The organism is Nostoc sp., from assembly GCF_054880495.1.
The window spans coordinates 1-50,110 of sequence record NZ_JBTYKD010000412.1 but is presented as its reverse complement, the minus strand read 5'-3'; the positions used below and the strand labels follow the sequence as shown (position 1 = coordinate 50,110).

Annotated in this window: 43 protein-coding genes, 3 tRNA genes and 2 pseudogenes; 25 read left to right on the top strand and 23 right to left on the bottom strand. The window is 42.7% G+C overall.

What is annotated here, in order from left to right; translation table 11 throughout:
• Positions 1–267: 267 nt before the first annotated feature.
• Both mutL and ACYTXL_RS34815 read right to left on the bottom strand, forming a co-directional pair.
• Entirely contained in the window at positions 268–1,989 is a 1,722-nt protein-coding gene (gene mutL, locus ACYTXL_RS34820) for a DNA mismatch repair endonuclease MutL (protein ID WP_461928553.1), read from the bottom strand.
• 271 nt (positions 1,990–2,260) lie between these two features.
• Positions 2,261–3,310 carry an adenosine deaminase gene (locus tag ACYTXL_RS34815; protein ID WP_461928552.1) on the bottom strand — a complete coding sequence of 350 codons (1,050 nt, stop codon included), beginning with the start codon at positions 3,308–3,310 and terminating at the stop codon, positions 2,261–2,263.
• 546 nt (positions 3,311–3,856) lie between these two features.
• Here ACYTXL_RS34815 and ACYTXL_RS34810 point away from each other — a divergent pair.
• On the top strand, positions 3,857–4,066 hold the full coding sequence (locus tag ACYTXL_RS34810) for a hypothetical protein (protein ID WP_292799555.1): 210 nt from the start codon (positions 3,857–3,859) through the stop codon (positions 4,064–4,066).
• 379 nt (positions 4,067–4,445) lie between these two features.
• Here the strand turns inward: ACYTXL_RS34810 and ACYTXL_RS34805 are convergent, their stop codons facing one another.
• The 3 genes from ACYTXL_RS34805 to ACYTXL_RS34795 all read right to left on the bottom strand — a co-directional run bounded on the left by ACYTXL_RS34805 (position 4,446) and on the right by ACYTXL_RS34795 (position 6,484).
• Entirely contained in the window at positions 4,446–4,586 is a 141-nt protein-coding gene (locus ACYTXL_RS34805; RefSeq protein ID WP_461928551.1) for a hypothetical protein, read from the bottom strand.
• Positions 4,587–5,016: 430 nt separating this feature from the next.
• Complete coding sequence (locus ACYTXL_RS34800) at positions 5,017–5,328, bottom strand: threonine dehydratase (protein WP_461928550.1); 312 nt, start codon at positions 5,326–5,328, stop codon at positions 5,017–5,019.
• 166 nt (positions 5,329–5,494) lie between these two features.
• Positions 5,495–6,484: a phosphodiester glycosidase family protein gene (locus ACYTXL_RS34795; RefSeq protein WP_461928549.1), complete on the bottom strand. Its 990-nt coding sequence runs from the start codon at positions 6,482–6,484 to the stop codon at positions 5,495–5,497.
• A 92-nt stretch (positions 6,485–6,576) separates the two neighbouring features.
• Between ACYTXL_RS34795 and ACYTXL_RS34790 the strand changes: the two genes are divergently transcribed.
• Positions 6,577–6,816, top strand: coding sequence for a hypothetical protein (locus tag ACYTXL_RS34790; protein WP_461928548.1), 240 nt, complete (start codon positions 6,577–6,579; stop codon positions 6,814–6,816).
• A 159-nt stretch (positions 6,817–6,975) separates the two neighbouring features.
• Here the strand turns inward: ACYTXL_RS34790 and ACYTXL_RS34785 are convergent, their stop codons facing one another.
• Positions 6,976–8,766, bottom strand: coding sequence for an ATP-binding protein (locus ACYTXL_RS34785; protein WP_461928547.1), 1,791 nt, complete (start codon positions 8,764–8,766; stop codon positions 6,976–6,978).
• A 389-nt stretch (positions 8,767–9,155) separates the two neighbouring features.
• On the opposite strand from ACYTXL_RS34785, the gene ACYTXL_RS34780 reads away from it, so the two are divergent.
• Positions 9,156–9,341, top strand: coding sequence for a hypothetical protein (locus ACYTXL_RS34780; RefSeq protein WP_461928546.1), 186 nt, complete (start codon positions 9,156–9,158; stop codon positions 9,339–9,341).
• Between the two features lie 15 nt (positions 9,342–9,356).
• On the opposite strand, the gene ACYTXL_RS34775 is transcribed toward ACYTXL_RS34780, so the two are convergent.
• Both ACYTXL_RS34775 and ACYTXL_RS34770 read right to left on the bottom strand, forming a co-directional pair.
• Positions 9,357–9,836 (bottom strand): hypothetical protein, encoded by a 480-nt coding sequence (locus ACYTXL_RS34775; RefSeq protein WP_461928545.1) that lies wholly within the window; start codon positions 9,834–9,836, stop codon positions 9,357–9,359.
• A 233-nt stretch (positions 9,837–10,069) separates the two neighbouring features.
• Complete coding sequence (locus ACYTXL_RS34770; protein WP_461928544.1) at positions 10,070–10,606, bottom strand: hypothetical protein; 537 nt, start codon at positions 10,604–10,606, stop codon at positions 10,070–10,072.
• A 649-nt stretch (positions 10,607–11,255) separates the two neighbouring features.
• Between ACYTXL_RS34770 and ACYTXL_RS34765 the strand changes: the two genes are divergently transcribed.
• The 4 genes from ACYTXL_RS34765 (at position 11,256) to ACYTXL_RS34750 (ending at position 15,608) form a co-directional block, all read left to right on the top strand.
• Entirely contained in the window at positions 11,256–12,599 is a 1,344-nt protein-coding gene (locus tag ACYTXL_RS34765) for an adenylosuccinate synthase (RefSeq protein ID WP_461928543.1), read from the top strand.
• Between the two features lie 62 nt (positions 12,600–12,661).
• Entirely contained in the window at positions 12,662–13,261 is a 600-nt protein-coding gene (locus tag ACYTXL_RS34760) for a 50S ribosomal protein L25/general stress protein Ctc (RefSeq protein WP_461928542.1), read from the top strand.
• Positions 13,262–13,486: 225 nt separating this feature from the next.
• On the top strand, positions 13,487–15,016 hold the full coding sequence (locus tag ACYTXL_RS34755) for a bifunctional aminoglycoside phosphotransferase/ATP-binding protein (protein WP_461928541.1): 1,530 nt from the start codon (positions 13,487–13,489) through the stop codon (positions 15,014–15,016).
• 85 nt (positions 15,017–15,101) lie between these two features.
• Positions 15,102–15,608: a hypothetical protein gene (locus ACYTXL_RS34750; protein ID WP_461928540.1), complete on the top strand. Its 507-nt coding sequence runs from the start codon at positions 15,102–15,104 to the stop codon at positions 15,606–15,608.
• Positions 15,609–15,751: 143 nt separating this feature from the next.
• Here the strand turns inward: ACYTXL_RS34750 and ACYTXL_RS34745 are convergent, their stop codons facing one another.
• The gene (locus ACYTXL_RS34745) at positions 15,752–17,209 is read right to left on the bottom strand and encodes an APC family permease (RefSeq protein ID WP_461928539.1); all 1,458 of its coding nucleotides are present in this window, start codon (positions 17,207–17,209) and stop codon (positions 15,752–15,754) included.
• A gap of 375 nt (positions 17,210–17,584) precedes the next feature.
• On the opposite strand from ACYTXL_RS34745, the gene ACYTXL_RS34740 reads away from it, so the two are divergent.
• Both ACYTXL_RS34740 and ACYTXL_RS34735 read left to right on the top strand, forming a co-directional pair.
• Positions 17,585–18,376 (top strand): YdcF family protein, encoded by a 792-nt coding sequence (locus ACYTXL_RS34740; RefSeq protein WP_461928538.1) that lies wholly within the window; start codon positions 17,585–17,587, stop codon positions 18,374–18,376.
• A gap of 256 nt (positions 18,377–18,632) precedes the next feature.
• Entirely contained in the window at positions 18,633–18,854 is a 222-nt protein-coding gene (locus ACYTXL_RS34735; protein WP_461928537.1) for a hypothetical protein, read from the top strand.
• Between the two features lie 5 nt (positions 18,855–18,859).
• On the opposite strand, the gene ACYTXL_RS34730 is transcribed toward ACYTXL_RS34735, so the two are convergent.
• Entirely contained in the window at positions 18,860–19,081 is a 222-nt protein-coding gene (locus ACYTXL_RS34730) for a ferredoxin-thioredoxin reductase variable chain (protein WP_334911341.1), read from the bottom strand.
• A gap of 435 nt (positions 19,082–19,516) precedes the next feature.
• On the bottom strand, positions 19,517–20,230 hold the full coding sequence (locus ACYTXL_RS34725; protein ID WP_461928557.1) for a response regulator: 714 nt from the start codon (positions 20,228–20,230) through the stop codon (positions 19,517–19,519).
• 28 nt (positions 20,231–20,258) lie between these two features.
• On the opposite strand from ACYTXL_RS34725, the gene ACYTXL_RS34720 reads away from it, so the two are divergent.
• On the top strand, positions 20,259–20,459 hold the full coding sequence (locus ACYTXL_RS34720; protein ID WP_461928536.1) for a hypothetical protein: 201 nt from the start codon (positions 20,259–20,261) through the stop codon (positions 20,457–20,459).
• Between the two features lie 78 nt (positions 20,460–20,537).
• On the opposite strand, the gene ACYTXL_RS34715 is transcribed toward ACYTXL_RS34720, so the two are convergent.
• Both ACYTXL_RS34715 and ACYTXL_RS34710 read right to left on the bottom strand, forming a co-directional pair.
• On the bottom strand, positions 20,538–21,314 hold the full coding sequence (locus ACYTXL_RS34715; RefSeq protein WP_461928535.1) for a TrmH family RNA methyltransferase: 777 nt from the start codon (positions 21,312–21,314) through the stop codon (positions 20,538–20,540).
• A 98-nt stretch (positions 21,315–21,412) separates the two neighbouring features.
• Positions 21,413–21,493: transfer RNA gene (locus tag ACYTXL_RS34710), tRNA-Leu, on the bottom strand.
• Between the two features lie 408 nt (positions 21,494–21,901).
• Here ACYTXL_RS34710 and murA point away from each other — a divergent pair.
• From murA to ACYTXL_RS34670, 8 genes are all read left to right on the top strand, one after another.
• Complete coding sequence (gene murA / locus ACYTXL_RS34705) at positions 21,902–23,269, top strand: UDP-N-acetylglucosamine 1-carboxyvinyltransferase (protein WP_461928556.1); 1,368 nt, start codon at positions 21,902–21,904, stop codon at positions 23,267–23,269.
• Positions 23,270–23,433: 164 nt separating this feature from the next.
• Positions 23,434–24,309: a M48 family metallopeptidase gene (locus ACYTXL_RS34700; RefSeq protein WP_461928534.1), complete on the top strand. Its 876-nt coding sequence runs from the start codon at positions 23,434–23,436 to the stop codon at positions 24,307–24,309.
• 290 nt (positions 24,310–24,599) lie between these two features.
• Positions 24,600–24,800, top strand: a complete 201-nt coding sequence (locus ACYTXL_RS34695; RefSeq protein WP_461928533.1) for a hypothetical protein — start codon at positions 24,600–24,602, stop codon at positions 24,798–24,800.
• A 7-nt stretch (positions 24,801–24,807) separates the two neighbouring features.
• Positions 24,808–25,932: an alpha-hydroxy acid oxidase gene (locus tag ACYTXL_RS34690; protein WP_461928532.1), complete on the top strand. Its 1,125-nt coding sequence runs from the start codon at positions 24,808–24,810 to the stop codon at positions 25,930–25,932.
• Positions 25,933–26,038: 106 nt separating this feature from the next.
• Positions 26,039–26,122 (top strand) — tRNA-Leu (locus tag ACYTXL_RS34685).
• Between the two features lie 33 nt (positions 26,123–26,155).
• A complete protein-coding gene (locus ACYTXL_RS34680; RefSeq protein ID WP_461928555.1) occupies positions 26,156–26,407 on the top strand; it encodes a hypothetical protein in 252 nt (83 codons plus the stop codon).
• 642 nt (positions 26,408–27,049) lie between these two features.
• A complete protein-coding gene (locus tag ACYTXL_RS34675; protein ID WP_461928554.1) occupies positions 27,050–27,847 on the top strand; it encodes a WecB/TagA/CpsF family glycosyltransferase in 798 nt (265 codons plus the stop codon).
• Between the two features lie 839 nt (positions 27,848–28,686).
• A tRNA-Gln gene (locus tag ACYTXL_RS34670) sits at positions 28,687–28,758 on the top strand.
• Positions 28,759–28,847: 89 nt separating this feature from the next.
• Here the strand turns inward: ACYTXL_RS34670 and ACYTXL_RS34665 are convergent.
• Positions 28,848–29,327 (bottom strand): hypothetical protein, encoded by a 480-nt coding sequence (locus ACYTXL_RS34665; protein ID WP_334788447.1) that lies wholly within the window; start codon positions 29,325–29,327, stop codon positions 28,848–28,850.
• Positions 29,328–29,550: 223 nt separating this feature from the next.
• Here ACYTXL_RS34665 and ACYTXL_RS34660 point away from each other — a divergent pair, with 223 nt between their 5' ends.
• Positions 29,551–30,846, top strand: coding sequence for a hypothetical protein (locus tag ACYTXL_RS34660; protein WP_461928531.1), 1,296 nt, complete (start codon positions 29,551–29,553; stop codon positions 30,844–30,846).
• Positions 30,847–31,356: 510 nt separating this feature from the next.
• Here ACYTXL_RS34660 and ACYTXL_RS34655 read toward each other — a convergent pair.
• The gene (locus ACYTXL_RS34655) at positions 31,357–32,559 is read right to left on the bottom strand and encodes an FtsW/RodA/SpoVE family cell cycle protein (RefSeq protein ID WP_461928530.1); all 1,203 of its coding nucleotides are present in this window, start codon (positions 32,557–32,559) and stop codon (positions 31,357–31,359) included.
• A 662-nt stretch (positions 32,560–33,221) separates the two neighbouring features.
• Here ACYTXL_RS34655 and ACYTXL_RS34650 point away from each other — a divergent pair.
• From ACYTXL_RS34650 to ACYTXL_RS34635, 4 genes are all read left to right on the top strand, one after another.
• The gene (locus tag ACYTXL_RS34650) at positions 33,222–33,455 is read left to right on the top strand and encodes a hypothetical protein (RefSeq protein WP_461928529.1); all 234 of its coding nucleotides are present in this window, start codon (positions 33,222–33,224) and stop codon (positions 33,453–33,455) included.
• Positions 33,456–33,725: 270 nt separating this feature from the next.
• The gene (locus ACYTXL_RS34645) at positions 33,726–33,932 is read left to right on the top strand and encodes a hypothetical protein (RefSeq protein ID WP_461928528.1); all 207 of its coding nucleotides are present in this window, start codon (positions 33,726–33,728) and stop codon (positions 33,930–33,932) included.
• 238 nt (positions 33,933–34,170) lie between these two features.
• Entirely contained in the window at positions 34,171–34,719 is a 549-nt protein-coding gene (locus ACYTXL_RS34640; RefSeq protein ID WP_461928527.1) for a hypothetical protein, read from the top strand.
• A gap of 81 nt (positions 34,720–34,800) precedes the next feature.
• Positions 34,801–36,783 carry an EAL domain-containing protein gene (locus ACYTXL_RS34635; RefSeq protein ID WP_461928526.1) on the top strand — a complete coding sequence of 661 codons (1,983 nt, stop codon included), beginning with the start codon at positions 34,801–34,803 and terminating at the stop codon, positions 36,781–36,783.
• A gap of 197 nt (positions 36,784–36,980) precedes the next feature.
• Here ACYTXL_RS34635 and ovoA read toward each other — a convergent pair whose 3' ends face one another.
• From ovoA to ACYTXL_RS34620, 3 genes and pseudogenes are all read right to left on the bottom strand, one after another.
• Positions 36,981–38,318, bottom strand: coding sequence for a 5-histidylcysteine sulfoxide synthase (gene ovoA / locus ACYTXL_RS34630; RefSeq protein WP_461928525.1), 1,338 nt, complete (start codon positions 38,316–38,318; stop codon positions 36,981–36,983).
• A 653-nt stretch (positions 38,319–38,971) separates the two neighbouring features.
• The gene (locus tag ACYTXL_RS34625; RefSeq protein ID WP_461928524.1) at positions 38,972–41,128 is read right to left on the bottom strand and encodes a polyribonucleotide nucleotidyltransferase; all 2,157 of its coding nucleotides are present in this window, start codon (positions 41,126–41,128) and stop codon (positions 38,972–38,974) included.
• A 101-nt stretch (positions 41,129–41,229) separates the two neighbouring features.
• A pseudogene (locus ACYTXL_RS34620) lies at positions 41,230–41,775 on the bottom strand (GNAT family N-acetyltransferase).
• Positions 41,776–41,919: 144 nt separating this feature from the next.
• On the opposite strand from ACYTXL_RS34620, the gene ACYTXL_RS34615 reads away from it, so the two are divergent.
• Both ACYTXL_RS34615 and ACYTXL_RS34610 read left to right on the top strand, forming a co-directional pair.
• Positions 41,920–45,255 (top strand): DEAD/DEAH box helicase, encoded by a 3,336-nt coding sequence (locus ACYTXL_RS34615; protein ID WP_461928523.1) that lies wholly within the window; start codon positions 41,920–41,922, stop codon positions 45,253–45,255.
• A 99-nt stretch (positions 45,256–45,354) separates the two neighbouring features.
• Positions 45,355–46,191 (top strand): SWIM zinc finger family protein, encoded by an 837-nt coding sequence (locus ACYTXL_RS34610; protein WP_461928522.1) that lies wholly within the window; start codon positions 45,355–45,357, stop codon positions 46,189–46,191.
• A 218-nt stretch (positions 46,192–46,409) separates the two neighbouring features.
• Here the strand turns inward: ACYTXL_RS34610 and ACYTXL_RS34605 are convergent, their stop codons facing one another.
• From ACYTXL_RS34605 to ACYTXL_RS34585, 5 genes and pseudogenes are all read right to left on the bottom strand, one after another.
• A complete protein-coding gene (locus ACYTXL_RS34605; protein ID WP_461928521.1) occupies positions 46,410–47,924 on the bottom strand; it encodes a beta strand repeat-containing protein in 1,515 nt (504 codons plus the stop codon).
• Between the two features lie 110 nt (positions 47,925–48,034).
• Entirely contained in the window at positions 48,035–48,220 is a 186-nt protein-coding gene (locus ACYTXL_RS34600) for a hypothetical protein (protein WP_461928520.1), read from the bottom strand.
• 22 nt (positions 48,221–48,242) lie between these two features.
• Positions 48,243–48,428 (bottom strand): PCP reductase family protein, encoded by a 186-nt coding sequence (locus ACYTXL_RS34595; protein WP_461928519.1) that lies wholly within the window; start codon positions 48,426–48,428, stop codon positions 48,243–48,245.
• Between the two features lie 130 nt (positions 48,429–48,558).
• A complete protein-coding gene (gene psbC, locus ACYTXL_RS34590; protein WP_461928518.1) occupies positions 48,559–49,950 on the bottom strand; it encodes a photosystem II reaction center protein CP43 in 1,392 nt (463 codons plus the stop codon).
• Positions 49,934–50,110: pseudogene (locus ACYTXL_RS34585) on the bottom strand (photosystem II D2 protein (photosystem q(a) protein)); the annotation flags it as partial. The gene psbC and the pseudogene ACYTXL_RS34585, both read right to left, overlap by 17 nt.

Sequence of the window (50,110 nt, the reverse complement as noted above, 5' to 3'; positions counted from 1 at the left end):
ATATGTGCTATGGCATCTACTACCTGTCCTATGTTATCTTCCATTTATCTCTCCAAATTTCGTGCTTGTTATCTTAGTACAGCTTTGCGTAAAATTGTGGCGAATTGAGAGTTGATATTTAAACGCAAAGGGGCGCGGAGGGAAGCGCAGAGGTACGCAGAGAATTCGCTACGAATTAATGAAATTTTGTATTTAGTGTTGTTTTTTAGTTGTGGTTTCCATTTTTACACATATTGTAAGATGACTAAAGATGTCTCACGCAAAACATCAAATTCCATGACTTTTACCAATTACCCAATTACGCCGGAAAAACCGGGCTAAAGCTGATTCTTCTAAGGATAGATAAATTGGGCGTCCGTGGGGACAGGTGCGCGGATTGCGAGTGCGTTGCCAATTATCTAAAAGTGTCTGCATTTCTTGTTGATTCATGGGTGTACCGTTACGAATGGCACTGCGACAGGCAACGGCTACTTGGGCTGTTTGTAAGTCGCCCCCCAAACTAAGTTCTAAAATTGCTTCTGCACAATCATCTCGCTGTTGCAAAGGTGCGGGGATGTTACGAACTGCCCAAAGTTGTTCGCCAAAGGGTTCTATTTCTAAGCCGATGCGTTGTAGTTGCGATAGTTGCGCTGGCGACAATTGATAAAGAATTATTGGCGGTTCGACAGGGACAAGTTGCCAATTATCACACAATTGCTCATACAAAACTCGCTCATGGGCAATGTGCTGTTCTACTAACCACATACCACCTGAATGTTCCGCCACAATATACGTGTTGCTAACTTGAGCGATAGCCTTTAAGGAGTTAGGAGAGACGCGATTAATCGCGTCTGTACCAGGGCTAGGAGTTTTGGGATTTTGAGGATTTAAATTGTAACCGCCTTTGGCTTCTGCGGCTTTGAGTAATTTACTCAGTCGTGTTGTGTGGATAGCTTCTTTAAGATTAGTAGAAGAAATGCTGAGTGCTTGGTTAATTGCTTGGGTAATTTGCTCTTGCCAATAAATGATTTCGTTGAGGTAAATTTCTGTTTTTGCAGGATTGCGATTCCAGTTAATTTGCTCCGGAGAAATGGCAAGATGTAAGAAACAAATTGGATAGCGATCGCGTGGTAATGTTCTATGAAATGCTGATAATATCGTTTGCTCTAGTTCCAGTGTCTTAACCATCCGTCCGTTGATGGCTACACGTACCCAATCTGGACGATGACGATGAGTGCGATCGGGTAATCCTACCACTAAATTTAGTGAGGAGTTAGGAGAGACGCGATTAATCGAGTCTGTACAGGAGTGGGGAGGGTTGGGGATTTCGAGTTTCACTTCTTGCAAGTCACCTGGTCGCACTTGCGGTAAAATCTGCGGTAGTAGCTGGCCAGTTGTGGCGGCAGGAGAGATGGTAAACCATTGACGGTCATTTTGCCAAATCTGCCAGGTGACGTGGGGATGACATAAAGCAATTTGTTGAATTGTGGCTTGCACGGCTTTCATTTGCTGTGCTGCTGTGGGCAATCCCTGACGACGAGATGAATAATTACCGAAAAGATGAGAAACTGTAACTACTGTACCAGGTGCGATCGCAGTTACTTCAACTTGCACAACTTCCCCACCATCGCCATAACTAATCCGCCATCCTAATTTCCCACCCACAGGACGACTCAAAATCTCCAAATCTGCCAGAGTCGTCAAACTGTGCAACGCCTCACCACGAAACCCTAAACTGTTAATTTTCCATAAATCATCACTAGAGCGAATTTTACTGGTGCTGTGGGCTGTGGCTGCTTGTTGCAAGTCATCTAAGTTCATTCCACAACCATTATCTGCCACACGAATTCGCCATTGCTGCGGCCATAGAGAAACCACAATTCGGGTTGCACCTGCGTCTAAGGAATTTTCTATTAATTCCCGCACCACAGAAGCTAAAGAGTCGATTACCTCACCAGCTGTAATGAGATATACGACTTCTGTTGGTAAAGCTTGAATAGTAGATGCCATAAATTATAGTTTATAGCTTCTGGGAACAAGTGAACTGGGGGAGACTTTAACGTAAGTTAAAGGCGGGGTGGGGTTCTTTTTTTGATTTATTGCAAGAAGTCTATCTTATGTAGAGAGGTAGCAGTGTTACGTCTCTACAAGTGTTCTGGATAACACACATTTAATTTCTAGAGATGTCTTAAAGCTTTCTTTACGCCAGCAGAAAAAATCAGTGATCGCAACATTAATTAACATTAAATCACCTGACTTTCTGCTTACCTCTAGATGGTCACTAATTACTATCCCTTATTGCCAAAACTTTAGGTGGTTCAGGTTTCAGCAAACCGTTTAACAGGGATGCGGGACGTTGAGTGTAAGGCCAAGCAAAAGCATGACGGAAAGCTGCATCTTGACAAGCTTGTAGTTGTTCAAAGTTAATAATGTCGTAAGTCAAGAGATTTTCATACTCAAACGGTAGACGCACATTATGCAGTCCAGCGTTATCAGTACAGATAGCGATATCTACCCCAGCATCAAAACAACGGTCAAAAACTAATTTGAGTTGACGTATATCCTGCAAAGTACCAGTTTTTAGGTAAGTTGTCGGACAAACCTCTAAACATTGTCCGCGTTTAGCCACATCATTAAGTAACTCTGGATATAGTAGGGGAATTTGAATGCCGTGACCAATCCGCATCAAATAGGGTAACAATTCTGGGTAACAACCGGCGGTGGTTTCATATAGATGTCCGGTGGTCTTAACGCCCAGCGATCGCGCATAATCATATAAGCTAATCCATTCTTCTAAGCGATCGGCGTAATAGCTATCACCCCCTGCTACATCTACTGCACAGATATACTGTTTATTTTGCGCCGCCAAATCAACAATCGCCTTGTTCACCTGATATGGTAGGCGCGTGTGCATACAGAGAATTTGGCTAGTAACAATCGGATATTCTGGCTGGTGGCTAGCAAGTCCAACTACTTGTACAATTTCTGCCATCTTGTCAATTCTCTGTGATTGATTCAGATGCTCAGGTGTCCGTAAATAGGGAGTATAGCGCAGTTCCAGATAAGCCAAATTTTCAAAGATGTAAGCACCCCGCACTAAGCGATAAATAAAGTAAGGCAAAGTCTCCACAGTTTGTACACTTTCTACCAGAGTGTGTAATTCTAGATACTCATCTAGGGTATTGCGTGGGCGGGTATAAAAATCTTCAAATTCTGAATAGTCAGCAAAGCGGGAAATCAACTCCGAAGAATGTCGCTCAAAATATCGCCATAAAACTCGCGGTACGACCGAACCGCCTAGATGTCTATGTAATTCAGCATATAAAGCCATAGTGGTATTTTTAACTAAAAATTTTAATAATTGTAACAAAAACATCGTAATAAAAAATCTCTACTCAAAAAAATTCAGTTCCCCTGAAGTTGGAGCAGAGGATTCCCACCATCTGAATTTTTCAACACAAGCTCCAACCTAGATGTGGCGCGAAGGTGGGGATTTTATCCTTATTTTCCGAAAATCCAGCATTTAAACCTCATCTAAGTTGAGAACCGTAGTTTTTGCCCTTACCCTAAATCGCTCTCCCAGATATGGGAGAGCGATTTTGAAATTCTGGCTCCCCTTCTCCCATATCTGGGAGAAGGGGTTGGGGGATGAGGGCAAATCCTTTTCATCACCGAAGAACTACAGGTTTCAAGATAGACGCGGTTTAGATAGTATTTTGAGCATAAATAAACTTGACATTATTAAGATTAAATTGATAATATTAAGCACTTTAATTTTCGTGCTACACTGAATAAAACATTCATATTGTTGAGCAAGTAAAATATAGCAATATATTTTTCTTTTAACTAAGCAAACTCCTGGCAAGGTTGGTATTAATTGAAAATTCAAGCGTTGGATGTCAAGGCTGGCGATCGGATTATTGCTTACTGCAACAACAAAATGCAAACCTGCAAGGTAAAACGCATTTTAGAACCCGGTCAAGCTAATATTACACTATCAGTATTCACATCGGAGAATTATCGCGGTTGCTCAGTTTCATCTGTAGTCCGCTTCCGAAGCAACGCCTTGGTTGATTTGGTAAGTTAAAAATCAAATAAATATTCCATCTCAAAAATCTCTCTAGCTTTTGTCCAGCCTCAAACTGGATGTAATTTCATAGAAGGTGTCATGCCTGCGGTGGTTACAGAGCTTGCCGTACCACTTCTCTAAGGGAGGCTAGGCGAACGTGGAAGCAAGCTACGGGCAGGGTTTCGTAGAGAAGTGCGGGCTACGCCTGGGCAGATTTAAATCCGTTAATTGTGGCTGGATGATTTTTCATAAAAGCGCCCTCACACTACACCAGTGTAGGCGATAGCATTTTTTGAACAAAACGCTACGATTTTACGCGAAGCTGTACTTAGTTTCTAGAGAATATATAAAATTCTGAGAATAAAAATTGGGAGTATGATGGTGCAAGGCGTCCACCTTAGCCCATGTCTAAGGACACGTCACCGTAAGGGATTTCTAACAAATAAATTATCCAATCTTGTGCGGTGGGCAGCGTTCGACTGACTTGTACTGACTTGTACTGAGCGACGTCGAAGTAGCGTTGTTGTTGGCGGAGCATCTCGTAGAGAAGTAGCGCTCACGCCGAAGTCTTGCCCGCCTTTGGCTAGAGGCCTCGTGTCGCCCATCCTACAATAAGTAGTTGAGTATTTTTTTATTTGTCAGTCCTTAAAAGGGGTTCGGAAATATTCAGACTTGATGTTGGCTTTCACTTCCCTACGGGCCGCTGTTCGCGTTTGTTTCACCGAACCTACGAATGATTAAATTCCATAGCCTTTTTGTGCTGTTCTGTACTAACCAATAAGAATTAAATAATATACAATTTCTGTCTCTGGCTTACCTCACCCTCTAGCTTCCCTCTCCTTATAAAGGAGAGGGAAGCTAGAGGCAGGATGAAGGAAGTTTTGCTATTTTATTTAATCGACGTTCTTAAGGACAGGCCACTTTGCGTCTACGCATTATTAAGATAATTCTGCAATTGATGGCTTTTGTTATTTCTTTTTCACATCACGAGCCATATTCAGGTAGTAGTCGTCAAGTTTGGTATTAGGACGACGATTGTCAGTGGTGGAAGTTTTAGCAGTGTTATCCTGAACCTTTTCAATTGGCTGTTTAGCAGAAGCTTGCTTTATCCCTTGCACCTCATCAGATTCCAAGAAATAACCAGAGCTAGTAAATCCGAACAGCTTGGCAAAAAAACCAAATAAATTTCCGATAAAATTAGAAACACTTTGGAATAAAACACCAAACAAGCCTTCAAAACGAAGGAACAAGTTCCGAATAATTTGAGGTAGACGAAGCATGACAGCACCTTCAATGATTGCCTATTATCATTGTGACTCAATTGCGATCGCATCAATCTGGCGATCGTAAAAATCTACCAGTGGGTAGGCGTAGCCCCGATAATATGGTTTGTGCAGTTTAGATAATGGCGGCAGAGGGCAATAGCTACGATGATACGGTTCAATACTAGTTTTCCTGAACCAGCAAAACCGACTTCACGGGACGCTTGATAGAATTTCCCTCCAAATCAACCTTGCCGTAAAAGGTTTTGCCATTATAATAAAGCGAAGACGAACTTCCCCCATCCAGGTTCATCGCTTTATCAGCACCAAGAGTTTTCATCAAATCAGCTAATGCTGGCAAGGATACCCCATTAGCGGGAGCCGAGGGTTTTTGAGCTACCATAACTAAAACAACGCTGCCATCACGGGTAATACCTACGGCAGTTCTGGCATTGGGTTGGTTGCTGCCAAGTGCATCTCGTTTATTGGCAATATCCACAAAGCCCTCTTTTACTAACGTGAGTTCTGGTAACAGGCGTGGGCCTGCACCTATAGCATCGACTAACTGACAACCTGCTGGTGGTGAGTCACTATGTAAAGCAATCGAATAAGTGATAGTTTGCCCACAGAAGTAGCGGCGGAATTCTGTGCGATTGAATATTTGACTCAGATAAGGTTTTAAGTTGGGATTGTTCACCAGACGCTCGTTTTCTTTGGGGTTAGCTACCAACTTCCCTTGTCGGACAATATATGATGTAGATTTTTGGTTAACTGGGTCAAAAAAGCCTGCGTTCAAAATAGCTACGGCTCGATGCTTCTCGGCAAATTCTTCTACAGTGGCTACCTTCTGTGATAGTGCAGGAGTTATTAAAAATCTGCTATTAGCTGGAATCAATAGGATATGAGCTATGCTTTGGGGCAAAGTGCGCTGGAAGTAGCGGATAGTTTTTGGTGGTGAAGATGCAACACTCAGTATTGACGGTGTTGAGGAATGCAAATTAAACCACAGCGCCATTGCCAAACTAATTAATATCAAACTCAGTAGTTTAATTTTTCTCACTTTTAAACTTACGCGATCGCGGCAAACAGTTGCACATTGTACCGCAAAACTTGATCGAATTTTGGAACGTCTACACATCGTCCAGCCGAGCGAAATAGGGATTATACCATCCATACATGCTAAAATTTTGTAAAACACCTTATCCCTAATAGGGATTGAAACGCTTAAAACTTATTAAATCCCTATTGGGGATTGAAATTAAGAGCATGTTAGAAACCACAAACCTGAAAAATATTTTCAAGAAATTCGCTATAGCCAGAAATTCTGCTTCTTTCAAAGAAAATGAGGCAATGAGAGCTATTGCATATAGCATGGATTTACTACTACCGGGTTTGTATATATGGCTACTTTGTTTTAGTTTTCGCATTGGTGGGAGCGTACCAGACGATATTCCCTATAAATATAATATCCCGGTAAAATTCACAGCTACACTGGAATTGCTTTAGTATTACCAGGATATAGAATTTTTACGACTTATCAGGGTAGCTATGACCGTGACATTTCGGCTGAGGACTAAGTTAGACTGTTCTCATTTCCAAAGTGGGCAGAAAGTTTTGGTTGATAGGATTTTTTCTAGTCTGTGATATTTTCACCACCAAAATTAATTAGCCATCTCCTATAACTGATTCCAGTTCTGGAGAGAGTAAATGTATGTCTCTGGATGTTGAGGCAGGCAAGTACACTGTAAATTGAGTACCTCTGCCTAGCTGACTGTAAACATTGACAAAACCACCGTGATTTTTAATGATACCCAATGTCGTGGAAAGTCCTAAACCTGTACCTTTACTTATCTCTTTGGTGGTGAAAAATGGTTTAAAAATCTGTTCTTGGACTTCCGAGGACATCCCTATACCAGTATCCGTCACCACGATCGCAATATAAGAACCCACTTTCGCATCAATATTTATCTGGGCTGAATGTTCACCAATTACCACATTTTCTGCTACGATCCTTAAAATGCCGCCATTAGGCATAGCGTCGCGGGCGTTGACTAGTAAATTTATCAGCACCTGATAAAGTTGAGTTGTGTCTCCACGAACGTACCAGAGATTTTTGGGGATATCTGTCTGGCAGATGATCGATTCGGGGAATGTTTGATTGACAATTTGCTCAATTTCCTCTATTAAAGGCTGAATTTGCACAATTGTCCGTTTTCCTTCAATACCCCGTGCAAAAGACAAAACTTGCTTGAGCAAATTAGCGCCGCGTTTAACATTATTTTCTAAAGTTTGCAATATTTGCTGACTCTGCTGATCGGGCAATTTCTTTTGCAACAGTTGAACTGACATTAAAATTGGGGATAATATATTGTTGAGGTCATGGGCAATACCAGAAGTTAGAGTGCCGATACTCTCCAAACGTTGCGATCGCAGAAGTTGAGCTTCCACTTGTTTTTGCTGGGTTATATCTCGCATCAGTGCCAAATGCCTGAACGTCCCATCAGATTCGTTACGCAGTGGTACGGCATGAGTTTCCATGTAGCGGCGGGTGCCTTTAAATCCAACGATTTCAAACTCCAAAGTCCCCTTGTTACCTTGACAAATACTTTTATGCAAGTCTGCAAAGGCTGCTCTATACTCTGGTAAAATTATGGCATCAATTGGTTTACCAATCAAGACATCAGCACTTTCCACTTCCATCATTGCCAGCCCATAGGCATTAATTTCTAAAAGGGTGCCATCCCTGGCAATTAACTTGATGCATTTTGGTTCTGCATCTATCATCGCTCGTAAATGATTTTCGCTTTGGCTTAGAGCCAGTTCCGTATGGTGAAGTTGCCTGATATAACGCCGCAACAAATCATACAGCAGCACCACTAGCACCAAATCGACAATAGCAGCGATAAAAAATGTAACTATCGCCTTTTGGGAACTTGCTTGTGACTCCTGCATTCCCTGCTGTAATAAATTTTGCTCCACCTTTAAAGAGTCGTGAATCAGCTGTTGGATCTCTTTGCGAATTTGCTTGTCTTTATCAGATAGGATTTGCTGCCGATGTCTGCGGTAAATTTCTTGTTGCAGAATGTTGAACCTGTTGGTAATTTTCGGCTGCTGCTTTTGATGGTTATCAGTAGTTAACTTGCTGAGAATCTGAATATTGCTATTAGTTTGTTGTTCGGCTGCAAGATAGGTTTGTAAATCATCTGCATCTGCTCTAATTAGGTAATTACGTTGTGCAGTTTCAGTATCTTTGAGTCGAGATTGGATATTTTCCAGCTGGGTAATAGCTTCATAGGAGTATGTCACCCATTGCTGGTTGTGAATCAGGTTAGCAGTGTTGCTATATAAGACTACAGCATTAGTAAATACAAGTGCGAATGCTAGGATGAATATTGCTTTCAGCTTTGGAACTTGATACCATTTTTTGAGCATGCGATCGCCCTTTCTGCCGCACATCAGTTAAGATTAAAGATTAAAAACAAATACTGAGAATATTTTAAGGATTTTGAGAACATAGGTAATAAAATACAATCTGTTAGAGTTGTAAATATTTAAATTTTTAGTGATAATGATTTATACATAATAGTCACAAATAAATCCGCTAATTTTTAATATAAATTCATTTTTAGCAATAGTGTAGCTAATGGAGTTTGGAAATTAACGATACAGCCTGTGATCCAGAGCGTTGATAATTATCATCATTAATGCTGCTAAAAATGCCTTTAATCAAGCCTGTCATTAAAGGACTTCTATCTCAGAAAGCAAAGACTCAAAGTAACGCTCGGTTCCAAACCACCAGCCTGCACTTAAGGACTGACAAATAAAAAAATACTCAACAATTTCTTGTGGGGTGGGTGACACGAGAACCTTGGGCTACGGGCGGGCAAGACTTCGGCGTGAGCGTTACTTCTCTACGAGAGGCTCCGCCAACGACAACGCTACTTCGACCCTTCGACAGGCTCAGGGCAGGCAAGCTCAGTACAAGTCAGTACAAGTCAGTCGAACGCTGCCCACCCCACAAGATTGGATAGATTGGTGAATACCAGCTACAAGGAAGGATTACCTCCACTGGTTCTGAAAGTTGAAAACTTCAATTCATTTTGAATGCTATTGGTATCACTATACAGGTTTGTCACTCTATAATCATTAGTTGAACAGCTAATATCTGGAGATTTTTTTCCTTGATAGCTGACTTCAGTTGATGTACCGAATGAAGCAGATTTCACACATGGCTTATATGGTAATTTTGACAGTGGTTGAGCTGCTGAAATATCATTGAAAAATTTCATAGCTGTGTTCACTTTGATTTCACCTGCACCTTTCCTATTGCAAACAGTGTAAGTTGCTTTTCCTGATGGCAATACCCGAATTATATACTGGCAAGTATTCGTAGAACCGCTATTAATAATAACTCCTGGCTCTTGAATAATTGGAGTTTGTGCAAGTGTTTTTAGGGAGAAAACACATAAAGGTGTAGCTAACAACACTGAAGCCAAGCTAATTTTATAGAAGTTAAAAACTTTCATTGTCACCTCACATTGATTTTTTTAGTTATTTAGACAGGTACTAACTGGTTTGAAATATTTGGTTACAAAAAAATGGGTGTAATATAGCAGTCTGCTCTGATTTTTGAAATTATTTGCGTAGACAGGGAGTGGGCTTGCCGTGAGCGTAGCCGAATGGGAGTGGAGAAGAAGCCTTTTCGGGGTGTACTGATTTTTTTCAAAAATCAAATACGAGTCCTATATAGGTGCTCTATTTAGACGTATCTAGCGGTTCCCCTGAGTACTATAGTCTGATATGACTGTAATTGTCCAAAGAGGGGAGTACGAATAAATCCTGATGTTTTTTCAGTAGTTAAAATTGCATCGGTTTGGACAGTAGTTTCTTTAGTCCCGATAACTAGGTTGATAATTGGTAAAAGGAAGCTTAGTTTGAGTATATTTCCTCCAAATTCAGGGTTTGGTGGTTTGCTAATAATTACCGTCACAAGTGTACCGATATCACTAGCCAACGTCTTAATTTGATCACCACTGAAATGCTGGGAAATCTTTTGAGTTCTGTAATCAAGCTGTGGAACTCCATTGAGAATTGAATACTTGATGTAAGTACCTTCGCCCTGAAGTTCAAACTCATTTGGTCGTTGCACAACAATTGCTTGTGCTGGCTTTGGGGATTTGGTCATCAAAAAAGATAGCAGTGATGTCGTGCTTAAGCCAGTCACAAAGGTGAGACCAGTTTTGATAATTTGACGGCGGGACGAATTGAGGGATATATCTTTAAGGTTAGGGTTCATGATTGCGAAATTCCCGAAAGTAAAATTATTTCTATACAATTATCCCAAAAAAATTATCCGATTGTAGTGACAAACTGATAATTTTTTGGTGATTAGGATAAGCATCTCTTATTTAAGGCTGATCAGTGCTAATCTCTACCATTTGTAAATATCTATTTATCTTTCTAGAAAGATAAATATAAGTTAGAGACCGCGATCGCGTCTATTAACTTTTGCCCATTATACTGATCGTTTTCAACATCAATAAACGTGAGTTGAAGTCCCGCTAGTACTCATAAGTTGATGCTAAAATTTAGATTCAATACCATGAAAATTCATGCTCCCATTTATCTACAAATTTATCAGCGCGAAATAGCGCTTCGATCATCAGTTGTCTAGATTGATCAGCCGCACTCACAATATCAAGGTGACATTTAGTTGTGATTTTTCGCAGATCGTTCAAGGTTAGAAGTAAGTGGGCGGGAAAATTTCCAAGTATGTAACGAAATATAAATTCAGCAGATACGTGACAAATTCGTTATTTTACCAGCTAGCTGTGCTACCATAACAAATTCAAAACATCGAGATTATTCGACAATTAGCTTGACATGATTCCAACAATATGTTGATAATTATAGTTTGTGGAAACTTTACTTCTTAATATAAGCTCTTGGCTAACGTCATTGTCATAGGTGCCCAATGGGGCGATGAAGGAAAAGGTAAAATAACTGACTTACTCAGCCGTTCGGCAGATGTTGTGGTACGTTACCAAGGTGGTGTGAATGCTGGACACACAATTGTAGTCAAAGGTCAGACCTTTAAGCTGCACTTAATTCCCTCTGGTATTTTGTATCCAAATACCGATTGCATAATCGGCTGTGGAACAGTCATTGATCCACAGATTTTGATCGCAGAACTCGACCAACTAAAAGAATTAAATATTTCCACTGACCACCTGCTGATATCTGAGACAGCCCACGTAACCATGCCTTATCATCGGTTGATTGATCAGGCATCCGAAGAACGACGGGGAACCCATAAGATCGGCACAACAGGTCGGGGCATTGGGCCGACTTATGCGGACAAATCTGAACGTATAGGGATTCGGGTTTTAGACTTAATGGACCCCGATGGGCTACGTGAGCAGTTGGAGTGGACGATTAATTATAAAAACGTCATTTTAGAAAAGCTTTACAACTTGCCGCCTCTAGATCCAAAAGAGGTGATTGAACAGTATTTGGGGTATGCAGAACGCTTGCGGCCTTACGTTGTTGATACATCGTTCAAAATATCTGATGCGATTCAACGACGGCGCAATATTTTGTTTGAAGGCGCACAAGGTACGCTCCTGGACTTAGATCACGGAACTTATCCTTATGTCACCTCCTCTAACCCGGTGGCGGGGGGGGCTTGCGTTGGTACAGGGGTAGGCCCGACAATGATTGACCGGGTAATTGGGGTGTCGAAAGCCTATACAACGCGGGTGGGAGAGGGGCCATTTCCCACGGAATTGCATGGAGAGTTGGGAGAATTGTTGTGCGATCGCGGTGCCGAATTTGGCACAACCACCGGACGCAAACGGCGTTGCGGCTGGTTTGATGCCGTGATCGGTCGCTATGCCGTGCGGATTAATGGCATGGATTGTATGGCGCTGACCAAACTGGATGTTCTCGATGAATTAGAGTCAATCCAAGTTTGTGTCGCTTATGACATAGATGGCGATCGCAGCGAATACTTCCCCACCAGTTCCCGTAAATTTGCTAGATGTCGCCCCATCTACAAAAGCTTACCAGGGTGGCAAGTTTCAACAACTGAATGCCGCACCCTAGAAGACTTGCCACCGCAAGCACTGGATTATCTAAAATTCTTAGCCGAATTGATGGAAGTCCCGATCGCGATCGTCTCACTCGGAGCAAGCCGCGATCAAACCATAATTGTTGAAGACCCAATTCACGGTCCCAAACGCGCTTTATTGCATCCCGACGGCACACCTGCTACCCTGCTCAGTGCGTAAATTGGTCATAAGCTAATGACTAATGACAAATGACTAATGACTAATGACAAAGGATAACTTCTATGGCTATTACAGTCGAATCTCTAAAACGTCCAGAAGGCAGCAAGCCCAGAGCTTTGCGTCGTTCAGGACTAATACCTGCCAATTTGTATGGTCATAAAGGTACAGAGTCAATTTCTTTGACCATTGAGGCCAAAACTGTTGAGCGCTTGCTCAAAAGAGCTTCAGTCAACAACACCTTGATTGATTTAAACGTGACTGATGTACCTTGGCGTGGCAAAGCCCTGCTGCGGGAACTTCAGATCCATCCAGCAAAAGGTACCCCTTACCACCTCAGCTTTTTCGCGGTTGCAGGCCACGGCGACACCACTGTAGAAGTTCGGTTCCGTTTTGTGGGAACTGCTATTGGTGTTAAACAAGATGGTGGAGTGTTAGACACCGTAATCACTGAATTGCAAGTGAGTTGTGCGCCAGAAAATATCCCAGATGTAATTGAAATCGATGTCACTAACCTGCAAATGGGAGACAGCTTGAGTATTAGTGATATAGTCTTTCCTGAAGGTGTAACACCTATAGCTGAACCAGAGCGACTTGTTGTCAGCGTTTTGCCACCGCAAATTAGCGCTGAAGATGTTGAGACAGAAACTGAAGCAGCTTCTTAAGCTAGGTAAACTGTGTAATAATTCTTGATGATGCCAGGGGGGAACTCCTGGTTTTTTTGTATTTTAGGACTTACGCAAAACGGCACGCTGTAGGGGCAATTCATATAGCTTTAGCTGACCGCAGGGTATTGCCCCTACCTGAAGAGCATTCTTTTCGGCTATTGTTTGCTTTGCGTAAGTCCTATATTTAAACCGCTTAAGGCGCAGAGAGCGCAAAGGACAGAGATGACAGAAGTGACTCTTCCAGCTTTAATTCAGCAAATGTTGCAGCCGGGATTTTATCCCCATCCAGTAACAGAACCCATTGAACTAATTCAAACCCACATTTCTTATGTGCTGTTAACTGGAGATTATGCTTATAAGCTGAAAAAACCTGTGAATTTTGGCTTTTTGGACTTTTCCACCTTGGAGAAGCGGCAGCATTTTTGTCAGGAAGAGTTGCGGTTAAATCAACGCGGTGCCGGTGAACTATATTTAGAAGTTTTGCCCATAACTTTGGTAGGGGAGAAATACCAGCTAGGGGGAACGGCTGAGGCTGTAGAATACGTGCTGAAGATGCGCCAGTTTCCTCAAGAATCGCTATTAAGTTCACTTTTTGAACAGGGTAATTTAAATGACTCACATTTAGAAGAATTGGGGCGGGTGGTGGCTAAATACCATGCCGAAGCACAGACGAATGATTATATTCGCAGTTTTGGTGAAGTGCCAAAAGTTCGGGCTGCAATTGACGAGAATTATCAGCAAACTGATAAATATATTGGTGGTCCGCAAACTCAGGCGCAATTTCTCGAAACAAAGCAATATACAGATAACTTTTTTGCCGAACGTCCAGAATTATTCGCTAGCAGAATTCAGAACGATTATATTCGTGAAGGTCACGGGGATTTACACCTGAGAAATATTGCGCTGTGGCACGACAAAATCTTGCTGTTTGATTGCATTGAGTTTAATGAGCCGTTTCGCTTTGTCGATGTGATGTATGATGTGGCGTTCACGGTGATGGATTTAGAAGCGCGGCAACGTCAAGATTTAGGTAATGCGTTTTTGAATGCCTACGTAGAGCAAACTGGAGACTGGGAAGGCTTACAGGTGTTGCCTTTGTATTTAAGTCGTCAGGCTTATGTCCGGGCAAAGGTAACTTCATTTTTGCTAGATGATCCGAATGTACCCGCGACGGTAAAGGAAGAAGCAACAAAAACCGCCGGTGACTATTACAAACAGGCTTGGGATTACACTAAAGCAAAGCTGGGACAAGTAATTTTGATGTCCGGGTTGTCGGGTTCTGGTAAAAGTACTACAGCAAGGGGTTTAGCGCGTCAACTGGGAGCAATTCACCTTCGTTCAGATGCGGTGCGGAAACATTTAGGGGGAATTCCTCTGTGGGAAAAGGGTGGCGATGATTTATATACACCGGAGATGACCGAGAAAACTTACACACGGCTGTTAGAATTGGGAATTATACTGGCTAAACAAGGTTTCCCGGTGATTTTGGATGCCAAGTATGATAGACAGCAGTTACGGCAAGATGCGATCGCTCAAGCTACCAAACACCAACTTCCTTTTCAGATTATCCAATGCACAGCACCCCTTGAAGTTCTAAAAGAGCGTTTGAACAATCGCACTGGTGATATTGCTGATGCCACTACCGATTTATTAGCTTCACAAATCAAACAAGCTGAACCTTTCACTGAAGAAGAACAAGCCTACGTAAAGATTTTGGATACAACTCAACCACAACAGGCACAATTAAAATAATTCGTAATTCGTAATTCGTAATTCGTAATTGAATCGAAAATTATGAGTTACGAGTTAGTAATTAGTTAATGGCTTTTTTTACTCTATGGCAGACAAAAAGAACGACTTTTTCAGTATTTCTCCCAGTTTCTTTTCTCAGCTGTTATTTGGGGCATTTTTAATATTTATATTAATAATGACCGGCTCCGCACCAGCCCTGAGCATCTTCTTAGGTATCACCGGGGGTTTCATCTTAAGCTGGATCACAAGTGTAACCAATAATAGCACCGAGGCTCCAACTGTAGCCTCCTCTGATGGTGTCGATACAGCACTGAAATACTGGTTATTTTTCATGCTTGGCTTTGTATATTTGGGGTATCCAGCCCCCATGAGTATCTTGCTAGGTGGAATAGGCGCTTTAGCTGGAGGCTGGATTACTGCTTGGTGGGGAAGTAAGGAACCAACTAGAACTCAGTTGCTAGTTGAAGAGTCAGAAGAGGGCGAAGTTGAACTAACGAACGAGAGGATCAACAAACGGCAAACAAGAAGAGCCGCCCGCCGTTACCGTCGCGGTGCTGGTAATAGTTTCAACTTCAGGTTTTGGGAAAAGTAGTAAGTGGGGAGTGGTAAAGAATTATTTTAACCGTGTCGCTTGCGGAAGTCCTCACCCTAAACTCCTAGTAGGGTGGGGATTATGAGTGGGTGACGAGGATTGTATCTAGTATTGATTTTTTGCTTTGCTTTCAACAGATAATTTTAAAGGGTTTCGTCTTTGAATCGAGCGTGAATCTCATTAATCGAGTGTTCCATTTTGTTCACCATTTTGGGATAACGCATTCTTTGAATGACAAACCACCCAAACCCAGCAACAAAGTACAGTAAGACCAAGTAAGGAAAGATATTGTAAGGTGCTGGTGGCACTGGAAATAGAGTACTACCGGGAATTCCGACAGTACCGAGAACAGGAATCATCATAAAAACTACGCCTAAGACTGAAAACAAGATATCCATTGGGCGGAGTTTTTTAATCCGATACAAGTAAATTGGAGCAGCAATTGAAACCAAAATATATACAACTAAGAAACCATATGTGCAAAGTGTTCCTGTGTAACCCAAAATTTCAAAAGGCTTGATGCCAAACAGGTTCAACGCACTCGGGACTATAAATGTAATCAAGGAACACAGGGCAATTGCCGTGTGGGGTGTCAAGTTAGAATTATGGGCTTTACCTAGAGAATTGTGAAACAAACCATCTCGTGCCATCATGAACACTATCCTGGCTGCGGGATTGATACAAGCAAGAGTACAACTGAAGAAGCTCAATAATGCACCAATACTAACTAACGTTCCCAATAAGCCCACACCTGCTTGATTTGCCAAAAATGTAAGTGGCTCCTCGGTTTTACCCAAGTCTACAGAGCTACCACTAAAGCCCAGTACTTCCACATACGCCATGAACATGAAAAATACACCAGACCATATTGTGCTTTGGAGCAAAGATTTGGGAATATTTTTCAGTGGTTTTTTAGCTTCATCTCCTAAAGACGTAGCACTTTCAAAACCCGAAAAACCAAACACAACTAGGACAATTCCTAGCGAGATGCCACCAGGGGTAGCTCCTTTAAGGCTCAGTTGGGACAGATCAATTGCAAAGCCCTTGTGCGCCCAAACAATCATCCCCAACAATAAAATTGAAACTACAGAGATGCCTTCAAGTACCAGCATCATTTTTGCTGATAACTGAATATCTTTATAACCCACATACCAAGCCAGACCTGTCCCCAGTGCAAACAGTGTTAAAGTATGCGTGTGTATGCCAATATGACCCAGCAAAGATTCACCAAAAATTGCAAAGCCAGATAAGGTTGATATCCCAGTAAATAAATAACCCAGAATCAGACCCCAGGCAGACAAAATACCTGCTGTAGAACCTAAACCTTTGACAATATACGAATACAGCGAACCTGGAGAAGCTGAACGCCGCGCAAATTGGTTAATGTTGATAGCGACAAATAACAGCCCAATCATCCCTAACAAGAAACTCAGCCAAGTTCCGTTACCTGAACTGGCGAATATTAAACCTAAATTAGCGGCGGGTGTTGTCGTGGGGGCAATCACTGCTACTGATTGTGCAAACACTTCCCCATAGGAAAGACATTCTTTTTTTAAGCCATGAGCGCTCTGATTGATTTTTAGCTCGATTTCTTGAGTCATGTACTATCTCTACTCACTATATATTTGAATACGGCAGGCACGGGACTAAAACCTAAAACTAAGTTGAATAGGTACTGACTACAAAATGCTGATTTCACTTTATGAAATCTCACTAATAAGAGCAAATATTCTTTATTATCAAATAGATAAATAAATTTTATTAACTACTCATTAGCTTATAGCGGTTCTCGCTTGAGTGAGGTACAAGAAGCCCACCCCGCAAGCGAGGAAGGGACTATGATGTATCTCATGTGATTAGGAAACGCTATAGATCACCTTATTTAAGTAAGCTTAAAACTAAGAGAATACTTCTGGGTTAAGGACAAAAGCAGAGTAAAGTGATATTTTTTAACCGAGAAGTATTGACTCCCCACGATGTTTTTATATCTATCTAAATTACTGCCACTATTTTTTTATCCACTAGGATTAGCCTGTGTCAGCTTGGTTGTAGCATTAGTAACATTGTGGAAACGACCGCGTACTGCGGCGATCGCAATTGCTTTTGCCCTAACTTTATTGCTATTTTGTAGTAATGGTTGGATTGCTAAATCATTAGTGCGATCGCTAGAATGGCAAAATCTCCCACCTGCCCAAATACCAGTAGCAGAAGCAATTGTGGTTTTGGGTGGCGCAACTAAATCAGCTTTTCCCCCAAGACCGACTGTAGATTTGAGTGAAGCAGGCGATCGCGTGATTTATGCCGCACAACTATATCGTCAAAAAAAAGCGCCTATAATCATTTTGAGCGGAGGTCGCATTGATTGGCGTGGAGGTGGTTCACCAGAGTCGGCAGATATGGCAACAATACTTACATCTATTGGTATTCCATCTGAGGCGATTGTCCAAGAACCTGAATCTCTGAATACTTATCAAAATGCTGTAAATGTCCGAAAAATTTTGTCATCTCGTGGCATTCATCAGGTATTATTAGTTACTTCCGCAATCCACATGCCGCGATCGCTTCAGATTTTCCAGCGTCAAGGAATTAATGTAATTCCTGCACCGACTGACTTTCTTGTGAGTGAAGGTGAGTTGCAAGAACTCGGCAGCACTCCCAAAGCCGCTATACTAAATTTATTACCTGATACCGACAACTTACACCAATTTACCAGCGCTTTAAAAGAGTACATTGGTTCTTTTGTCTACCGCTTACGGGGTTGGCTTTAATAAAGTTATGAGTTGTTAGAAAGTTAGGAGTTAAGTAGGAAGGCACAATTAAATATAAGATAAAACCTCACCCTCAATCCCTCTCCGTGAGTTCGGAGAGGGAAGCCGGAGGCAGAGTAAGGTTTTATATTTAATTTGACCCACTTACTTAGGAGTTATGAGTTATTAATTATAAACTAGGGTAATTGCCTGAATTCAAAACTCCATATTCCGTACAGACGCGATTAATCGCGTCTCTCCCCACTCAATTAACATTATGTCTAAAAATTTACCTTACATTATGCCATCCCCTCAACCTCAAGTTGAGGAAGCTTTTGCCTCTTACCAAACAACCCACCAATTTTACCACGAAGTTCGCTCACGGTCAGAGTTTCAGCGTTATTGTGAATGGTATTATACAACAGCAGAACAGCACCGCCAAGAGCTTAAAAGAATGCGCGGCGAACTGAATATTTTTCAGTGTTTTCGCCGCAGATGAGTGATTTAGATGACTTCTAACTCATTTTCACGTAAATGGCTTTTAAACTTTTTACTAAACTGGACTACAATCGGCAAATTAGCGCTTACCGGTCTGTCTCGCCATTGGGTGGCAATACCTATAACATCGCCTTCTGTGCCTTTGATGTCAAAAGGCTGATTGCGATGTTCAGGATGATGATACACTACTACCGAATCTTTAACGCGGACGCGATCGCCAACTTTCATAAGAACATTTACACCTAGCATTTGCTTTTCCACAAGTATCTGCTACAAAATATATGATTAAATCGCTTAGAATTTGATTTAATCAGCTATTTCTTGACGCTTCATCGGGGTGCAACGGCGCATTTAACCCTCTGCGTCCAGGCACGTCTTAGCAATCCGTGCGTACTTTTTTAAGTTTTTTGCCGCGTTAATACCTATCGCCCTTACCCTCTGTGTTTACCCCAAAAGCAGGGAAATGCAAAGAAATAAGCCGATATCAGATATGCTTAATATTGTGACAAGATATCTAACCCTTTTATCTTCACTCTCTGATGTTCCCCAGGTCAACTCTCTCACCAATTTTCGTGCATGGCACAGGCGCTGTTACAAGTATATATTTTTGCTCTATATAATCTCCTCTTCACCGCCCCATCTCCCCCAGCTCAAAAATAGCACTCATTCATCTGTGGCTCGTCCACTCAAATTTGCAATCATCAATACCAATTCAGTAAGATCAATCGGTTTAGCTAGATGTCTTTGGAAACCAGCATCAATCGCCTTTTGCCGCTCTTGCTCGGTGGCATAGGCAGTGATTGCTGCTGCTGGAATTTGTCCCCCAGCTTTAGCCTCAAGCTCTCTAACTTGATGAATCAGGGAGAAACCATCTTCCTCTGGCATCCCGATATCTGCTAGAAGCACATCATATTTGCCAGGAGATTCAGTTAGAGCCGCGATCACTTCCCTTGCCGATGTAACAACCAGTACTTCAGCCCCAAAATCTTCTAACATCCGCTTGATTAACTCGCGGCTGTCCGCTTGATCATCTACAGCTATGATGCATAATCCTTCAAGGATAAGGGATTCAGTCTTACCATCTAATGTGTCCAGAGTCTCCGACAAAACGCTCGGCTCTAAATAAGTTGGCGGTGTAATCTTCGGTGGCATTGAGTGCAGAGGCACTCTGATGGTGATCCTGGTTCCTTTTCCCTCGCCTGGACTCTGTGCTTGAACTGTTCCACCGTGAAGTTCGACAAGATGACGGACAATTGACAAGCCCAATCCAAGTCCCTGACCAGTTTTACTGCTGCTGGAATCTCCTTGGCGGAAGCGATCAAAAACATACGGCAGCAAGTCTGCCCGGATGCCAATTCCTGTGTCGCTGACTTGAATTTGGGCGTGACTATCTACAGCTTAGAGGATGATTCCCACTCGCCCATCGGCTGGAGTGAACTTATGGCAAGCTCTCAAGAAACCTCTCAAAAATCAACTTTTCTCTTCTTTACAAGCTTTACGCGAGCGCATCCAAGAAATATTCGACCAACTTACATTTGAGCAGGTAATTTCTCTCTCTTCTTATAACTTTATCCTGGAAGCTCTTTTCTATGCAGCTTCATATTAAATTGGTATAACTCCTGTACAGACGCGATTAATCGCGTCTCTCCAAACTAGAGGCGATTAATCGCGTCTCTCCAAACTCCTAACTCATTTGCCGTTGAGCTTCGTACAACATTAAAGCAGCTGCGATCGCTACATTCAAAGATTCTACCCCAGGACTCAAAGGAATTCTAACGTGCTGATCTGCGATCGCTGCTAAATCTGCCGACAATCCAGCACCTTCATTTCCGAGTAAAATCAGAGTGGGTTTTCGCCAGTCCATTTCCCAATAAGTTAAAGTCGCAGTGGGTAAGGTTGCTACTACCTGCATTCCTGCCTGCTGACTTTGTTGGACTGTAGCTTTTAAATCTTTGCTTACGGCTGTTGCTAGACGAAACCATTGTCCTGCTGAAGCACGGAGAACTTTGGGACTGTCTAAATCTACACTATCTCTACTTACCCACAAACCCGATGCTCCAGCAGCAGCAGCAGTGCGGATCATCGTACCCAGGTTCCCCGGATCTTGCACCGTTTCTAAAGCAAGCACTAAACCAGTAAATGGTATTTGAGTTTGGTCAACACTTCGTTTTGCCGTTGCCACCACACCATCTGGTTGGACTGTAGTAGCGATCACATCCAAGACTTCTCTACTGACAATTTCGGCGCGATCGCATTGGCTACAAGCTTCCTCCCACAGCGAAAGGTTGGCTGCTTGCCAATCTGGGGTACAACACACTGTTTCTAGTGGGTAATTCACCGCACAAGCTTCTTCTAACAGGTGCGTCCCTTCTAGCAAAAATAACTGCTGCTTGTGCCGGTCTTTGGTGGAATGGAGTTTGCGAATTTGCTTAACTAGGGAATTTTGTAAACTGGTCAACACGATTTTAGATTTTGGATTTTAGATTTTAGATTAATTCAAAAGATGCTCGCAGACTCGCTAACGCTGCGCTATCGGCAATCTAAAATCCAAAATTGATATGCGGAACCCGGGACTTGAACCCGGAAGCCTTGCGGCACTAGAACCTGAATCTAGCGCGTCTGCCATTCCGCCAGTTCCGCTAGCGATTATCTTTATTCACAATTTCCTATTATTGTATAATTTTTTATTTTTGTCAAGTTAAAATATCACGCCTCGTTAAAAGTCTCAAACTAGAAGCGAGTTTTTCCGGGCATAGGTCGAGTCAAAATATTAACTCACCATTACAGCATTGATTTTTAGAGGACACTTAAGTTATTTTACTGAGTATTTAATTTTGCTTAAAACCACTACTTCTTGGTGATTCTTTGTTAAAATTTTCAAAAGCTCATAAAGCTTACTATTGCTTCTTTTCAGCCCGAATTATTCATCAAAAAAACAATTTTTTTATGCAACATCTCGCCCGAAAACGTGGACAAATTGAATCTTTACTGTAGAATCAAAACCAACTTCAAACATATAAAATACGTATTACTTTTGGAGGTAGGCTTATTAATCCTTCTACCAGCTTACCAGATGCCAAATTTGCTCCAAAAGCAGACTCCTCAGTCTTGCAAATTTGGGGTGGGCATCCTTTGCGAGGTCATGTGAAAATTAGCGGGGCAAAAAATGCAGCACTGGTAATCATGGCTGGAGCCTTGCTGTGTCCGGGTGATTGTCGCATCCGCAATGTCCCCTTATTGGCGGACGTAGAGCGGATGGCTCAGGTGTTATTGGCTTTGGGTGTACGCTTAACACGCCAAGGTGATATTTTAGACATCAACGCCAGTGAAATTAAAACATCAAAAGCTCCCTACGAACTAGTTACCCAGTTGAGGGCGAGTTTTTTCGCCATTGGAGCCATTCTCGCCAGATTGGGAGTAGCACAGATGCCCTTACCAGGGGGTTGTGCTATTGGAGCAAGACCAGTTGACTTGCATGTGCGGGGACTGCAAGCAATGGGGGCTGAGGTACAGATTGAGCATGGCATTTGTAATGCCTACGTCCCTGGCAGCAGCCGGAGATTAAAAGGTGCGAAGATTTACTTAGACATTGCCAGCGTCGGAGCCACGGAAAACTTGATGATGGCGGCTACCCTGGCAGAGGGCGAAACGATCATCGAAAATGCTGCCAGAGAGCCAGAAGTAGTTGATTTAGCTAACTTCTGTAACGCGATGGGAGCCAAGATTAAGGGAGCGGGGACTAGCAGGATTATTATCGAAGGAGTCCCCAAGTTGCATTCTGTTGACTACACTATAATTCCCGATCGCATTGAGGCCGGGACGTTTTTGTTAGCAGCAGCAATTACCCGCTCAGAACTTACCCTCTCACCGGTGGCTCCAGAACATCTTGTACCAGTGATTGCCAAATTGCGGGATATTGGGGTGACAATAATTGAGGACAAGCCTGAACACTTACGCATTCTGCCAGCGCAAACCCTCAAGGCAACGGATATTGAAACTCAATACCATCCAGGTTTTCCCACAGATATGCAAGCGCCGTTCATGGCTTTGCTGACATTAGCGGAAGGCGACAGCGTGATTAACGAATCCGTCTTTGAAAATCGCTTGCGTCATGCCTCAGAGTTGAATCGCTTGGGGGCAGATATTCGTGTCAAAGGCAACGCTGCTTTCGTTCGCGGAGTACCGAAGCTTTCTGGCGCACCAGTATTAGGCACAGACTTACGAGCATCGGCAGCGCTAGTCATAGCAGGACTGGCGGCAGAAGGACAAACCACAATTCAGGGATTACAGCACCTTGATCGCGGCTATGATCGACTCGATGTGAAGTTGCAGCAATTGGGAGCTAAAATCCTGCGTGTGGGCGAAACATCACCAGATGCAGAAATCGCTCCCAGCATCACTAGTTTGTCAAGTTGAAATTGCTCGGTTGAGACTGACAAGGGAGACAAGGGAGACAAGGTAAAATTTTCTCCCCCTGCTCCCCTGATGCTCTGCCCCATACTTAAATCGTTATACTAACTATGGGAGGCTGTTAAAACCAGCCAGATTCCATAGTTGTGTTTTTTATAGCTTGCTGCACCATGTCTTTCATCAAAACCCCGCTGATTGGTTTAAAAGCTGACTCATTTCGTCATCCATTAGACCTGGAAGCTACCACAGCGCTCAAGCAGATACCAGGCATAGATATGTTGGTGCGAAATTGGCTCGGGCCAATGGCAGAGCAGCTTTTCTATGTAGAAAATATTGCCTCCAGCGTTCTGGTGGGTGAAAAGCAACTGCCCGATTTATACAAGCTGTTGTTAGATGCCTGTAAAATCCTAGATATAGAGCCTCCCCAGTTGTACGTCCGGCAACATCCGGCTCCCAATGCTTATACTTTTGCTGTGCGGGGTAAGCAGCCCTTTGTTGTGCTACACACTTCCCTAATTGATATTCTCACACCAGAGGAAATACAGGCAGTAATTGCCCACGAGTTGGGGCATCTTAAGTGTGACCATAGCGTTTACTTGACTCCTGTAAATTTATTAATATTAGCTGCGGCGATTGTGCCCAATGTCGGAACCTTCGTTGCTCAAGCGATACAGGCACAGCTTTTAGAATGGGTACGCTGTGCTGAGTTTACCTGTGATCGCGCCGCATTACTAGCAACCCAAGACCCGAAAGTTGTCATGTCAGTGTTGATGAAGCTGGCGGGTGGTTCCCCCACCTTAGCGCCACAGCTGAATCTTGACGCCTTTGTTGCCCAAGCCCGCGCTTACGATGATATTAGCAAGACTGAACTAGGCGAAATGGTCAAAGCTGTCCGCACAGCCGAATTAACCCATCCAGTGCCAGTGTTGCGGGCGCGAGAAATTGACCGATGGGCAAGTAGCACAGAATATCAAACTCTGTTACACAGTCACGGACTGAAGTCTACTAATGAAGTTACACCCAAAGGCGGATGGCGCAATTGGTAGAACTATTAATCACAACCACTTTTATAATTTTTAGTGAATAGCACGCGTAGAGTTTACCGTAAGTAGTAAGCGAACTTGAGGAAATGCGATCGCGCGATCGTGCTTCCTGGAGTTTTTAAGGTAAGCTGTAGGCGATCGCTTAACTAAATCGCTGTAAGTCCGCCACTGACCTGAGTACAGGTTCAGTGGCGGGATGGCGCGGCAATGACGAAACCATCCTCGACCAATATCAACCGCAGGTTGATTCGGGAGCGAGATGTTTGAGGAATTGCCAAAATATTTGTGGAATAATGTTACTACAATATCTATATAATGGTAATGCAGCGATGAATATTAGAGCAGAAGGTATCAGAATGCTGTCCTCCTCTGGGACGGGGGAGGCTAACGCCAGTGGAGAGGATGTAAGACCAATTCGCGGACGCAAATCCAAGATGCGGCAATCCTCCGTGAAACTGGAAGCCCACACTCTACCGTCAGGTCAGTGTGGGTAGTTCACTTATGTCTACCTACTTATCCAACAACGATCGCTTTCAACCCATAAATCTCTTTGAGTACGAAAAGTTAGCAAAAGACCATCTGTCTCAAATGACACTTGATTACTATAGTAGTGGTGCTTGGGATGAAATCACATTGCAAGATAATCATGCTGCCTTTGAGCGAGTCAAACTGCGACCTCGGATATTAGTCGATGTTAGCGAGCGCAATCTAACTACCTCCATTTTAGGACAACCCCTGCAACTACCTTTATTAATTGCGCCGATGGCTTTTCAATGTCTAGCCCATCCAGACGGAGAAGTTGCTACGGCTCTAGCTGCAGCATCAGCTGGTGTGGGCATGGTTTTAAGTACAATGGCAACAAAGAGCATTGAAGAAGTAGCGACTGCATCTGATAAATTTCCAGATTCTCTGCGATGGTTCCAGCTTTACATCCATAAAGATCGGGGATTAACTCGCGCCTTGGTAGAAAAAGCCTATAAAGCAGGCTACAAAGCACTTTGTCTAACTGTAGATGCACCTGTTCTCGGACAGAGGGAGAGAGATAGACGTAACGAGTTTGCCTTACCTCCAGACTTACATCTGGCTAATCTCGCCACCATCTCAGGGCTAGATATTCCCCATGAAAAAGCCGAATCTGGGTTATTTACTTATTTTGCCCAACAGCTAAACCCAGCAGTAACTTGGCACGATTTAGAATGGTTACAGTCTTTATCTCCACTACCTTTAGTCATCAAAGGAATTTTACGGGGAGATGACGCTGTTCGGGCTGTAGAATATGGAGCCAAAGCAATAGTTGTTTCCAATCATGGTGGCAGACAACTCGATGGTGCGATCGCTTCTTTAGATGCCCTAACTGAAATACTAGCAGCAGTGGATGGTAAAGTAGAAGTAGTGTTGGATGGCGGCATTCGTAGGGGTACAGACATTCTCAAAGCTTTGGCATTAGGAGCAAAAGCGGTATTGATCGGACGACCCATTTTGTGGGGACTAGCAGTAGCAGGACAAGTCGGTGTATCTCATGTCATCTCACTACTACAAGATGAGTTAAATCTGGCAATGGCACTTAGCGGCTGTGCAAAACTAGAGGATATTGACCCTAGTTTATTGAGGCTGCCACGCCTTTAAGCCTTAGAATGGTCAGAAATATTATTCCAACAAAACTTTGAGAATTAATTTGCAGACTTGTTACAAAATCCCTCAAATAGAGTATAATAGTTAAGATTGGATATAAGGGCGGGTGGCGGAATTGGTAGACGCACCACACTCAAAATGTGGCGGCCTTGCGGTCATAGGAGTTCGATTCTCCTCCTGCCCACTACCAAACAAGTACTAGATGGGTGAAAAAATTATGCGCCTAAAAAGATGGGAATCTCCCCGCAAAGAAGGCAGGAATGAGAAAGGTAGAGGCGGTTCTGCAAGGAAGCGTCAACTCAAAAAGCAAAGGCAAATGTTACGGCAAAGACTCAAGGAAAGTAACAAACTAGACAATCACAAAAATAATAGAGCAGGGGAAGATAAGTTTATCTTCCCCTTCTTTTTTGGGCTTTTATTTCAGAAAAAAATAAATTGTAGGGATTTTTCAATACATAGACTAAATTAAATATGTAATAAATTTGCAAATTCATCAGAAAAAATTATTAGCCATTCTTTAACATATACTAATTCAATTGAAACTCCTAAGCGCATACTTACGTATAAAAAACTCCACCCACTCAAGGGAATTGAGTTTTTGGGCATGGGGAAGAAGCTACCTGTTTGGCCCATGCCCTATGCCCCAAGGGTTGGGGCGGCTATCCCTCTCCACCCACTTAAGGGAATTGAGTTTACCACAGCTTTCAATAAAAATCATCAGGCTGAGTGTCTGGTATTTTACTTCGCAATTTAATTTATATTTGTAGTAAATATTACCCACGTAAAATAGATATCCATCGGAACTTATGCCAATTGTAATGTTTGCAGGAAGAAATCAACAATTAATTATGAAGGAAGTATGAATTTTGCCAAGCAACGTCTAAAATGCCTAGCTTAAAACAGTAAGCTAGGATACAGCAGCAAATAATTCTAATTTTAGTATTACCGATTAAGCTAAAAGTATACTAAGAAGGCAATTGCACCTCCATGTGTTAACTTCCAAGGATGACACAAGCCTACAAAAAGTCAGGAGTCATCTGATCTGAATTATTTAATATTCGGAATGGTCTAGGTAATGTATGGGTTTTTTTCTTGGACACAGGAGTTATTGATGGTGGCAAGAGTGCTTCTACCTACTAAAAAAGTGCTTGATTTTCCGATTACTGCTTTACGCTTTGACGAGCAAGTACAAACAATACTTAAGTGGTCGATTCGGCATGAGAGTAAAACTGTATACGTAGCTAATGTACACATGCTCATTGAAGCTCATTGGAATCCAGAGTTTGCCAACATATTACGAAATGCAGATATAGTTACTCCTGATGGTATGCCTCTTGTATGGATGATGCGAAAGATGGGAGCGCTTTACCAAGACCGTGTGGCAGGGATGGATATTTTACTAGCATTGTGTCAGCTAACTCAAACAGAAAATCTTAGTATTTTCTTTCTAGGTTCCCAAACAGAAATTCTTTCTAAGATGCAAACAAGGTTAGAGAAGGAATTTCCGCAGGTGAAGATTGCGGCGATGGAACCTCTGCCCTTTCGTCCCCTGAGTGAAACTGAAGACGAAGCTTTAGTTCAAAAGATTAATTCTAGTGGTGCTAGCACGGTCTTAGTATCTCTGGGATGTCCTAAGCAAGAAAATTGGATAGCTCAACATAAGGGTCAGATACAGGCTGTAATGATTGGACTGGGTGGAGTTTTCCCAGTTTATGCAGGAATTCACAAGCGAGCACCCCGCATAGTTCGAGACTTAGGACTTGAATGGCTGTATCGATGGATTCAAGAACCGCGCCGCCTTTGCGGTCGCTATGCTAAGACCATTCCACTATTTATATGGCTGGCTACTAAGCAACTACTATCATCAAGTCGGATTGCAGCAGTCTTCCTTCACGAGACTGGGGAGTGAACTACTCAGACTTGCCTAAGGCTAAAGTTGATCGCTCCCAATTCATCGGGAATAGCCATCAATTACTCCGTAGTTTTTTTGGTCTTACATTCCCTCCTCTTGTCAGGAGTCCTGGTTCCCAAGACCCAAATATTTTACCCTGAGCGAAGTCGTTGGCGTTCACGTTAGCGTCTCTGAAAGAGAAGCCTCTCGTTGGTGCAGCCTCTCGTTGGTGCAGCCTCTCGTTGGCGCAGCCTCTCGTTGGCGCAGCCTCTCGAAGAGAAGAGAAGAGAAGAGAAGAGAGGAGAAGAGTTCTCTTGCGACATATATTTATAAGAAAAGGTTTTCCGCTTGTGGCATTGATGGTCAAGACAGTAGCTATCTTACCAGAAAATCCCCCGCTCACAATACCTACTATTAGAGTACATTGTTCGCGTAGCGGATGCACCAGAAGGTGGTGACTTCCGTGACTAGTTAAGGAAAACGAAATAGGTGAGACTGACTGGCGGGAAAAGAAATAATCTAGCGCTAATTATCAGCAGCTGATGACAATTTTCCAACAAGTCATCAATAAAAATAAATAGTGTGTCCCCGAAGGCGTTGATTATCAAGTGAAGTAGATTTTAGATCCAAAGGAATTGCGATCGCACAATTTTCTCCTTTAACCCTCTTTCATCACTATCGGATAAATTAACGTGAGTTGGACGATACAGCCAAACGTTGATTCAGATGAAACAGGCTAAATGCAAGGATTCTCACCAATCAATGTCTTGCTGTCAAAACCGATTATCTTAAATCAACTATTAAACTACTTGACATTAACCCAGGACTAAGTGTTATATTAACTAGAGTAAAGTCTTTGGGGCGTCGCCAAGTGGTAAGGCAGCGGGTTTTGGTCTCGCCATTCCTGGGTTCGAATCCTAGCGCCCCAGTAAATCTAAAGACAGGCATAAGTGCCTGTCTTTTAGAGTATTTAATTACATTTTTAAGATGCGTCTCAATGCATCTAATTCTGTGAACGTTACTTGTCAGGCGATTTGAGAGCTTGATCCAGAGTCTGCCGAGCCTGTTCTGCTTTAGATCGCGCTTCCTGGTAACGCACATTAGCTTGGGCAAAATTTTTCAGAACTTTAAAACCTTCCTTAAGTCGAGTAATTTCCTCTTCTGTCACCGACTCGTCAGTGAACAGAACATCAACCGCTTTGCGAATTTCCAACGCTTCCGCTCGTGACTCCTGAACTTTTAGCTTGAGTGTGGCCAGGTTACTCAGAACCTGGACAGCTTGTGTAATGGTATCTTCACCGCTAGCAGGATCAATAGTTGACTCTTTAACCTCAATTAATTGTTGAGGGCCAAATCCTTCTTCCAGTTCCGTGGGTAGCTTACCTGCATCCATCAGTTCCATCAGCTGATCCATTGCTTTGTCACGAGCTTTAGCTGAATCTTTTCCAGAAACAGTAAGGATAATTTCTGGACTTTGAGCGAGAGTGTACTGAACCATATTTGAGCAGAAAATTTCCTGGTTAACCAAGCTGAAGCAAATAACTATAACATATTGCGTGTTAGGTTATTTTTGGGTTTATTGACTTTAGTGTGGGTTTGCCAAATTCATGTGATTTCTATTTTTAATGATTTCAAGCTTTATTGCTGCCCCTGGCAAGTCGCTCAAAATAAAACTTTATACTTAAGAAAACGGGAATAAGTTTTAACAGGAGAGGAGAGCAATGGCTCCCAGTCCCACCATCATGCAAGCTGTGGAACAGCTGGGTTACCGTGTCACCGTTGGAGATGTGGCAACTCAGGCAGGATTGAACGTCGCTGAAGCTAATCAAAGCTTGTTAGCCCTGGCATCTGATGCTGGGGGACATTTGCAGGTAGCGGATTCAGGTGATATAGTTTACCTTTTCCCAGAAAACTTTCGAGCAATTTTGCGTAATAAATACTTCCGGTTACGATTGCAGGAATGGTGGAAAAAGGTCTGGAGTGTTCTGTTTTACTTGATTCGCATTTCTTTTGGAATTTTCTTAACTGTTTCCATCATCCTGATAACTGTTACCATCTACATTATCATTACCTCTACCAACTCAGACCGTAACGGTAACAGTCGGGGCAGTAATTTCGGTGGCGGATTCTTCTATTTTCCAAATTTATTCTGGTATCTTAGCCCAAATTATGACACCCAGAACCAGGAACGGCGACGTGAAAGGCGCGAAGAAAGCAATCTGAATTTCTTTGAAGCTGTCTTTTCGTTTTTGTTTGGCGATGGTAATCCTAACGCCAACTTAGAAGAACGTCGCTGGCAAGAAATTGCTACGGTGATTCGGATTAACCGTGGCGCAGTGGTAGCGGAACAAATTGCTCCATATTTGGATGACATTGGCGAGGGATATACAAAAGAGTACGAAGATTATATGCTGCCCGTTCTGACGCGATTTAATGGGCAACCGGGGGTAAGTCCAGAAGGGCAAATTGTTTATTACTTCCCAGAGTTGCAGGTGAGTGCAGTTAAAAAACGCCGTCATTCAATATCAGATCACTTGGAAGAATTTCCCTGGCGTTTTAGTGCCGCAAGTTCAGGGCAAATTATGCTGAGTGCTGGGTTGGGTGTACTAAATTTTGTTGGTGCTTTAGTACTGGGAAGTTTGTTGAAAGATGGCACAGTTGCCGCCCGATTAGGTGAACTGGGGGCTTTTGTAGGTTTTGTCAAAGGAATTTATTGGTTGCTATTGGCTTATGGAGCAGGTTTCTTAGGCATACCCTTATTGCGTTATTTCTGGATTCAGTGGCGTAATCGTAAAATAGGCGATCGCAACCGCGATCGCATTTCCAGAGCAAGGCTATTGGCAAGTCCTGATGCACCTTTGCAACAAAAAATCGACTATGCTCAACAATTTGCAACAGAAAAAGTCATTGGCAACGAAGATTTAGTGTATTCTAGCGAAACTGACTTACTCGACCAAGAAGTTCAGCGTTCTGCACAAATTGACGCTGAATGGCAACGGCGGTTAGATGAGTCATAAGCAATTTGCTTATCCAAAATTTCCCATAATCAGAAGCTAACAAAAATGGGCGGGCATCTTGCCCACCCATTTGAGTTTTTCAGGGAGTGCGTTAGCGTAGCTCACGGGCACAGCAATGCTGTACCCCTACGATAAATCTATATGTATCAGGGTTTGTGTGAAATGGTATAAGCTGTGGTTGTTGCTTTCCAAAAACGGTTATTAAAAGTAGGGAATTCCACAGAATAAAATATACATAGAGTAAAAATGGCTCTTTAGCATTAATCCAATTCCACCTACTCTCCCACCTAACAATAGCCCATTTAAGACTCCCTTACCTCTGAGATAACTTTTTGGGCTATGTGAAAAGCAGAGATATATGAAAGTTGAAGACTACCTCCAAAATCATCTTCTATGGGATGCCTTATTTGCGTAGACAGGGAGTAGGCTTGCCGTGAGTGTAGCCGAATGGGAAGAAGCCTTTTCGGGGTGTACTGATTTTTTTCAAAAATCAAATACGAGTCCTATAGCTCAATTCTTATTTCTATGAAAAGCTCGGCGTCTGCGCCCATTTTCAACCAAGGGTTTTCGCAACGGTACTACCTCAGCTTCACTACTCTCGCGTGCTACCCGAATCAGCAACCCAGCAGCGATTAAGCTGGCAATCATGGAATTACCACCATAACTAAACATGGGTAAAGGTAAGCCAGTAGTCGGTAAAGAACCTGTAGCAACACCGATGTGGAGCAATGATTGTCCTACTATTAAAATCGTCACGCCGATCGCTACCAATCGATGTACTATATTTTTAGCCTTCAGCGCCACAATTAATCCAAGAGTGGCGAATGTAGCTAAAAGTACTAACAATACCATACTGCCAACAAAGCCAAACTCTTCAGCGAACACGGCAAAAATAAAATCAGTATCCTGAATTGGTAAATAAAACAGCTTTTGTTGAGAAAGCCCATATCCAGAACCCCAAGTTTTACCAGAACCTACGGCGAGTAGACTTTGCACCAACTGATAGCCATCTCCTGTAGCATCCGCCCACGGATTCAGGAATGACATCACCCGCTTCCGCTGATACTCTTTAAAACTAATACTCAGTATTGCCAACATCACTCCACCAATTGCTGTTCCTCCCAGGTACTTGTAAGGTAAGCCAGCTGCTAGAGCAATTAGCCAGATAGTCATGCCGCAAAGTGCTGTTGTACTCAAGTTAGGCTGGGCAAGAATTCCTAAAAGTACCAGACCGAAAATACCCAACCAAGCCAAGCGAACCCGCCAACTGATTCGTTCCCACTGACCAAAAAGCCGCGCACTTTGCAGCACCAAAAAGGGTTTAATTAATTCTGACGGTTGAATCGGAATTGGCCCGATCGCAATCCAACGCGCTGCGTCAAAAGCCTTTCTTCCCAATCCTGGGATCAGTGTGACAAAAATTAACGCTAAAAACAGCAACAAAAACCAATGGGATAGTCCCAAAATTTTCTGCAACGGCAAATTCACAATAATATTGAATCCGATTAAGGAAACTAACACCCAAAGCAGTTGACGCTTAAAGTAGTACAACCCATCATTTTGACGGACATCAGCGACAGGATAGGATGCTGAAAATAGCATGATTAAGCCGGCGAACAGCCAAATCAACGTTAACCACCGCAACAACCGCGCTTCTAATGCCCAGTTGGAGACGGAAATATCAAAAATTGGAATCAGGCGGCGTAGATTCACGATCAGTACAGGTAAAAAGTTAGAAATTAGGAGTTAGTAATAAAACTCATAAATCATAACTTATAACTCTTAAGTAGCTTTGACAACGATACATTTGATAATGGTCAACTTTAATACACTCAGCTAGCAACTATTAATCTAATTCCCAGTCGCCTTGACTAGCGATTTTAGATTTTAGATTTTAGATTAGAAGAATTTTTGGTTCATGCCCCGCCCGAAGTCAAGCGGAATAAATCTAAAATCCCAAATCTGTCTTGAAAAGTTTGCTCAAACTCCTCCACCCCCCCGCGCAACTTTTGTCTCCGACACGCTACGCGAACGCAAAATCTTCAAGCCTTGTCCCCTTCTGGGTGAGGTTAATCCAAAAGACGCTCGCGGACTCGCTAACGCAAATCCAAAATCCAAAATTGTTTGACTGGGGTTGTTCTAGCGATCGCTAGTTGATACAAAGGATATTTTTCTCAGACCACTATCAAATTTGACAACACAATACTTTTTGCTTTCCTTGATTTGACTTTTGACAAACTGAAAAATTTTTAATTTGTCACGTATCCAGAAAGTTTCTCATAAAAAGCCCAGATAAAGTTTCAGTAATATTACGGTAGTGGCTTAACTTTCTTATGGCTATGGTTAATGAACTTATTTCAAAAACTTACGTAAATATGACGAATAACAGCAAAGCCCCCACAAACACAATTGTGCGTAAATCTACTCGTCCAGCATTAGTGGGTGAGTTTCACATTCATATAAATGCTCAGACGCTTTCAACTCCTTTTGAAAAATTTCTGATCGAGACTCATAACTTTTGGAATTCCGACTTCTCAGGTCATTCCGAAGGACTTGCTCATCCTCCTCCAAAAAAGCACTTGACAATAAAAACTAATTATGAGTCATAGCTTCCAGAAAACTTTGCTAGTATTCTCCGCTACTTAGAGGATAATTCTGAAGCTATAGAAGGGTACATTGAGGCGGAATATATTCCCGTTGACGTAGAAATTGAGGAAAAATCTTTCAATCCAGAAATCGAAATTCCTTTTAAGTTTAAGTTGGCATCTTTAGCACCTGGAACATTTCCTCAAGATGAGCTCCACATCACTTTATCGCGGGAGCAGTCAGACCCAAGATTAATTAATTCCTTGCGAGATATGGGATTCTACTCACTCTATATGGAAAAATTATTTGGGGAAGTAGAAATCTTTACTGCCCAAGGAACACGCAAAATGATTCGTCAGCTTTTGCCAAAGGTTATTACATATCTAACAGCAGTGGGGGGTGTTGTACAGTCTAGCGTTAAAGAAGAAAGAATTATTCGCTGGTGGATGAGTTCACCAGAACTTGTACTGCCTTCTGTTATCAACACTGTTGAGAGTTAATTAGCTCTGTTTCATCACTGTAGTGGGAGTAATATTTAGAGTAGCTCCTATAAAATGCCAGCTAATCTAAAACCTTTGCTGGAACAAAGTTTTAAACTCTTCCAAAGGGCTTGATAGAACACCTAACCGTAGTACCGCTACGTGGAATTCAAAATTAAGCAACCTTACCAAATAAGGTTTTCACTCATTTTAAATGGTTGGTTTATTTGCGCTCTGCTGTACTGGTTAGAGTACAAGAATGAAAGCTACTTCCTTTGATTTATATCACTGTAGCAGAATTCGTTACTCTAAAAGCCAGAATCTTGTGAAGACTCAACCCAATCTTATCTGTCGATTTATCCCATTACAAACTCGTTCAAACAGGATATCAGACATCCTGGATCGTTTGAGTTTGAGAAACAAAATTATTGGCGGCTATGCTGTAGCTCTGAGCATTGCTGTAGGAGGAACGATCGCTGGATTGACCGTTGGCAATTACTACCAGGAACAAGCGAGTACCAGTGAAGACAGTGCTAATCAACAAGGTCAGCTCTTAAGTGACTTGCAAGTAGCCATGCTTCGGACTCTACCTACCATAGAGTTTGTACCTTTACTCAAAAAGCCGAAAGAGTTTGAGCAACACAAGTCGGAATTGGGTGAGCGAGCAGAAAAAATTAAGCAGCTGATCAACTCATATCTTGCACCTCACCGTATAATCCCAGAAAAAGTAAAAAGATGTGCGATAAAGCTACCTAATTTTTATTGGCTTTTATCGATAAATCAATACTTTTACTTTTTTACTGAGTAATAAAATCACATCAATTTTTGTTGGTGCAAGATGTGAGTCAACGAACTCCAGCGATCACCACAAACCACAGCTACAAAAGACTTGGATCGTTTGTTGTCCAAAGATTATCGGGCAGCGGAAAAATTCTACCAACAACTTGAAGTTTTGCTCAACCAGATAAAGCCGCAGATGTTACAACCACAATCAAGTGATGCAGCTAAGAAACAAATCACAGACTTTACAGGTGGCACCGAATTTGGTGCAATTGTTAGCTCTGCTTACGATCTCACAACTTTTATTAAAAGCGCTGAAGAGCAAGAGAAAAAAGCAAAGTACGCATTGATAGAAGCAGAAGACCTGCGAAACCAGATTATTCTTTTTGGTATGCTACTCTTAGTCTTGTTCGCTGCTGTCTTAGCCTTCTCTACCAGTCGAGCGATCGCCGGGCCGATTGAAGCTGTGACTCAGGTTGCTCAACTTGTTAGTTCTTCATCAGATTTTAGTTTGCGAGTTCCTGTCACCACATCAGATGAAATCGGTCTATTGTCAATGTCCTTTAATAACCTCATCCAAACGATCGCAACTTACATTCAAAAACTTTCACAAAAGAATCAGAAACTAGAGCAAGCAGAAGAGGCGTTACGAATAGCTCATGATCAGCTAGAAACTCGTGTCAGAGAACGAACAGCAGAACTAGCGAAAATAAATCAGGAATTGCTAATTGAAGTTACAGAGCGTAAGCGAGCAGAATCACAACTGCGACATTTGGCATTTCACGATGCATTAACGGGGTTGCCAAACCGCACTTTCTTTATGAATAGCCTCAGAAATGCGATCGATTATTCAAAACGGCATTCAGATTATTTATTTGCCGTGCTGTTTCTAGACTTAGATCGCTTCAAATTTATCAACGACAGCTTGGGACACACATTTGGGGACCAAGTACTGCTCACTATTGCTCAAAGGCTAAAGGAATGCCTGCGCTCTATAGATGTAGCTGCAAGGATGGGAGGAGACGAGTTCACAATCCTGTTGGGAGGAATTCAAGATGTCAACCACGTAGTACGCATGACTGAACGGATACAAGAAAAACTGGCACTTCCCGTAGTTTTAGATGGGCAAGAAGTGTTTACCACAGTCAGTATTGGTATTGCGTTGAGCATCACAGATTATAACCAACCAGAAGACCTTCTGCGTAACGCTGACATTGCAATGTACCGAGCTAAGACGCAAGACAAGGTGCGCTACGAGATGTTTAATACTGATATGCATATTCAGGTAATGGCACACTTGCAGTTGGAGACAGCTCTGCGACGAGCTATTGAACGTCAGGAGTTTCGGATTCATTATCAACCAATTGTGTCACTCACTACCGGGAAGATAACTGGTTTTGAAGCACTGGTGCGGTGGCAGCATCCAGAACGGGGTATTATTTTTCCAGAAGATTTCCTGCCAACTGCTCAAGAAACTGGGTTGAGTATTTTAATTGATGAGTGGGTAATGCGTGAAGCATGCCGCCAGACACAGCAGTGGCAAGACCGATTCCCTCCAAAATCAGGGAAGTTGGGTGAGCAAGCCTTGACCATTAGTGTCAATCTTTGTAGTTCTTGGTTCAGTCAACAAAAGCTACTGCTGCACATCAATCAAGTCTTACAGGAGACTAGTTTAGATATACAGAGTTTGAAATTGGAGATCACAGAAAGCGTAATTATGGAAAACGGCGAGAATGTCACCACCACGTTAAACCTACTAAGAAATTTAGGAATTAAGTTGGCAATTGACGACTTTGGTACAGGCTATTCTTCATTAGGTCGCCTTCATCACTTTCCGATTCATGAGTTGAAGATTGACCGCTCCTTTGTTAGTGGAAGGAGTGTTGGTGAAGGAAATTTAGATATTGTTGAGACAATTGTCACCCTGTCTAAAAAAATAGGTGTAACTGTGACAGCAGAAGGCTTGGAAACGGCAGAACAACTAGCATTCCTGAGAGCAATGAAATGTGAATATGCCCAGGGAAACTTTTTCTCGAAGCCCTTGGACAGTTCGACAGCAGAGGCTTTAATCGTGGCTAATCGTCAGTGGTGATTATGGCAATTTTTTACACAGTTGCAGACAACGACTTCAACTAACAACAAATCTTATTCTGATGCTATTTACTTAACATAACTCAATGACTTAATCCGATTAACTGCTTGGCTTTTAGGAGAGCAGCAACTTATGCTGCATATGATTTTTGGGGTTCACCCTATTTCAATTTATTCACTGAGTTTTTTTGTGCCTTTCTACGCTTGCAAATCTTGAACAATCCGAAAACCAGAGTGCTGATAAAAATTGGGACGAAACCAATTACGGTAATATTTTAAAGCTTCTGTACCATTAGTTATCCAACATCCCCCTAACATCATCTGATGCTTAGTATCGAAAAAGATTGCAGAATTGTCTTCATAAAGAAAATGAGGTTCATATCCGGGAAGCGAGTTTAAATTATCACTCAACCATTCCCAAACATTACCCCGTAAATCGTACAATCCAGAGTGACTTTTTGCACTTTCTAACATTCCGACGGGGCTAGGTGAGCCAAATTTGAAATTGAGATTGAAATTGTCTATATTTTCTATCAAACCGTTACCATAAGTTGCTAAATGGTACTCGGCTTCACTCATTAAACGAGTATTTTTACCTTGCCAACGACAATAAGCCATTGCTTCATAATGATTGACTTCCACAGGCCAATCTAGGGGTAAGTCGATTTCATCAAACATGGCTCGATATTTGTAGCTACCATTTTCATGTAACCAAAATTTTGGACATTGAATATTGTATTGAGTTTTCCAATTCCCAGATTCTTCATCCCAATATTCTTGATTTTCGTAACCACCAGCCTTGACAAAATAGATAAATTCGGCATTGGTAATCAGATATTTACTGGCGAAAAAGGGTGCAACTTCAACAGTGCGATCGCCATAATCAATATCCCATCCATAAGTCGAATCATTAAACGCTTTTCCGAGTTTTACTATCCCACCAGCAACTTCGATCATTTCGTTCTGAGGAGTGTAACCATTAAAAGGGGCATATTGCCAGTTTTGGGGACGTTTCACTCTCTCTACTGGTAGTTGGCGAATTAACATCGAAGAGGTTTCAATGTGAATACGCTGGTGTTCAATCGCCATAATTAAAGCCCAAAGGGGATGAGTGGGATGAATTGGCAAAGTAATTGGGGTGGTTTTAATTACTTCGGAAATTACGGAATATGCTTGTTCTCGATACTCCCAAGTTTGTGCAACTTGCGGCCATTCCAGATGAGCGATCGCTTGATTTAATTCCTCTGGTATTTGTGGATCAACTCCAATTTCAAAGAGGATTTCATAGTCGGGATTGAGGCGTTTTTCTAATAATCCTACACTGATTAATTTATTGATGTAGAAAACAGCCGCATGTCCCAGATAAAAAATCAGATAATTTCTCAGAGGATCGGGATTGAGATAAAATGTGTCTTCCCCGACTAAACTTTTCATCAGCATATCTTCCAGTTGCCAAGCATTCTTAAAGTAATCGAGGATAACTTGGCAATTACAACTATCTAGTTTTGGCGGATAAGTAGAGTGAAAATTGTTCATGGTGTCACTTAGATTGATATTTACGACAATGTACAAGATAAATATTTAATGCTCATTCAGAATTGTTAGAGATGTTATAATGTCAATCTTTTTACTTTTCAATTGGATTCTTAAATATGACAAATTTAATATTTAATAGCAAGGCTTATTTGTCATATCAGGTTCAGTTAAACACTTATAATATCTCTAGGTTGGGGAGCCACTGCGTTCATTGGTGTCAACTTCAGAAAAAATCTGCTTTGAGAAGACGTTTTGCCCTCATCCCCTAACCCCTTCTCCCAAGTCGGGAGAAGGGGAACTAGAGAATTTGCTCCCCTCTCCCAATATTGGGAGAGGGGCTGTTCTTGTGAGGGTCAAACCTCGAAAGCTTGCCAAGCCTTTATTAAATAGTTGAAGTATGGGCAATTCATGTAGCTTTAGCTTCCTGCAGGGTATTGTCCCTATTTAGGCAGAATTACATAAAATAAAATTCTAGTTCGTAGTGAGCGAGGAATCGCTCAAAACAAGGATTATCAGGACTAAGTTTTATTGATTCAATTCTGATTAATGTCTGTTATAAATGTCGCGCAACTAATTAGAGAAGCATACGGCGATGCCTTCACAGTAGGCATCGCGGATTTTAGATTTAATCTAATCTAAAATCCCAAATCGAGTTACCGATTCACCGCCGCAGCTTCCCGTGCTGCTGCTGCTTGATCTGGGTGAATACCCAAGCGTGTGAGATTAATCCGACCTTTGTTATCAATTTCGCGCACTTTGATAATCACTTCATCGCCCACTGCTACTTCATCCTCAACTTTGCCAACGCGGTAATCAGCAAGTTGTGAAATATGGATCATACCTTCTTTTCCAGGCAAAAATTCCACAAATGCACCTATGGGTATAATCCGAGTGATGCGTCCGGCATAGACATCCCCTTCGTTCAGCTTGCGGGTCATACCTTGGATGATGTTTTTGGCTCTCTTAGCCTTGTTCTCATCCACAGCCGAAATTGTCACCGTGCCATCATCTTCGATGTCAATTTTAGCACCAGTTTCCTCTGTGATCCCCTTAATAGTCTTGCCTCCAGGACCGATGACCAGACCAATCATGTCTGAATCAATCTTGATTGTTAACAGACGTGGGGCATAAGCTGAGGTTTCGGTACGCGGCTGGTCAATACAGGCGAGCATTTTCTCCAAAATGTGCAACCTGGCTGATTTAGCTTGGTGGACAGCTTGGGAAATAACATCTAACGACAGACCAGGGATTTTCATATCCATTTGCAAGGCGGTAATCCCGACATCCGTGCCGGCAACTTTGAAGTCCATGTCCCCCAAAAAGTCTTCAATGCCCTGAATATCGGTCAGAACTCGCACTTCGTCCCCTTCTTTAATCAGACCCATTGCTGCACCACTGACGGGTTTGAGAATTGGCACACCAGCATCCATTAGGGCTAGGGTGGAACCGCACACTGAACCCATTGAGGTGGAACCGTTGGAGGAAAGTACTTCCGATACGATCCGAATCACGTAGGGAAAATCTTCTTTTGACGGTAGCACAGGTATTATCGCTCGCTCTGCTAATGCGCCGTGACCAATTTCGCGCCTTCCGGGAGTACGCAGTGGCTTGGTTTCCCCGACTGAGAAAGGCGGGAAGTTGTAATGATGCAGATAACGCTTGTGTTGATCTAGCTGCATGTCATCGTTGAGGTTTTGGGCATCCCCAGGTGTACCTAGAGTACAAGCGGATAATACCTGAGTTAGTTCCCGGTTAAATAAACCGCTACCGTGGACTCGCTTTGGTAAGACATTAACTAAACAAGAAACAGGACGCACTTGATCGAGTTTGCGACCATCAACGCGAACGTTATCTTCGATGATTTGCCGCCGCATGAAGTATTTGGTAATATCTTTAAAAGTGTTACCAAGTGCTTTGCTATTTGCAGTTGCGGCAACTCGAATTGGGTCTTCATGTGACAATTCGCTGATCGTCGTGGCAATTTCATCCTTGACGACATCTAAAGCTGCATCGCGTTCGGGTTTGGTGAAATGAAATTGAGAGAGGATTTTCTTGATCTGGCTGCTAGCGCGATCGCGGATATAATTTTCTAGCGTCTGGTCTACTTCTGGTGGTGCTGCTTCCACTATTACCAGACCTAGTTCTGCGATTAAATCTTGCTGCGCTTTGATTAAGTCCCGCACTGCTTCATAACCAAAGTCAATCGCCTCGATAATATCTCGCTCTGGCAACTGATTGGCTCCCGCCTCCACCATGATCACGCCATGCGGTGAACCGGCTACTACCAAATCCAAGTCTCCAGCTTCAATTTCTGCATAGGTGGGGTTAATAATAAAATCATCTCCCACTAAACCAACCCGCACTGCTGCCATTGGTCCATTAAAAGGAATCTGGGCAATTAGGGTAGCGATCGAAGCACCTGTAACTGCTAACACATCGGGTGGTACTAACTCGTCCATCGACATCGTGATCGCAATAATTTGCAGGTCATCCCGTAGCCATGAGGGAAACAGGGGACGCATGGGACGGTCTATAAGACGGCTGGTAAGAATTGTTTTTTCTGGGGGACGACCTTCTCGGCGCATGATCCCGCCGGGAATCCTACCAGCTGCATACAGCCTTTCTTCGTAATCTACTGTGAGTGGAAGAAAATCAATGCCTTCTCTGGCTTGCGATCGCGTAGCCGTGACTAAAACGGATGTGTCCCCTGATTCTATCAACACCGACCCACCAGCCTGGGGAGCTAGTAAGCCTACTTTCAGTCGAATATCCCTACCATCGAAGGATATTGACTTATCAACTTCTGCCATTCAGTTTTTTTTCCTTCTCTTTCGCTATTCTCTTTCTGTGGCAATCCTAACATTTATGCACTATGACTGACTTCTGGTACATACAAAGATAGATAAGTCGTTCAACCCAAAGCACGATACATGATCAGCGCGTCTACCACTTGTTGATCTCCTAGCTTGGCTGCACGCGGAATCCGCCCAATGATCTCAAATCCTAACGACTGCCAAAGTGTAATTGAAGGTATATTAGTTTCAAAGACCAAATTGAACATTACTGCATCATAGCCAAGGTTAGCTGCTATCAAGAGCATCGCTTCTCCCATGAACCGTCCTATCCCCTGACCGCGTAACCCAGGTTGTACAATAAAACCAGCGTTGCAAATATGACTACACCGACCGGGAAAGTTTAGTTTTAAATAAAACGCCCCTAATATTTCTTTTGGCTTGTGTGTAGCATCTCCAACCGATGTCCTGACAACAAAGGCATCTTTACTCAACTAGTAAGCTGAAAATTCTGCCGGAGATAGAGGTTGCTTTTGGGGATAAGTTTTACCTTCAACAATTACAACATTAAGTAATGCTCTTACAACCTCCTGTTCTTGAGGATGCATATAATCTAGTTCAACTAGTATCCCGCTTTTTAAAACTTCAACAAGGGGAAAATCCATTAATTAGTAATCTTTATGCGGATTGATTGCGGAAATACTTATTATATGCAACATTTGCCGGAAAGATATTCGGGAAAAAATCTAAAAAGTAGAATATTGGCAATTTGAATTATTTAATTTTGGGAAAATCTGAGTACTTAGCAAATGGCGATTTTACACGGGAATTGGTTACTAAAAAATCAAAATGGTTGTTTATTTATTTGGGGAGAAACTTGGCGATCGCCACGAGTAAATTTCGATCCGAGTGGATCTGGAGATATATTACTACATCCATTGGCAATGACATCAGTTGAATTGAGTGAGTGGTTGCGATCGCAGAACATGGCAATTACCAACTTCATCCAGCAACCCCAAGTTGCGTTGGCTACTACTGGGCGAACGCGCAAAGCTGCAAGTGCTACTGAGATCAGTTTGCCAACGCATTCCCAAATAATTGCCCTACCAACTTATATCCCAGAAGGCAGTGGAGAAGGAACAGCAGCGATTTTCCCTGTGCATTCTGCCAGCTTAGGGCTAGACACAGACGCCCCACAATATTTGCAACCGTGGCGAGTTGAGGGTTTTTGTCTCAACCCCAGCGAAGCAGTAAAATTTCTCACTGCTGTTCCCCTAAATGCTACTAACGGGGAAGATGCCTTTTTGGGAGGAGATTTACGTTTTTGGTCGCAGATTGCCCGGTGGAGTTTAGATTTAATCTCACGGTGCAAGTTTTTACCAATAATTGGACGGCAATTAAATGCTGCATTTGTCACTAGATGGCAAGTACTTCTAGACAGTGCTATAGATGGAACCCGCCTAGAAAAGTTTTCTGCGAACATGCCGTTGGTTTGTCGTACTTATCAGGAAGAACTGGGGAGTGGGCTTGGGGACAAGGGGGACAAGGGGGGCAAGAAAAATAACCATGCCCCATGCCTAATGCCCAATACTTCGCTACGAGAGGCTGCGCGAACGCTCAGTAAAAATGCCCAATGCTCAATCTATGTAGACTTTCCAGCCGAACCTCAAGAATTACTTTTGGGATTTCTTAACAGTACGATAGATGCCCAAGTGCGAGAAATGGCGGGTTCTCAACCTCCAATGGAAGCTAAAGCAATCGCATCTTTACCAGTTGCGGTGCGACAGTGGTTGCAAGCTTTAACTACTGCATCTGGTACAGTCAATGCAGATGCAATTGAAGTGGAACGACTGGAAGCGGCACTGAAGGCTTGGACTATGCCGCTACAATACCAATTAACTCTTAAAAGTCTATTTCGTACCTGTTTTCAACTGCGTTCTCCTGAGTCTGGCGAAACCGATTGGACATTGGCGTATTTCCTGCAAGCGGCTGACGATCCTAAGTTTTTGGTAGATGCGGCAACTATTTGGAATCATCCAGTTGAGCAATTAATTTATGAAAATCGGACAATTGACCAACCACAAGAAACATTTTTGCGAGGTTTAGGGCTAGCTTCCCGATTATATCCAACAATAGTAGCCAGCTTTGAAACCGAATATCCCCAATCTTCTCGTCTCACCCCCATCCAAGCTTATGAGTTTATTAAAGCTGTAGCTTGGAGGTTGGAAGACAGTGGTTTGGGAGTAATTTTGCTTTCCAGCTTAGCGAATCGTGAAGGATGGGCGAACCGTTTGGGTTTGAAAATTACTGCCGAAATCCCAAAGACAAAGCAGGGACGTTTAGGGTTGCAAAGTCTACTAAATTTCCAATGGCAATTGGCAATTGGTGGACAAACTATTTCCAAAGCTGAATTTGATAAACTTGTGGCTTTAAATAGTCCACTAGTAGAAATTAACGGTGAGTGGGTAGAATTGCGATCGCAAGACATCAAGACAGCCCAAACTTTTTTTACCACCCGCAAAGACCAAATGGCGCTTTCCTTAGAAGATGCCTTGCGTTTCAGTACAGGAGATACCCAGGTAATTGAAAAATTACCAGTGGTCAGCTTTGAGGCTTCTGGGGCATTGCAAGAGTTGATTGGGGCGCTAACAAATAATCAGGCACTCGCACCTTTTCCCACACCAACAGGCTTTCAAGGACAGTTGCGACCTTATCAAGAACGAGGCGCTGCTTGGCTGTCATTCTTGGAACGTTGGGGTTTAGGTGCGTGTCTCGCCGACGATATGGGATTAGGTAAAACTATCCAGTTCATCGCTTTTCTGCTGCACTTGAAAGAACAGGATGCACTCGAAAATCCAACTCTCCTAGTTTGTCCAACTTCTGTTTTAGGTAACTGGGAAAGGGAAGTTAATAAATTTGCACCAAGCCTGAAAATTTTGCAATATCACGGTGACAAACGCCCAAAAGGGAAAGCGTTTTTAGAAGCAGTAAAAAAACATGATTTAATTGTTACCAGCTACTCACTTCTTCATCGAGATATCAAGTCATTGCAAAGTGTATCTTGGCAGATAATTGTTTTAGATGAAGCGCAAAATGTGAAAAATCCAGAGGCGAAGCAATCAAAAGCAGTGCGGCAATTATCAGCTACCTTTCGCATTGCATTGACGGGGACACCAGTAGAAAATAGATTGCAAGAACTCTGGTCTATTTTAGATTTTCTGAATCCAGGATATTTAGGCAATAAGCAATTTTTCCAACGTCGGTTTGCGATGCCAATTGAAAAGTATGGGGATACAGCTTCTCTGACTCAATTACGTTCATTAGTTCAACCATTTATACTGCGGCGATTGAAAAGCGATCGCGACATCATTCAAGACTTGCCAGATAAGCAAGAAATGACCGTATTTTGCGGTTTAACTGGCGAACAAGCTGCACTTTATCAACAAGTGGTAGAACAATCTTTAGTAGAGATAGAATCTGCTGAAGGATTGCAACGGCGGGGGATGATTTTGGCTTTACTAATCAAACTCAAACAAATCTGCAATCACCCAGCCCAATATTTGAAACAGGCGACATTAGAGCAACATAATTCAGCCAAACTTCTGCGGCTAGAAGAGATGTTAGAAGAAGTTTTAGCAGAAAATGACCATGCTCTAATCTTTACACAATTTGCTGAGTGGGGTAAATTACTTAAACCCTATTTAGAAAAACAGCTAGGGCGAGAAGTATTCTTTTTATATGGTAGTACTACTAAAAAACAACGTGAGGAAATGATCGACCGTTTCCAACACGATCCTCAAGGTCCACCGATTATGATTCTTTCTCTGAAAGCCGGTGGAGTAGGATTGAATTTAACACGAGCAAATCATGTATTTCATTTTGATAGATGGTGGAATCCAGCCGTGGAAAATCAAGCCACAGATAGAGTATTTCGGATTGGTCAAACCCGGAATGTGCAAGTACATAAATTTGTTTGCACTGGCACTTTAGAAGAAAAAATTCATGACATGATTGAAAGTAAGAAACAATTGGCTGAACAAGTTGTGGGTGCTGGTGAAGAATGGTTAACTGAAATGGATACAGACCAACTTCGCAACTTACTAATACTTGACCGCAATGCAGTAATTGACGATGATGCAGAATAAGTTCGTAGTCAGGACTTTAGTCCTTGAATTAAGCGATAAATCGCTCACTACAAACCTGTGAAAATTGGTGTACCAGACTACTAAGTTTTTAAATTGATTATGACTAATTACACATTACAAGCAAGCCGAGAATGGTGGTCACAACAATGGCTAGATTTGCTAGATTCTTATCGCTTTAAAAAGCGTTTAGAACGTGCGAGAAATTATGCTCGTCAAGGAAATGTTTTGAGCATTGAATTTAAAGGTGCAAAAGTATTAGCTAGAGTGCAAGGTAGTGAAATCGAACCTTATAAAGTTTCCCTTTCTCTGGAACCTTTTAGTGATGAACAGTGGGGTTATGTAATTGAAACCATGTCCCAAAGGGCAATTTTTGCCGCTAAACTTTTGGCAGGAGAAATGCCACAAAATATAGAAGAAGTCTTCACAGCTAATGGTCTTTCGATATTTCCATTTACCCTTGCTGATATCCAGAGTAAATGCTCTTGCCCTGATAAAGTAAATCCCTGCAAACACGTTGGAGCGGTATACTATCAGTTAGGCGATCGCTTCAGTGAAGACCCCTTTATACTATTTCAATTGCGCGGACGTACCAAAGAGCAAATTATCAGCGATTTACGTCAGTTACGTAGTGCCAAAATTGAACCCAATACGCCAGAAACGGTTGATGTTCAACAGTCAATTCCTAATAACAAATACTCTGTAAAAATTGACTCTTTCTGGCAATACAATGAGCCACTAGAGTCATCCTTAGTAGTGATTGCGCCTTCCACTAATGAGATGGTATTAGATGTATTAGGAGCAATCCCCCTAGCTAAGGAAGAGGAAAATGCAGTAAATTCAACTTCGAGTGATGTGGTAATGAAGTATTTGAATACAGTTTACAGAGATGTGAGCCAGAAAGCTTTTTTAGCAGCAATGAATGTGGGAGCGAGTTGATACTAATTCGTAATTCGTAATTATTTTTCGTGAGATTGTTGTAATTTTAGTTTCAGAGAATATTTGAAAAGTCGTATTGTCGGTATAAAAAGTTCTAAATAACCCTAAAGTCCCCCTTATAAAGGGGAACTTTGATTCCGGTTCCCACCTTTTTAAGGGGGGTTAGGGGGGATCTGAAAGTGCCTAAAATCACAGTGAAATACTTTTCAAACAACCTCTCAGGCCAAAGTGCTGTAGGACAAAGAGCCATCTGCAAAGATAAAATTCTCAAAACCTGTTGTGGAGAGTGTAATAACATTTCCATTGTTATTGAAGCTGATATTAGCTGGGTTTAGGACATTGCCTGAAATTACACCAGAAAAAGTGAGTTGAGAGCGATTGAAAGCACTGAGGTCTAAGGTGTCAAAACCTTTTCCACCATCCACAGTCCCAGTACCAAACCCTTTGAAGTAGTCATTTCCAGTGCCTAGATCAATACTGATACCGCCACCAATAGTAACTTTTTGTTGAACTCCATCAATGGTACTGGTGGATGTAATTTTATCATTGCCATCGCCAGTCTTGATAGTTCCTTTTCCAAAAATGCCATAGGCAGCACCACCAATTGTTGCTGTAGCCTGTCCGGTAAGAATATCACAACCATTCCCAGTATCAATTACTCCGTCGTTGGAGATGCCTATAACCATGAGGCTGTAAGTTAAAGCGTTGCCAGAACCAGTAATTGTGTCGTTGCCCTGCCCTGTGGTGATGGTGGCATCTTTCATGTTCTCGATGCCAGTTGCACGACTGTTGTCGTTCAATAAGCCGCCAGTACCACTATCTATGCCAGTGCCTATGATAATGTCATTTCCGTCTCCAGTATCTAGTTTCTTACTGTTAGTGATGCCAGTTCCAATACTGCCGATTTCACTACTGTCGATGCTACCAAAGATGTCAGTTCCAGTACCTGTACCAGTGCCTGCGATCGTGTCATTTCCGTCCCCAGTATTGAGACTGCCATTATTGCTGATACCAGTCCCTACACCGCCATCGCCGGCCATATATCCGCTACCGGAAATGCCGCCAATACCGATGCCTGTGATCGTGTCTTTTCCATCTCCGGTATCCAGTTGCCCACTGTTGCTGATGCCAGTCCCAAATCCACCGCCACCAGCATAGCGATCGCTAGCACCAGTGCCGCCCTGACCAGTGCCAGTGATCGTGTCATTGCCCAACCCAGTATTCAGTTTGCCACTGTTGCTGATGCCAGTCCCAAATCCACCGTTGCCGGCAAAAGCGAATGTACCGCCGCCGCTTCCGCCGTTGCCGCTAGTGCCATTGCCGATGATAGTGTCATTGCCCAACCCAGTATTAAGGATGCCAATGTTACTGATGCCTGTCCCTGCACCGCCACTGCCGCCACCAGTGCCATCACTCTCACTCTCATTCCCGCCGTTGCCTCCACGACCCCCAATACCGTTGCTGATGATAGCGTCATCGCCCGACCCAGTATTCAGATTGCCATTATTGCTGATGCCGATTCCAGCACCACCTTCGCTGCCATCACCAGCACCATCACGGCCTTTACCGCCAGTGCCGTTGCCTTTAATGGTATCTTTTCCTGAGGCTGTAACAATGAAACCTCCAGTTAAAATATCAATCCCAATTGCTGGAAATTTATTTAAATCTTCCCCAACTAAAGTGTCGGAACCAGCAGTGCCTGTGAAGTTGGGTGGAACCGTAAGTCTAGGCATAATTAAAATTCTCTAAATTTAGATTAGTATGGTCAGTCCACTCATTTGAATTATAATATCGCTTGGCTCTGCCTTTTGACGGACATGACTACTTTTCTTCAACTTACCTATTAATCTATTATCTCTTTGTAATGGTAATCTTTGTGTTCAGGTAAAGCTCTGATAATTTCCAAAGTAGTGCGATCGTAAGCTAACTTTGCCGCCCGATGTCCCAAGTCTTTTAGAAAATTTTCAAATTGTTGCCAGCTAATGTCGTAAAGCATTACTCGGTCTGCTCGATTTTTGGCGACTGTCATTAGTTACGACCTCCAGAATGTTTTATTGTCCAAACTCAAGCCTAGCCTGTTCTACTAAATCAGCTGTCACAACCTCTTGCTCAGCTTGACGAGCCAGCTGTTCAATTCGGGCTTTAGCTTGAGTGCGGACAAAAAAGGGAATATTTTGTAACTTTTCCTTAGCTTCAGCTGTCCATTGCAAAGCATCAATAAAATTGGAATCGCTCATAGTATTAATTACCTTGGTAAGTGGCTTAGTTGAATCAGTAGATTACTAATTTTCCTCTAAAAAAAGCCCTTGCATTTATGCAAGAGCCTCTAAATTATTTAGTTGTCAGTGATGAGATAAACTTTACAACCTAGTCGAGGTTGTCCATAAACATCACTGGCTCAGTATCACGGTTAATTCCTTTCTCAAACCCACCAGCAGCTGCCCGTGCGCGACCAGCGTGCCACAAGTGACCAACTAGGAAAAAGAATCCTAGTACAAAGTGAGAAGTCGCCAACCAAGCGCGAGGAGATACGTAGTTGAAGGAGTTAATCTCGGTAGCCACACCACCCACGGAGTTCAGAGAACCCAGAGGAGCGTGGGTCATGTATTCAGCAGCGCGACGAGCTTGCCAAGGCTGAATATCATTCTTGATTTTTTCCAGGTCAAGACCATTAGGCCCACGTAGAGGCTCCAACCAAGGGCCGCGGAAATCCCAGAAGCGCATGGTTTCACCACCGAAGATGATTTCACCAGTGGGAGAGCGCATCAGGTATTTACCCAATCCTGTGGGACCTTGGGCAGAACCGACGTTAGCACCCAAGCGTTGGTCACGAATCAAAAAGGTCAGAGCCTGAGCTTGAGAAGCTTCTGGACCCGTAGGACCGTAAAATTCGCTGGGATAAACGGTGTTGTTAAACCAAACAAACAGCGAGGCAATGAAGCCCATCAGGGAGAGAGCGCCCAAGCTGTAGGAGAGGTAAGCCTCACCAGACCAGATGGATGCACGACGTGACCAAGCAAAAGGCTTGGTAAGAATGTGGAAAATACCTCCAGCAATTAAGATAAAGGCAATCCAGATGTGACCGCCAACCACATCTTCCAAGTTATTGACGCTGACAATCCAGCCTTCGCCACCGAAGGGAGACTTGATTACATAACCGAAGATAACCGCAGGGTTTAACGTTGGATTGGTAATAATCCGAACATCACCACCGCCTGGTGCCCAGGTGTCATACAAACCACCAAAGAACATTGCCTTTAGCACTAACAGTAGCGCACCGCATCCCAAAATAATCAGGTGGAACCCGATGATATTGGTCATCTTGTTCTTATCTTTCCAGTCGTAACCAAAGAAAGAAGAGTATTCTTCTAAGGTTTCTGGACCACGGACTGCATGATAGATACCGCCAAAGCCAAGGACGGCTGAGGAAATTAGGTGGAGTACACCGACAACAAAGTAGGGGAAGGTGTCGATGACTTCACCACCAGCACCAACACCCCAACCCTGAGTGGCGAGGTGAGGTAAGAGGATTAAGCCCTGCTCGTACATGGGCTTTTCAGGAATGAAGTGAGCGACTTCAAATAAAGTCATCGCTCCAGCCCAGAATACAATCAAACCAGCGTGGGCAACGTGGGCACCCAGTAGTTTGCCAGATAGGTTGATTAAACGTGCGTTACCAGACCACCAAGCAAATCCAGTCGATTCTTGGTCGCGTCCAGTACCGCCTAAAATATTTGGTCTATTAGAGAGCGTTACCACGTGGTAATACCTCCTCAGGGAATACAAATTGTTCGTGGGGTTGATCTTGAGGAGCCATCCAAGCACGGATACCCTCATTCAGCAAAATGTTTTTGGTATAGAAGGTTTCAAACTCTGGGTCTTCCGCCGCCCGTAATTCTTGGGAAACGAAATCATAAGC

Coding starts and splice junctions, on each gene's coding strand:
- mutL (WP_461928553.1), bottom strand. CDS start 1,989: ATGGCATCTACTATTCAAGCTTTACCAACAGAAGTCGTATATCTCATT.
- ACYTXL_RS34815 (WP_461928552.1), bottom strand. CDS start 3,310: ATGGCTTTATATGCTGAATTACATAGACATCTAGGCGGTTCGGTCGTA.
- ACYTXL_RS34805 (WP_461928551.1), bottom strand. CDS start 4,586: ATGCTCCGCCAACAACAACGCTACTTCGACGTCGCTCAGTACAAGTCA.
- ACYTXL_RS34800 (WP_461928550.1), bottom strand. CDS start 5,328: ATGCTTCGTCTACCTCAAATTATTCGGAACTTGTTCCTTCGTTTTGAA.
- ACYTXL_RS34795 (WP_461928549.1), bottom strand. CDS start 6,484: ATGGATGGTATAATCCCTATTTCGCTCGGCTGGACGATGTGTAGACGT.
- ACYTXL_RS34790 (WP_461928548.1), top strand. CDS start 6,577: ATGTTAGAAACCACAAACCTGAAAAATATTTTCAAGAAATTCGCTATA.
- ACYTXL_RS34785 (WP_461928547.1), bottom strand. CDS start 8,766: ATGTGCGGCAGAAAGGGCGATCGCATGCTCAAAAAATGGTATCAAGTT.
- ACYTXL_RS34775 (WP_461928545.1), bottom strand. CDS start 9,836: ATGAAAGTTTTTAACTTCTATAAAATTAGCTTGGCTTCAGTGTTGTTA.
- ACYTXL_RS34770 (WP_461928544.1), bottom strand. CDS start 10,606: ATGAACCCTAACCTTAAAGATATATCCCTCAATTCGTCCCGCCGTCAA.
- ACYTXL_RS34760 (WP_461928542.1), top strand. CDS start 12,662: ATGGCTATTACAGTCGAATCTCTAAAACGTCCAGAAGGCAGCAAGCCC.
- ACYTXL_RS34755 (WP_461928541.1), top strand. CDS start 13,487: ATGACAGAAGTGACTCTTCCAGCTTTAATTCAGCAAATGTTGCAGCCG.
- ACYTXL_RS34750 (WP_461928540.1), top strand. CDS start 15,102: ATGGCAGACAAAAAGAACGACTTTTTCAGTATTTCTCCCAGTTTCTTT.
- ACYTXL_RS34745 (WP_461928539.1), bottom strand. CDS start 17,209: ATGACTCAAGAAATCGAGCTAAAAATCAATCAGAGCGCTCATGGCTTA.
- ACYTXL_RS34740 (WP_461928538.1), top strand. CDS start 17,585: ATGTTTTTATATCTATCTAAATTACTGCCACTATTTTTTTATCCACTA.
- ACYTXL_RS34735 (WP_461928537.1), top strand. CDS start 18,633: ATGTCTAAAAATTTACCTTACATTATGCCATCCCCTCAACCTCAAGTT.
- ACYTXL_RS34730 (WP_334911341.1), bottom strand. CDS start 19,081: ATGAAAGTTGGCGATCGCGTCCGCGTTAAAGATTCGGTAGTAGTGTAT.
- ACYTXL_RS34720 (WP_461928536.1), top strand. CDS start 20,259: ATGATTCCCACTCGCCCATCGGCTGGAGTGAACTTATGGCAAGCTCTC.
- ACYTXL_RS34700 (WP_461928534.1), top strand. CDS start 23,434: ATGTCTTTCATCAAAACCCCGCTGATTGGTTTAAAAGCTGACTCATTT.
- ACYTXL_RS34695 (WP_461928533.1), top strand. CDS start 24,600: ATGTTACTACAATATCTATATAATGGTAATGCAGCGATGAATATTAGA.
- ACYTXL_RS34690 (WP_461928532.1), top strand. CDS start 24,808: ATGTCTACCTACTTATCCAACAACGATCGCTTTCAACCCATAAATCTC.
- ACYTXL_RS34680 (WP_461928555.1), top strand. CDS start 26,156: ATGCGCCTAAAAAGATGGGAATCTCCCCGCAAAGAAGGCAGGAATGAG.
- ACYTXL_RS34675 (WP_461928554.1), top strand. CDS start 27,050: ATGGTGGCAAGAGTGCTTCTACCTACTAAAAAAGTGCTTGATTTTCCG.
- ACYTXL_RS34665 (WP_334788447.1), bottom strand. CDS start 29,327: ATGGTTCAGTACACTCTCGCTCAAAGTCCAGAAATTATCCTTACTGTT.
- ACYTXL_RS34660 (WP_461928531.1), top strand. CDS start 29,551: ATGGCTCCCAGTCCCACCATCATGCAAGCTGTGGAACAGCTGGGTTAC.
- ACYTXL_RS34650 (WP_461928529.1), top strand. CDS start 33,222: ATGACGAATAACAGCAAAGCCCCCACAAACACAATTGTGCGTAAATCT.
- ACYTXL_RS34645 (WP_461928528.1), top strand. CDS start 33,726: ATGGAAAAATTATTTGGGGAAGTAGAAATCTTTACTGCCCAAGGAACA.
- ACYTXL_RS34640 (WP_461928527.1), top strand. CDS start 34,171: ATGAAAGCTACTTCCTTTGATTTATATCACTGTAGCAGAATTCGTTAC.
- ovoA (WP_461928525.1), bottom strand. CDS start 38,318: ATGAACAATTTTCACTCTACTTATCCGCCAAAACTAGATAGTTGTAAT.
- ACYTXL_RS34625 (WP_461928524.1), bottom strand. CDS start 41,128: ATGGCAGAAGTTGATAAGTCAATATCCTTCGATGGTAGGGATATTCGA.
- ACYTXL_RS34615 (WP_461928523.1), top strand. CDS start 41,920: ATGGCGATTTTACACGGGAATTGGTTACTAAAAAATCAAAATGGTTGT.
- ACYTXL_RS34610 (WP_461928522.1), top strand. CDS start 45,355: ATGACTAATTACACATTACAAGCAAGCCGAGAATGGTGGTCACAACAA.
- ACYTXL_RS34605 (WP_461928521.1), bottom strand. CDS start 47,924: ATGCCTAGACTTACGGTTCCACCCAACTTCACAGGCACTGCTGGTTCC.
- ACYTXL_RS34600 (WP_461928520.1), bottom strand. CDS start 48,220: ATGACAGTCGCCAAAAATCGAGCAGACCGAGTAATGCTTTACGACATT.
- ACYTXL_RS34595 (WP_461928519.1), bottom strand. CDS start 48,428: ATGAGCGATTCCAATTTTATTGATGCTTTGCAATGGACAGCTGAAGCT.